The organism is Nocardia sp. NPDC059764, assembly GCF_042732555.1.
In the GTDB taxonomy this organism is placed as follows: Bacteria; Actinomycetota; Actinomycetes; order Mycobacteriales; family Mycobacteriaceae; genus Nocardia.
In genome coordinates this window covers 1-45,125 of sequence record NZ_JBHWHH010000046.1, presented here as the reverse complement: position 1 = coordinate 45,125, position 45,125 = coordinate 1, and the positions used below count along the sequence as shown (strand labels likewise).

41 protein-coding genes and 1 pseudogene are annotated in these 45,125 nt (G+C 70.3%); 19 read left to right on the top strand and 23 right to left on the bottom strand.

Annotated elements, in window-relative coordinates:
* The first annotated feature begins 326 nt into the window (after window positions 1–326).
* The 5 genes and pseudogenes from ACFV4K_RS13305 (at window position 327) to ACFV4K_RS13285 (ending at window position 3,128) form a co-directional block, all read left to right on the top strand.
* The gene (locus tag ACFV4K_RS13305; RefSeq protein WP_357084303.1) at window positions 327–1,193 is read left to right on the top strand and encodes a hypothetical protein; all 867 of its coding nucleotides are present in this window, start codon (window positions 327–329) and stop codon (window positions 1,191–1,193) included.
* A 70-nt stretch (window positions 1,194–1,263) separates the two neighbouring features.
* Complete coding sequence (locus tag ACFV4K_RS13300) at window positions 1,264–1,665, top strand: hypothetical protein (protein ID WP_379274650.1); 402 nt, start codon at window positions 1,264–1,266, stop codon at window positions 1,663–1,665.
* Between the two features lie 302 nt (window positions 1,666–1,967).
* A pseudogene (locus ACFV4K_RS13295) lies at window positions 1,968–2,153 on the top strand (GTP cyclohydrolase); the annotation flags it as partial.
* A 292-nt stretch (window positions 2,154–2,445) separates the two neighbouring features.
* Window positions 2,446–2,718, top strand: a complete 273-nt coding sequence (locus ACFV4K_RS13290) for a hypothetical protein (protein WP_379274657.1) — start codon at window positions 2,446–2,448, stop codon at window positions 2,716–2,718.
* Window positions 2,719–2,903: 185 nt separating this feature from the next.
* Window positions 2,904–3,128: a hypothetical protein gene (locus ACFV4K_RS13285; RefSeq protein WP_379274648.1), complete on the top strand. Its 225-nt coding sequence runs from the start codon at window positions 2,904–2,906 to the stop codon at window positions 3,126–3,128.
* Window positions 3,129–3,260: 132 nt separating this feature from the next.
* Here ACFV4K_RS13285 and ACFV4K_RS13280 read toward each other — a convergent pair whose 3' ends face one another.
* From ACFV4K_RS13280 to ACFV4K_RS13240, 9 genes are all read right to left on the bottom strand, one after another.
* Window positions 3,261–4,259: a phosphatidylinositol-specific phospholipase C gene (locus tag ACFV4K_RS13280; RefSeq protein WP_379274646.1), complete on the bottom strand. Its 999-nt coding sequence runs from the start codon at window positions 4,257–4,259 to the stop codon at window positions 3,261–3,263.
* 62 nt (window positions 4,260–4,321) lie between these two features.
* Entirely contained in the window at window positions 4,322–5,026 is a 705-nt protein-coding gene (locus ACFV4K_RS13275; protein WP_379274644.1) for an FHA domain-containing protein, read from the bottom strand.
* A complete protein-coding gene (locus ACFV4K_RS13270; RefSeq protein WP_379274643.1) occupies window positions 5,026–6,315 on the bottom strand; it encodes a VWA domain-containing protein in 1,290 nt (429 codons plus the stop codon). Before ACFV4K_RS13270 ends, ACFV4K_RS13275 begins: the two co-directional genes overlap by 1 nt.
* A complete protein-coding gene (locus ACFV4K_RS13265) occupies window positions 6,312–7,415 on the bottom strand; it encodes a PP2C family serine/threonine-protein phosphatase (RefSeq protein ID WP_379274641.1) in 1,104 nt (367 codons plus the stop codon). Before ACFV4K_RS13265 ends, ACFV4K_RS13270 begins: the two co-directional genes overlap by 4 nt.
* The gene (locus tag ACFV4K_RS13260; protein ID WP_379274639.1) at window positions 7,412–9,832 is read right to left on the bottom strand and encodes a tetratricopeptide repeat protein; all 2,421 of its coding nucleotides are present in this window, start codon (window positions 9,830–9,832) and stop codon (window positions 7,412–7,414) included. The genes ACFV4K_RS13265 and ACFV4K_RS13260 overlap by 4 nt, the downstream gene beginning before the upstream one ends.
* Window positions 9,829–11,010, bottom strand: a complete 1,182-nt coding sequence (locus tag ACFV4K_RS13255) for a hypothetical protein (RefSeq protein ID WP_379274637.1) — start codon at window positions 11,008–11,010, stop codon at window positions 9,829–9,831. Before ACFV4K_RS13255 ends, ACFV4K_RS13260 begins: the two co-directional genes overlap by 4 nt.
* A gap of 8 nt (window positions 11,011–11,018) precedes the next feature.
* Window positions 11,019–11,978 (bottom strand): glutamate ABC transporter substrate-binding protein, encoded by a 960-nt coding sequence (locus ACFV4K_RS13250; protein ID WP_379274655.1) that lies wholly within the window; start codon window positions 11,976–11,978, stop codon window positions 11,019–11,021.
* A gap of 5 nt (window positions 11,979–11,983) precedes the next feature.
* Complete coding sequence (locus ACFV4K_RS13245) at window positions 11,984–13,246, bottom strand: hypothetical protein (RefSeq protein WP_379274635.1); 1,263 nt, start codon at window positions 13,244–13,246, stop codon at window positions 11,984–11,986.
* 381 nt (window positions 13,247–13,627) lie between these two features.
* Window positions 13,628–13,846 carry a hypothetical protein gene (locus ACFV4K_RS13240; protein ID WP_379274634.1) on the bottom strand — a complete coding sequence of 73 codons (219 nt, stop codon included), beginning with the start codon at window positions 13,844–13,846 and terminating at the stop codon, window positions 13,628–13,630.
* Here ACFV4K_RS13240 and ACFV4K_RS13235 point away from each other — a divergent pair.
* Window positions 13,793–14,254, top strand: a complete 462-nt coding sequence (locus ACFV4K_RS13235; protein WP_379274632.1) for an MMPL family transporter — start codon at window positions 13,793–13,795, stop codon at window positions 14,252–14,254. The two genes, ACFV4K_RS13240 and ACFV4K_RS13235, sit on opposite strands and share 54 nt — an antisense overlap.
* A gap of 12 nt (window positions 14,255–14,266) precedes the next feature.
* Here the strand turns inward: ACFV4K_RS13235 and ACFV4K_RS13230 are convergent, their stop codons facing one another.
* The 4 genes from ACFV4K_RS13230 to ACFV4K_RS13215 form a co-directional block, all read right to left on the bottom strand.
* Window positions 14,267–14,620, bottom strand: a complete 354-nt coding sequence (locus ACFV4K_RS13230) for a VOC family protein (RefSeq protein WP_379274630.1) — start codon at window positions 14,618–14,620, stop codon at window positions 14,267–14,269.
* 228 nt (window positions 14,621–14,848) lie between these two features.
* Complete coding sequence (locus ACFV4K_RS13225) at window positions 14,849–15,190, bottom strand: MarR family transcriptional regulator (RefSeq protein ID WP_379274628.1); 342 nt, start codon at window positions 15,188–15,190, stop codon at window positions 14,849–14,851.
* A 98-nt stretch (window positions 15,191–15,288) separates the two neighbouring features.
* The gene (locus ACFV4K_RS13220) at window positions 15,289–16,233 is read right to left on the bottom strand and encodes an alpha/beta hydrolase (protein ID WP_379274653.1); all 945 of its coding nucleotides are present in this window, start codon (window positions 16,231–16,233) and stop codon (window positions 15,289–15,291) included.
* A complete protein-coding gene (locus ACFV4K_RS13215) occupies window positions 16,188–17,207 on the bottom strand; it encodes a helix-turn-helix domain-containing protein (RefSeq protein ID WP_379274626.1) in 1,020 nt (339 codons plus the stop codon). The genes ACFV4K_RS13220 and ACFV4K_RS13215 overlap by 46 nt, the downstream gene beginning before the upstream one ends.
* A 124-nt stretch (window positions 17,208–17,331) precedes the next feature.
* Between ACFV4K_RS13215 and ACFV4K_RS13210 the strand changes: the two genes are divergently transcribed.
* From ACFV4K_RS13210 to ACFV4K_RS13185, 6 genes are all read left to right on the top strand, one after another.
* Window positions 17,332–17,817, top strand: a complete 486-nt coding sequence (locus ACFV4K_RS13210) for a methylated-DNA--[protein]-cysteine S-methyltransferase (RefSeq protein WP_379274624.1) — start codon at window positions 17,332–17,334, stop codon at window positions 17,815–17,817.
* Window positions 17,817–18,536: a 2OG-Fe(II) oxygenase gene (locus ACFV4K_RS13205; protein ID WP_379274622.1), complete on the top strand. Its 720-nt coding sequence runs from the start codon at window positions 17,817–17,819 to the stop codon at window positions 18,534–18,536. Before ACFV4K_RS13210 ends, ACFV4K_RS13205 begins: the two co-directional genes overlap by 1 nt.
* A 2-nt stretch (window positions 18,537–18,538) precedes the next feature.
* Entirely contained in the window at window positions 18,539–18,805 is a 267-nt protein-coding gene (locus ACFV4K_RS13200; protein WP_379274621.1) for an Ada metal-binding domain-containing protein, read from the top strand.
* Window positions 18,806–18,958: 153 nt separating this feature from the next.
* A complete protein-coding gene (locus ACFV4K_RS13195) occupies window positions 18,959–19,615 on the top strand; it encodes a TetR/AcrR family transcriptional regulator (protein WP_379274619.1) in 657 nt (218 codons plus the stop codon).
* A gap of 147 nt (window positions 19,616–19,762) precedes the next feature.
* Window positions 19,763–20,824, top strand: a complete 1,062-nt coding sequence (locus tag ACFV4K_RS13190; RefSeq protein WP_379274617.1) for an esterase/lipase family protein — start codon at window positions 19,763–19,765, stop codon at window positions 20,822–20,824.
* Window positions 20,825–20,849: 25 nt separating this feature from the next.
* The gene (locus ACFV4K_RS13185; RefSeq protein WP_379274615.1) at window positions 20,850–22,175 is read left to right on the top strand and encodes a lipase family protein; all 1,326 of its coding nucleotides are present in this window, start codon (window positions 20,850–20,852) and stop codon (window positions 22,173–22,175) included.
* Here ACFV4K_RS13185 and ACFV4K_RS13180 read toward each other — a convergent pair.
* Together ACFV4K_RS13180 and ACFV4K_RS13175 are read right to left on the bottom strand one after the other, a co-directional pair.
* A complete protein-coding gene (locus ACFV4K_RS13180) occupies window positions 22,106–23,365 on the bottom strand; it encodes a PucR family transcriptional regulator (protein WP_379274614.1) in 1,260 nt (419 codons plus the stop codon). The two genes, ACFV4K_RS13185 and ACFV4K_RS13180, sit on opposite strands and share 70 nt — an antisense overlap.
* A gap of 185 nt (window positions 23,366–23,550) precedes the next feature.
* Complete coding sequence (locus tag ACFV4K_RS13175; RefSeq protein ID WP_379274612.1) at window positions 23,551–24,720, bottom strand: epoxide hydrolase family protein; 1,170 nt, start codon at window positions 24,718–24,720, stop codon at window positions 23,551–23,553.
* 100 nt (window positions 24,721–24,820) lie between these two features.
* Between ACFV4K_RS13175 and ACFV4K_RS13170 the strand changes: the two genes are divergently transcribed.
* Window positions 24,821–27,883 carry an AAA family ATPase gene (locus tag ACFV4K_RS13170; protein ID WP_379274610.1) on the top strand — a complete coding sequence of 1,021 codons (3,063 nt, stop codon included), beginning with the start codon at window positions 24,821–24,823 and terminating at the stop codon, window positions 27,881–27,883.
* Between the two features lie 3 nt (window positions 27,884–27,886).
* Here the strand turns inward: ACFV4K_RS13170 and ACFV4K_RS13165 are convergent, their stop codons facing one another.
* Window positions 27,887–28,834, bottom strand: coding sequence for a sigma-70 family RNA polymerase sigma factor (locus tag ACFV4K_RS13165; protein ID WP_379274608.1), 948 nt, complete (start codon window positions 28,832–28,834; stop codon window positions 27,887–27,889).
* 144 nt (window positions 28,835–28,978) lie between these two features.
* Between ACFV4K_RS13165 and ACFV4K_RS13160 the strand changes: the two genes are divergently transcribed.
* Window positions 28,979–29,383, top strand: a complete 405-nt coding sequence (locus ACFV4K_RS13160; protein WP_379274606.1) for an SgcJ/EcaC family oxidoreductase — start codon at window positions 28,979–28,981, stop codon at window positions 29,381–29,383.
* Between the two features lie 71 nt (window positions 29,384–29,454).
* Here ACFV4K_RS13160 and ACFV4K_RS13155 read toward each other — a convergent pair whose 3' ends face one another.
* From ACFV4K_RS13155 to ACFV4K_RS13130, 6 genes are all read right to left on the bottom strand, one after another.
* On the bottom strand, window positions 29,455–29,973 hold the full coding sequence (locus tag ACFV4K_RS13155) for a L,D-transpeptidase (RefSeq protein WP_357084405.1): 519 nt from the start codon (window positions 29,971–29,973) through the stop codon (window positions 29,455–29,457).
* A gap of 225 nt (window positions 29,974–30,198) precedes the next feature.
* A complete protein-coding gene (locus ACFV4K_RS13150; protein WP_379274651.1) occupies window positions 30,199–31,362 on the bottom strand; it encodes an MlaD family protein in 1,164 nt (387 codons plus the stop codon).
* 146 nt (window positions 31,363–31,508) lie between these two features.
* Complete coding sequence (locus tag ACFV4K_RS13145) at window positions 31,509–32,759, bottom strand: glycosyltransferase (RefSeq protein ID WP_379274604.1); 1,251 nt, start codon at window positions 32,757–32,759, stop codon at window positions 31,509–31,511.
* On the bottom strand, window positions 32,756–34,027 hold the full coding sequence (locus tag ACFV4K_RS13140) for a condensation domain-containing protein (protein WP_379274602.1): 1,272 nt from the start codon (window positions 34,025–34,027) through the stop codon (window positions 32,756–32,758). Before ACFV4K_RS13140 ends, ACFV4K_RS13145 begins: the two co-directional genes overlap by 4 nt.
* Before the next feature lie 25 nt (window positions 34,028–34,052).
* Entirely contained in the window at window positions 34,053–35,039 is a 987-nt protein-coding gene (locus ACFV4K_RS13135; protein WP_379274601.1) for an LLM class flavin-dependent oxidoreductase, read from the bottom strand.
* Window positions 35,040–35,180: 141 nt separating this feature from the next.
* Window positions 35,181–35,879, bottom strand: coding sequence for a hypothetical protein (locus tag ACFV4K_RS13130; protein WP_379274599.1), 699 nt, complete (start codon window positions 35,877–35,879; stop codon window positions 35,181–35,183).
* A 97-nt stretch (window positions 35,880–35,976) separates the two neighbouring features.
* Between ACFV4K_RS13130 and ACFV4K_RS13125 the strand changes: the two genes are divergently transcribed.
* A complete protein-coding gene (locus tag ACFV4K_RS13125; protein WP_379274598.1) occupies window positions 35,977–37,161 on the top strand; it encodes an acyl-CoA dehydrogenase family protein in 1,185 nt (394 codons plus the stop codon).
* A 21-nt stretch (window positions 37,162–37,182) separates the two neighbouring features.
* Window positions 37,183–38,259, top strand: a complete 1,077-nt coding sequence (locus ACFV4K_RS13120) for an acyl-CoA dehydrogenase family protein (RefSeq protein WP_379274596.1) — start codon at window positions 37,183–37,185, stop codon at window positions 38,257–38,259.
* Between the two features lie 190 nt (window positions 38,260–38,449).
* Here the strand turns inward: ACFV4K_RS13120 and ACFV4K_RS13115 are convergent, their stop codons facing one another.
* A complete protein-coding gene (locus ACFV4K_RS13115) occupies window positions 38,450–41,332 on the bottom strand; it encodes a BTAD domain-containing putative transcriptional regulator (protein ID WP_379274594.1) in 2,883 nt (960 codons plus the stop codon).
* 230 nt (window positions 41,333–41,562) lie between these two features.
* On the opposite strand from ACFV4K_RS13115, the gene ACFV4K_RS13110 reads away from it, so the two are divergent.
* The 3 genes from ACFV4K_RS13110 (at window position 41,563) to tuf (ending at window position 45,003) form a co-directional block, all read left to right on the top strand.
* Window positions 41,563–41,958, top strand: coding sequence for an RsiV family protein (locus tag ACFV4K_RS13110; RefSeq protein ID WP_379274592.1), 396 nt, complete (start codon window positions 41,563–41,565; stop codon window positions 41,956–41,958).
* A gap of 88 nt (window positions 41,959–42,046) precedes the next feature.
* Entirely contained in the window at window positions 42,047–43,591 is a 1,545-nt protein-coding gene (locus ACFV4K_RS13105; RefSeq protein WP_379274591.1) for an MFS transporter, read from the top strand.
* A gap of 236 nt (window positions 43,592–43,827) precedes the next feature.
* Entirely contained in the window at window positions 43,828–45,003 is a 1,176-nt protein-coding gene (gene tuf / locus ACFV4K_RS13100) for an elongation factor Tu (RefSeq protein WP_379274589.1), read from the top strand.
* The last annotated feature ends 122 nt before the right edge of the window (window positions 45,004–45,125 follow it).

Below are 45,125 nucleotides of genomic sequence, written 5' to 3'. Positions count from 1 at the left end.
GGCCGTTCGCGGCCGGACCTCTGACATTCAGTGCCAGCGATTCTGAAGGGCTATCGATCCGGATGCGTTGTTGACAAGATCATGTAATATCTGGCGACATCGAAAGGGGCTGCACAGCAACCCTTTTTGCACTCTTGATCGACTTCAGGGCGGTAGGGGGTATCGGGGGAAATCGACTTCAGGCTTCGAAAAATGTCGAAGCGCAGGGGCAGCTCGTCGACGCGGTGGGGGCGTTGATGGCGAGACGCAGGGGCCGGCTGCGCGCGACGTGGTGACCACACGGATTCCGCAGTATCGACTGCCGCTCGCACCAAAGGAATCTAGCGATGTCCGAAAACTTCCCGGATCATCCCGCGGCCCTTTCCTCCACACCCACCGACCTCTCCCTGCTGCTGCGTCCGGCCCCGCCCGGCGGGCCCACCGACATGGTGCGCATGCATCCGAGCAACGGCTACCTGCTGTGGGCCGACCTGCCGCCCGTGCTCGTGCTGGGCAGCTCCGGCGGCTCCGGCGCGACCACCACCGCGCTCGGCATCGCGGGCGCGGCCGCCTACGACTACGGCGAGCACTCGCCGGTGGTCGTGGACGCCACCACCACCGGCGGTGACCTCGCCGCGCGCGGGTGCGACACCATCGACGCCGCCGGCACGGTCCAGTCCTGGCTGAACATGGCGCACCGCAGCCTGCCGTCAACGGTCATCGACAGCTGCGGCGAAAACAGTTCCGGCGTAGGCGTTCTGCCGCGCGGGCCCGAAGCGCTGCCCCGTCGCGAGACCTACTCCTCGGTCCACCGGGACCTGGTCGAGGCGGGATGCCTGCCCGTGTACGACGGTGGCGCGCCGGTCACCAGCCGCATGGTCGCGCCGTTGCTGAGCGATTCGCGCATCTCGCTGGTGATTACCCTGGCCGCCCGCCCCGATGCGGTGAACCGGCTGAAGCCGGCGCTGATCTGGCTCGACGACAACTACAGCCAGTACCATCTGGCCGACGCGGTCATCGTGGTCACCCGCCAGCATCCCAAGGACGGGCCGCTGGTCACCGAGCACGTGCGCAAGTATCTGGGCGACGTGGTCCGCGCGGTCGCCGAGATTCCCTACGACACGCACCTGGGCTCGGGCGGCCCGGTCACCTGGCGGCGGCTGGCCCCGCCGACCCGCGCCGCCTACCGGCAACTGGTCAATCTACTTCGCTAGTCGCACAACACCATTCGGGTCGATTATCAGGTCGGCGCGGCGGCACCGGGGTTGCTGGCAGGATTGCCCCATGAATGCCTACGACGTGACGGTGGGTGGCTCGCGCATCTCGACCGCCGGGGCCTCCGCGAAGGAAGCGTTCGATCTCTGGGCGTCCATCCTGAGTGAATCGATGATGAAATGCTCGATGGAACCGCTCGCCGGCGAACCGTTCCACGGCGTCCTCGAACCCTGCGTGCGCTCGGAACCGATATCGATTGCCCGAGTGGCGAATTCGGACATCCTGGCGCGCCGCACCCAACGCCACATCGCGGCGTCCGACGAGCCGTACGTGCTGGCCTGCCTGACCACCGCGGGCGTCTGCGACGTCCGTTGTGGCGGAACCTATCTGTGCTCGCCGGTGGGCACCATGTACCTGGTCGACCCGGTGACCGCAACTTCTATCGCGTGTTCCGTGCCGAGACTGGTCTGACTCCTCGCGAATGCTGCGACCACGTGCTGTCCGTGTGCCCGGCGGCGAATCCGCCGGTGGGTGTGCCGCTGGGTAGCTTCTCGGCGTAATGGCCTGCCGCCGATCGCATGTCACTCGTCGGCTTTGGCGTGTCACCCGTTGGCGGTAGGGATGACCGTTAGATTGCTGTGGGACTGCTGAAAGATTGCGGAATGTTAGCGCGACTCCTATTTTGTACGGCATCGGAATGAACGGACACGAGTAGCCGCGGGAGTGCTGATTTGCTGAGGCTCGGCAGGACGACGACGGCCCCGATCGCGACCGTGCGGGCCGGGGCGCCGGTGGCACTGCGCCGCGGAGTCGACTGTGTGGCAGAGGTTGTCACCTTCGACCACCTCGAGGATCCCGGCGAGCACGCGGCCTTCGTCATCGAACCCCCGGCCGGGACGGCGGGAATTCCCTTGGTGCGGGTGCACAGTGAATGCCTGACCGGCGACCTGCTGGGCTGCGACCGCTGCCCGGCCGAGCTGCTGTGGTTCGAACTCGACGGGTCCGATCCGGCGCCGGACACCCGCGAGCTGGCACTCGACAACGGCGTGCTGGTCGCGGCGGCCGCGCCGGTGTCGGCGGATCTGCTGGTCGACTCCTTCTCGGCCGTGCTCGAGCAGTACGTCCGCACCGATCGGGTCGCCGGGGCGCAGCGGCTGATCCCGATCGTCACCCAGCAGAGGCGCTACGTCGAACAACTCGACGACACCGGCGGCTCCGCGCGCACCGGATTACCGTTGCTGCGAGGAGACGTTGCTGAAAGCGCTGCCGCTGTGGCAGATCGAGGATCGCCGCGATCTGGGGCGGGGTCTGGCCCTGCTGGCGGTGGCGCAGGCGCGGACCGGTCAGGCCGATCAGGCGCCGGAGGCGGCCCGGCACGCGCTCGTGATCGCCTCCGAGGCGCACTCCAGCCGGACCATCGGGCAATTGCACCGGCTGCCCGAGGATTTGACCGGTTCCGGGGGCGCCGACCAAGCGCGGGAATTGCGCACTATTCTCCATCGCACGCTGCGTGCGCAGCGCTGATAATGCGAGGTTGATTTGCTGCAAATTAGCAGAATGTCGGACTTGGGTGTCGACCGAGGTCGCACCGGCTGTCGCCAGATGTCGGTTGGGGTGACCTTTGCGTTTCGGTGGCCACTCTGACATGCAGGGACTGTTAGCGTTGATCTTGTTCGAATGCATCTCACGAGACATGGATTCGAGGACAGATGAAGAATGCTGGTAAGTTGCCAACCCTGGGCATCGCCGCCCTGCTGCTGACCTTCATCGGGCTGCTGCTCATCGGGCCCGTCGCCGCCGGATTCCTGATCCAGGCGAGCGCGGGGGGACCCGCCGACCTCACGACGTTCGTCCCGCTGATCGGGATGGCGCTCGTGGTGGCCTTCGCGCTGGGTGCGGGCGCGTGGATGTTCTGGACGCTGCTACGACGCTGAGATCGATTGCGGGATCACGGATCCGCCGCCACCACGGCCACCACAGCGGCCACGTGGCGACCGCCAGGCAACCGTGGAGGACGACCACCCGGATCGGGAGGTCGTCCTCCCGGGTCGCCCGGCGAGATCGCCTCAGGCGAAGTTCTTTTCGATCAACTGGGTGACAACCGAGGGGTAGCGGTCGGGGAAGTCCATGGGCACGATGCCGTAGTGCGCGGCCTGGCCGCGGTGCGCGGTGAGGTAGGCGTCGACCTTCGGCATGATGGCCGCGGCATTGTCCTTGGGCCAGGCGTTGTCGGCGAAACTGGTGAAATTGATGTACTCGACGGTGTTGGCGGGATCGCCCGCGGCTTTGTCGAAACAGTCGCGGACATAATCGAATTTGTCGCCGCCGGAGGAACCGAAGTTCGAGGAGCCCGAATCCAGTCCGGCCAGTCCGCGGTCCTTGTACCGGTCTTGCAAATAGATGCGATCGGTGCTGAACACGCCGTTGTCGCCGCCCGGCCACTGCAGGCAGCCCAGGGAGTTCGCGAACTGCGCGATGAGCACGATCCGGCCGCGCGCCTCGCCGAGCGCGGGGAAGCGGTTCTCCAGCCAGAACAGCGAGCGGTAGCCCTTGGCGTCCAGGTAGCCGTTGAAGATTCGCTCGAAGTTCGAGCCCACGTCGTTATTGGTGCCGTCCTCCTTCTTGACTCGCATGATCAGGACCTCGCCCGGATTGCGGGCCAGGAAGGTCCGGCACTGATCGAGCACGGTGTCGAAGGTGATGCCCTGGTAGAAGCCGCTGTGGTAGACGCCGAAGGAGTCGGCGGTGTGGTCCTGCAGGCCGTTGCAGCGCATGTCGAGGAAGCGGATGCCATGGGAGAACTGGTCGGGCAGCGACCAGTTCTGGGTGTGCGACCATTCGGTGCCGTTGGCCGGATCGGTGGCGCAGGAGTCGTGGGTGCCGGGAATGGTGAGGCGCAGCAGCGGGGTGGTGTCGGCCAGCGCCGCCATCCACGCCTGCGGGGCCACCGCCACGGTGCGGGCGTGCGGAATCGCCTGGGCCGCAGCGCCGGTCAGGCCGGTGGCGACCGTGCCGGCGACGGCGGCCAGGGTGGTGCGGGCGAAGTCTCGGCGCGTCAGGCTCATAGAGCGGGGAGCCTAACCTGGACGACGGTCCAAGATCACCGAATTGCTCGAATCGGTGTGGGTCAGCCTTGTTCCGTGCTCAACGTGATGGTCGTCCAGCCGCCCACGTGGATGCGATCGCCGTCCCGCAGGGGAATAGCGGTCTTGGGCGCGATCGGGGTCGGGCTCTCGTTGATGCAGGTGCCGTTGGTGGACCCGAGATCGGTGACGGTCAGCGTGCTGCCACTGATGTGGAGGATCGCGTGCGACCGCGACACCGCGATATCCGCGGGCGCGACCGACAGATCGATATCCGGGTGCACGCCCTGCGAGACACTGCGCTTCCCGATCAGGATATTGGGCCCCCGCAACCGGATTCGGCGATCGGGGTAGTAGTCGGGGAAGTCGACCCGGTCCAGGTCCGGACCCTTCTGGGCCTGCATGCGCGCGTAGTGTCCCGGATCGGCGGTCACCGTCGCCACCCAGACCGGGCCGCCGTTGGGGTTCTCCCGGGTCTCGCCCTCGGTTTGCGCGGTCGACCCCTCCGGCTCCCCGGCGGTCCCCGCCGACCGCTCGTCCCCGCCCGACGCGGTCGGCGCGGGCGGTGGCGGCGGCAGCGCCGAATCGTGCCCGCAGTTCTCACAGAACCGCCCCTCGGCGGGCACCCCGCAGGAGGGGCACAGCGCCGGAGGCGGTGCGGCGGTGGCCGACCCGTCCCCGACCGGCGCACCACAGGTGTCGCAGTAGTCGCTGGCGGTGGTCTCGTGCCCGTCGGTGCAGAACGCCATCACGGCTCCTTGCGGACGCGGGCCGTCTTCGTGGAGCGCACGTCGAGGGCCATCTCGTCGGCGGGATCGACCTTGTTGCGCAGCCGGATGGTGCCGGTGCGTTCGTCGACCACGTCGACCACACTGAGCAGCAGCTTGGCGGTGTTCTCATTGCCGGACTCGGTGGCCAGGTGGTACGCGCGCTGGAGTTTGGCGGTGGCCGTGGCGAAGTCGCCCTGCTTGCGCGCGGCCAGGCCCTCCTGCACGGTCTGCGCCAGTTCGGCCTGCCCGGTGTAGTGGGCGACGCGGCGGCTGATGATCGCCGACTTGTCGGTGTCGGTGGTCCAGGCCGCCTTGACCAGACCCTGCCCGAGGATCTCGCCGTCGGCCAGCACGCTCACCCGCGCGGTCAGCTTCTCCCGACCGGCCGCGGCGGGCTCGACATCGAGCTGCACGTGGTAGTCGCGATCCTCCGCGCCCCACGAACCCAGCGCGTACTCGCCGATTTGCGGACCCGCCTCGACGCGGCGCGCGGTGAGGTCCTCGATGAACGGCGCGACCTGCTTGATGAACGCGATCCGCGCGCCCACCGGCGTCCACACCCGCAGCGTGAGCTCCGGAATCGCCTTCTCCATGGAGGTTTCCATCATGGCCGCGAAATCCTGGGCCAGCTGGTCCGCGGTCTTCACGATGTCCACGGTGCCGTGCAGGGCGGAGGCGATGGCGCGCAGCTCGTTCACCTCCCAGTCCGCGCCGACGCCGCGGCAGTCGCAGGTGAAGACGCCCGTCGACAACTGGATCTCCTCGGCCAGCCGCTCCGGCGTCTCGTGCTCGTTGCGGCCGTCGGTGAGCAGGATGGCGTGCACCATCGCGTCCGGATGCTGCTTGGCGATCAGCCGCGACAGTCCCAGCCAGGTGCCGATGGCGGTGCCGCCGTGCGGGGACAGCTTGTCCAGGGCGCGACGGGCATTGGCGCGCTCCTGCCGGCTCGCCACCGCGGACGCGCCGCTGTGCGGGTACACCACCTCCGCCTTGTCAGTGCCCTCCACGATCGCGAACCGGGTGCCGTCGGGCATGACGTCAAGGGCGGCCAGGGTGGCCTGGCGCGCGCCCGCGAACTTGCCCGCGCCGCCCATCGAGCCCGAGGTGTCGATGATCAGGATCTCGACCCGGGGCGCGGGCGCCACCGATACCACCAGATCGTCGGTGGCCTCCACGGTCACGATGGCGTCGACCGTGCGCGCGCCCTCGGCGAGGAATTCGTTCTGGTCGACGGCGACCGAAAGGCCTTGGTTCTCAGCGGAAGTCACGGGGTGTCTCCTGACGGTGCGAGGGAGGGGACCGGGACGAGCGCGACGGTGATGTTGTCCTTGCCGCCCGCGCCGAGCGCGTGCTCCACCAGGGCGCGCGCCGCGAGCAGGGCGGGCTGCGAGCTGGTGAAGCGGGACAGGGCCGCCGCCTCGGGGAGGTAGTTCCACAGGCCGTCGCTGCACAGCAGCAGGACGCCGGGTTCGCTGGTGCGCAGGGTGCGCACGCAGCTGGGGGACCACTGGTGCTCGGAATCGGCGCCGAGCCAGCGGGTGAGCACGTGCGCGTGCGGGCCATCCATGGCGGTGGCCGCGTCCAGCAGGCCGTTGTCCACCATGGCCTGGGCCAGGGTGTCGTCGACGGTGAGACGTTCGGAGTCGTCGCCCGGGCGCAGCCAATAGGCCCGGCTGTCACCGACGTTCGCGACCGTGACGGCCGCGCCGCCGTCGGGCTGGAACTGCACGATCGCCGAGACGTAGGTGCAGGACGGGGACTTGCCGTCCGGGGTGCCCACGGCCTTGACCGCGTCGGCGGCGGCGGTGAGCCCGACCAGGGCGCAGTCCTCGGCGGACCGGCCGGCCGCGAGTGCGGCCAGGGTGGCGTCCAGGCCCGCGCGGACCGCCGCGCCCGAGGCCGCCTGCGGATCCTCGGAGGTGGACACCCCGTCGCAGACCGCGATCACCGCGGTGGCGGGACGATCCGGCGACGCGCTGTCGAGCACGGCCGCGGCGACCGCGTCCTCGTTGCGGGCATGCAGCAGACCACGATCGGTGACCAGGCACGCCGTGCCCAGATCCGCCTCGAAGCGATCGCGCTCCGGGCCCAGCTCACCGCAACTGGCGCAGTAGCCGTCCGGATCGAAAGCCGTGCCCCCGCAGCCGTGGCAGTCGGGCGCGGGACCCGCCGCGAATCCGGCGCCGTCGCCGCCCTCGCGGCGCGCATTGCGGGCCGCGTCGGCCACCGGCACCGTGGAGCCGGACCCGGGCCGGAATTCCTTGGGCGGCAGCGCGATCAGCCGGACCCCCAGTTTGCTCCCGCACGCCTCGCAGAAGCGGTCGGTGTCCGCGGCGAAGGTGCCGCAGCGCGGGCAGCGGGCCGTCACAGCAGCGTCCTCGGGCGCACGGCATTGGCCTGTTCCACCAGGGCGATGCGCTCCCACATGTCGTCGGTCTCGTGCGCGAGATCGCGATAGCAGCGTTCCAAACCGGTCCGTACCCCTTGTTGATCGAGCGCCACCCCCAGCAGCGGGGAGTGGTCGGTGGGCACCCTGCCCAGGCGCAGCCAGCGCAGCGCCGCGTCCAAGACTCGCAGCCGGGCCTGGGCGGCACGGCGTTTCGAGTCCAGGGTCAGCTCGCCGATCCGGGTTCCCGCGTCGCGCACCAGTTGTTCGGTGAGCTCGGCGGGATCGTTCACGGCCAGCAAGATCTCGACGGCGGTGACACCCGCCTCGGTGTGCACCGCCGAAGCGGCGTCGACCTGGTCCAGCACCGCGACCGCGCCCGGGCCGTCACCGGCCGCGCGACGCGAGCGGGCGGCGCCGAAGGCTGCGCTGGTGAAGGTGCGGTCGGTACGCCACACCAGGTCGTAATAGGTTTCCGCGCGGGCGGCTTCGGCTTCGGCGCCGCCGGCGGCCAGCAGCTCGGCGGTGACGGCCAGGGCCAGCTTCGGGGCGGCCTCACCCGGCAGCGCGCTGTAGAGGGCGTCGAATTCGGCGGTGGCGGCGGCCCAATCGCGTTGCAGCAGGCGGGCCTGACCCGCGAACCAGGTCAGCCGCCAGTCCCCGGCGAGCGTGGACTCCACCTCGTCGAGGCGGCGCAGGGCGTCGTCGGCGTCACCGAATTCCAGTGCGGCGCGGATCAATCGGAGCGGGATCTCGACCGATTCGGACTGGCCGGTGACCACCGACTGCAGGCCCGCGTTGATCTCGCGCTCGAGGTCCTCGGGGGTGACCGCGCTGGTCGAGGCGAGCAGGGCGGCGCCGCTGTCACCCGGATCGATCAGCGGGACCGGCAGCGCGGCGATGATGTCGCGCGGGTCGTCGGGCAGCCGGTCGCCGACGCCGAACACCCCGCGCGGCGGGCCGAACCGGGTGGACAGGCCCGGTCGGGGCCGTCCGTCCTCGCGGGCGAGCACCTCGCGCAGCACGCCGGTGAGCTGATCGCCCATCTCGGTCATGGAGGTGAACCGCGCGTCGGGGTCGATGTCGGTGGCGCGCAGCAGGAATCGGTAGAGCGACTCGTGGCGGGCCATCAGCGGTTCGGCGTCCGGGCCGGGCAGCGGGCCCAACTCGTTGTTCACCGGCGGGATCCGCATGATCAGCGCCGCCAGGGTGCGGCCCACCGTGTGCACCTCGGAGGCCACGGTCGGCCCGGTCCGGGCGATCTCCTCGGCCTGGTAACCCGGTGTGCCGTAAATGGTTTCGGTCTGATCGTGCAGGCCGATCACCGCGCCCAAGTCGATGAGCTTGAGCTGCTCCTCGGTCTGCATCACGTTGTCGGGCTTGAAATCGCAGTAGGCCAGACCGCGATCGTGCAGGTACTCCAGGGCGGGCAGCATCTCCAGGATGTAGGCGATGGCGCGCGCGGGCCGCAGATACTGCTGATCGGCGGTGCGCTGCTCGCGCAGGATCTGCTTGAGCGACTTGCCGCCCACGTACTCCATGACGATGTAGCCGACCGGCTTGCCGTCGGGACCCGTGTCCTCGGCGAAGTTGTAGATCCGCACGATGTTCGGATGATCCACCTGCGCGAGGAACCGCTTCTCGGCCACCGCCGCCCGCATGGCGTCGGCGTCACCGGTATTGAGCAGGCCCTTGAGCACCACCGGGCGGTTGTCGACCTTGTGGTCCACCGCCAGGTAGATCCAGCCCAGGCCGCCGTGCGCGAGCGGGCCCAGCACCTGGTACTGGCCGCCGACCAGATCGGCGCTCGACAGCTTGGGGGTGAAGGAGAAGCGGGTGCCGCAGTGCGCGCAGAACCCCTCGGCGCGGCCCGGCTCGCCATTGCGGCTGCGGCCGACCGGACGGCCGCACCTGCCGCAGTCACGGTGGTGCTCGGGCACTTCCGGGTCGGCGAGGACCGCTTCGGTGGGATCGCGGCGGGGGACCGAGGGGACCTTCACCATGCCCGCGCCCAGGCGGCCGCGGCTCGCGCCGGAGGAACCGGAGCGGCCGGTGCGGACCGAACGCCCGCTGCGGGAGGCCCGGCTGGTGGCCGTGGATCCGGTGCCCGTGGTCGCACTACCGGCTTGCGCGGTGATGGCTAGCGCCGAGACCGGAGCGGGAGCGCTGCCGCAGACATCGCAGTAGCCGTCGACAATCGTTCCCGTGCAACCGGGTTCGGTGCAGCTGCCGGACGCCGCGCCGCTCGCGTCGGCCGGGATGCCCGTGCTCGTGACCGGGCTGCCGGTCGCCGCACCACCGGTGCTCGGTGTGGCCGCCCCCGGGCTCGGGGCGGTGCCGCAGACGGTGCAGTACCCATCCTCGATGGTCCCGGTGCAGCCGGGCTCGGTGCAGTTCATGATCGCCTCCCCGATTTCTGCGCGATGAGCTGGCGGTAGTCCGTGAGGGCGCGGGTGACCGCGGCCAGGTCGCAGGGCCGGCGCGCCAGCAGTCCGGCGGCGATGCGACTCGAGGCCAGCACATCCTGTTCCTCGCTGACCCCCAGGCGCGCGGCCTTGGCGCGATAGGAGCTGAAGCGTCCCTTCAGTTCCAGTCGCCGGTCGAGCAGCCCCTGGGCCAGCTGCTCGTTGTGGGTCGCGGTGTCGAGGGCGGCGGCGATGCGCTGGCGCAGCTCCCACAGCGCGGCCGGGGTTGGCTGCTCGGCGTCGAGCGCGGTCAATTCCGCGCTGTAGACGGAACTGTCGTCGGCGTGGCGGGGCAGGGGCGCGGCCAGGATGATGCTCTCCACTTCGGCGCGCGCGTGGTCGGCGCGCTCATAGGTCTTGCGCAGCACGTTGATCAGCGTCCGCACGCGTTCGACCGCGGTGTCCCAGTCCGCGGACATGGCCCGCAGATCGGCCAGGACGGCCGCGGCCTCGCGCATGCGGCGCGACAGCTCGGTCAACCGGCGGTCCAGGGCGTCCGGCGCCAGTGCGAGCGGATCGGTGGCGACCTGGACCGACAGTTCGTCGAGATCGACGGCCAGCGAACGCAATTGCGGCATGGCCGAGCCGACCCGATCCAGTTCCGCGCGCAGCGGCGCGACCTCGGCCATCACCCGGTCGTTGACCGCCTCCACGGCCTCGAGCACCCGCACCACGACCGGGAAGGCCGCGTGCATGCGCTCGAGCAGCTCGGCGATCCCGATCAGCTGGACCTGTTCGCGGGGCCCGCCCAGCGCGCGCTGCGACATGGGTATCGCGGTGCGCGCCAGCTCGATCGGCTGCCCGCGCAGCAGCCGGGTCAGCTCCTCGCGGTCGAGGGCGTCCAGCCGCCGCCGGGCCCGCGCGGACCGCGCGCGATCCAGCACCGTGCCCAGGCGGCCGAAGTCCTCCCACAGCAGTTCCAGCGCCGCGCGGGCCGGAACCCAGCGCTGCTCGGTCACGCCGGTGGGCGGGAAACGCCGCAGCAGGACCAGACCGGGATGCTTGTCCAGTTCCACCAGGGTCGCGGCGATGATCTCGATCTCGCGGGCGCGCTCGGCGATGTCGCGATCGATCTCGGCGACGCTGAGAATGTGCCCCGGATTCGGTTGCATGGCCGAGCTCAATCGCTGTACTTGGGCGCCGGGGGACCGTTGGACGGCCCGAGCACGCTCAGCCGCTTGTCGTAGAGCCGCTGCCAGGTGCCGTCATTGCGCACCCGCTCCAGCACGCCGTTGACGAAGCGCACGAAATCGGTGGCCTGCTGCTGGATCCCGATGGCGTAGTTGTCCGAGGCCATGGCGTCGCCGACCACCTCGAGATTCGGGTCCTGAATCTTCAGGCCGTACAGCAGCGGCAGGTCGGTGCTGGCGGCGTCGACCTCGCCCTGTTGCAGCGCGGTCAGGCAGTCCAGCCAGTTGTCGATGCCGATCACGATGGGGCGCTGCGGGAGCGCGAAGACCGCGTCGAGGGTGGTCGAGTTGGGGATACCGCACACCTTCTTGCCGCCCAGGTCGGCGGCCGAGCGGATACCCGAGCCCTTGGTCACCAGAACCCGCTGGTCGGTCTCGAAGTAGACGGTGGAGAACTGGATGTCCTTGCGGCGCGCGCAGGTCGCGGTGAAGCTCTGCACCACCATGTCGACCTGGCCTTTGGTCAGCGCCTGCACCCGGTTCGCGGTCTCGATGGGCTTGAGCTCCACCCGATCCGGATCGCCGAACAGGTCCCGGGCCACCTCATGCGCCAGATCGATATCGAAGCCCTCGATCTCGCCGGTCGCCGGATTGCGGTAGCCGAACAGGAATTCGTTCTGGTTCACCCCGACCCGAACCTTGCCGTTGGCGACGATGGCCGCCATGGTCGATCCGGCCGGCATGGAACCCGGCTGCGGCTGCGCGCCCTGCGGGCGCAGACTCGCGGTCGGGTTGCAGGACTGGTCGATCCGCTGGTTGGGGCCGGCGGTCAGCACCTTCGCCCCGGCGGGCAGCCGGTTGTCGGGAGGCAGTTGGAAGGGCGGGGCCTCCGGCGTCGAACCGCACGCGGCGGCCAGCAGCGCCACCGCCGCCAGCACCATGATCCGCATCCGCTTCACAAGAACTCCTTCAACCGTGGCCACACCCCGACGACGATCGAGCCCGCCGCCGCCAGCAGCAGTGCCAGCGTGCCCAGGGGACTCAGGGTGAGAGCATTTCCGGCCGTGTTCACATCGTCGCGCACTTCCTGGCGGGTGCGCTCGAGTTCGGTCTTCAAGGCGGCATCGAGCGCGGCGAACTGCGCGGCCGATCCGGCGCCGTCGGCTTTCACGGTCTGGTCCACCGCGCCCCGATAGTTATTGCTCGAATAGGCGGCCACTTCCTTCTGATGGCCGTCCTGCCAGCCGGAGAAGGCCTTGGACGCGGGGGAGTCCGCGCTCACCAGATCCCCCAGATCGGCGCGCAGTTTCGCGCTGCCCGCGGCGAAGCGGTCCTCGCTGGCCTTGCTGTCGCTGCGGGTGATCAGTTGCAGGGTCTCCTCGGTGCGGGCCTGCTGGGCCAGAATCCGGGCCTGCGCGATCTTCTCGAAGCGGGCGGTCGCGCCGGTGTTGATCGACGCGGAGGCCGCGATGGTGGTGGTCAGAATCCAGAGCAGGGCGATCACCGTGAGGCCCGCGGCGGCGACCACGCCCGGATTGATCCAGCGGTTGGTGCGGTTCACCAGCAGCCAGGAGCCGTAGCCGCAGGCCGCCAGCAAGAGAACCAGCAGGCCCACGCTCCACAGCGGCAGGCTGGTGATGGCGCGCTGGTCGCGGTGCAGTTGATCGAGGCGGATGCCCTCCAGTTCGGCCGCGTTCGTCAGCAGCGAGCCCTGCATGAGGGCCGAGGCCTGGCGCAGGTAGGCGGAACCGACCGGCAGGCCCTGGCGGTTATTGGCGCGGGCCGCCTCGACATAGCCGGTGTAACTGGGCAATTCGGACGAGATCTTGGCGAGGATGGTGCGCGTCTCGTTGTCCGAGGCGCCGGTGGTGGCCTCGGCCAGCGCGGCCGCCGCGTCGGTGAGCGCGTTCTCGTAGCGCATCCGGACCTCGGGCGACTCGATGCCGCCGGACAGGTACGCGGTGGAGGCCGCGGCGTCGGCGGTCGACAGCGCCACATAGAGGCGTTGCGCGGCATTCGCCAGCGGCTCGGTGTGCGCCAGCACGGTGTCGTGGCGAGAGAGCTTGGCGCTCTGCTGATTCGCCGTCACCAGGCCGCCGATCAAGGCGAGCAGGGCGAGGGCCGCGCCAACCGCGCCGATGACACCCGGTGCGGTGCGCGCCAGGCGTCGCGTCCATTCCGCGGCATTGCGAATGGTCGCCGGTAAGCGACTCCTCAACTCCGATTCCCCCGTTCGACGGGCCGGTTCTCCCCGTATGGCCAGATCGTACGGGAGCGATCGCATGCTGTCGATCGAGTTCCGAACGGTTGGAATTCGATTGTTCGGGAGCCGATTTCGAATGTCCGCGCATTCGTGACCGGACCGTGAAATCCAGATTTCGCCGCTGGTAATCGCCGGGAAATGTTCCGGCGCAACAGGCGATTCACTCGGAGTGACTCAGACACCTTATGTCACAACGTCATCAGTTCCGGACTGATGCCACCGTATCCCAATTCCCGCAATCCGAGACTTCGAATATCGGGAAGCGGATGAGTTTCGAGGTGTGGCTGACTTTCGTGCCGTTGATGCCGACGCCGCTGCCCGGCGCGGCATGCCGGTTCAGGCCGGAAGGGCGATGTGCGGGTCGTTCGAGCGGTAGGGCTCGGCGTCGGGGCCGGTGGCCAGGCCGCGCAGGACGGTGGCGATCGCGTGGTGGATGGCCGCCTCCCGGTCGGCGTCGGTGGCATCGGCCAGGGGGGCGTCGATGAGGAGCGTCGCCAGGCCGTGGACCGCCGCCCAGGCGGTGAACTCGGCGCCGGGGCGTTGGCGGGGATCCATGAAGCCGGGCTGGCCATGGACTACGAGGTGTTCCTCGTCTCCGGGATCCGCGAACAGTGGCTGCGCGAGGGCGACGCGACGGGGTCGATCGTGAAGGGCACCCGGCACAATGCCCGGGTGGTCACCGCGGCGGCCACCATCATGGTCGTCGTCTTCGCCTCGTTCGTGCCTACCGATGACGCCATGATCAAGCCGATCGCCTTCGCGCTGGCCGTGGGCGTGCTGGTGGACGCGTTCGCGGTGCGGTTGACCCTGGTCCCCGCCGTGCTGGCCCTGCTGGGCCGGGCCGCGTGGTGGCTGCCGCGCCGACTCGACCGGATCCTGCCGGAACTGAATATCGAAGGGCCGCAGGAGGATGAGCCGGTGCGGCGTGAGGACGAGCGCCTGCCCGAGCCGGTCTCGGTCTGACCGGGCGGAGGGTCAGGCCGACTGCCACAACTCGATTCGGTGGCCGTCGGGATCGGTGACCCAGCCGAATCGGCCCACACCCTCCATGTCCTCGGTCTCCTCGGCGACGTTCGCGCCCTTGGCCCGCAATTGCGCGAGCATGGCGTCCAGGTCGCGGACCCGGAAGTTGAGCATGGTCTGCTGGTCGCGGGAGCCGAAGTAATCGGTGTCGGCCGGGAAGGTGGAGAAGACGGTCATGCCGGGTTCCTGCCGCCACAGGCCGTGCTCGTCGGCGTCGAGGCCGAGGTTCTCCCGGTACCAGACGCCGAGGGCCTCGGGGTCCTTCGCGCGCAGGAAGTAGCCGCCGATGCCGAGCACTCGTTCCATGAGGCCATCTTGCCGGGCCGGGGGCGGTGGAGGCGACTGCCACTCCGGGCGATTCGGTGAATCAGTGTGCGAGCGGGGAGGCTTCGAAGGCATGGAGGAGGGGCCGGCGAGCAGGCCGACGACGATGGAGCCCGCTGCGGCGAAATAGACCGTGACGCGGGGGATCGGTTGGGATTGGGGGATCGGGTCAGTCCTCGACGAGGCGGGCCAGCAGGGGAATCGCGGCGATCAGCGAATCCTGTTCGGCGGGGGAGAGTTTGGTGGTGACGGCGGTCGCCAGCCAGTCTCCTTGGCGTGGTGGGCCAGACGCAGCAGGCGTTCACCCTCGGCCGACAGGGACAGCAGGATCTGTCGTTGATCGGTGGGGTGCGGGGTGCGGGTGACCAGGCCGCGGTCTTCGAGGGCGGCCAGGGTGGTGCGCGTGACTGCGGGCGCACGCGCTCGGCGCGGGCCAGGTGGGCCCGAGAGGGGGCCTTCGTGGCCGAGGCGGCTCAGGGCCACGGCCTGGGAGGGCGTCATCTCGAAACCGGCTCGCGCCGATCGGAGCCGGCGCAGCAGCGGACTGGCCACTACGCGGAGTTCACTCGCGGCGGCCGTGACGTCGGCCGATGGACCGGCCTCTGCGAGCTCACCCTCCCAGGTGGCATAAGGCAGAAAGACTGGCAAGTTTACCTGTCGAGTTTGCTGCGCGTGATCGAGTCGGACAGGCGGGTGCGGAGGAACGCGGTGATGTCGGTGCGGGCCGCCTTGGCTTGCGGCACCAGGCCGGGCAAGGCGATGAAGGCATGCGGCGCGCCCGGGTATTCGGACAGTTGGACGGGGATGCCGAAGTCGTGGAGGCGTTCGGCGTAGCGGCGGCCCTGGTCGGCCAGCGGGTCGAGGGTCGGGATCACGACCAGGGCGGGCGGCTGGCCGGTGAGGTCGGCGTACAGCGGCGAGAGCGGGTGCGGGTCCTCGCCCGGCGGGACGGCCAAGCGCCGGAACAGTTTCAGTCGCGGCAGATTCAAGGTCGGGGTCTCGGCGTAGCGGGTCATCGTCGGGTAGTCGAACATGGTGTCGGTCAGGTCGAAGGCCGGGTTGATCAGCACCTGCGTCAGCAGGGGCAGGCCGGTCGCGGCGGCGCGGATCGCGGTCAGGGCGCTGATCAAGGCGCCGCCGCTCTCGCCCGCGAGCATGACGCGCGCCGGGTCGATGCCCCATTCGCCGGGGTGATCCAGGATGTGCCGCAACACATCCCAGTCGTCGTCGACGGCGGCGGTCAGCGGGGTGTCCGGCGCGATCAGGCGATGCTCGACGGAGACGACCACGGCGGGCAGCTGAGCGGCGAGATGGCTGTTGCCCCAATCGCATTGGGCCGCGGTCCCCGCGAAGCCGCCGCCGTGGACATGGAGGACGAGCGGCAGGGCGTTCGCGTGCTCTCCGGCCGGGCGGTAGACCCGGATCGGGACCACGCGATCGGGGAACGTCACCTGCTGCCATTCGATGCTGACGCCGCGCGCCGGCAGCCCGGTGACCACGCGCATGAGCTTCGATCCCGCCAGCCGATTCGCCCCCGCCACGTGGGCGGTCAACTCCTCGGGCGTGAGGGTCTCCCAGTCCGGGTCCTTGCGCAATGAGTGCAGGATGCGGATTCCGCGCGGTGGCCGGTCGTATTTGCCGGGCCGGGTTTGGGTTTCACGGTCGTGTCTGGGCATGGATCCCAGCATCGGCGGGCGTCGCCGGGGTGTATTGAAGAAATGTTCCCGGCGCGACTCAGCGCGCGCCCGCCCGCCCACGCGACCGGGTCGACCGCCAGCCACGGAGCGTCCGCGAGCGCCGTCGGCGTCAGCCCCGCGAAGGTCATCGTCTCCCGGCTGAAATGCGATTGATCGGCGTACCCGCTCTCCGCCGACACCCGCGCGGCGCTGCTCCCCGCGGCGAGCCGATGGGTGGCGTCGTCGAATCGGACCAGCTGCGCGGCCCGCTTGGGCGTCAGGCCGATCTGGGCTCGGAATCGCGACCACAATCGCTTCCGGCTCCACCCGATCTCGTCGGCCAGCGCTTCGACGCGAATCTGCCCGCCACTGAGGATGATTCGCCGCCAGGCGTAGCTCACCTCCGGATCGACGGCAGGTCCGCTCCGCTGCCGCGCGGTCAGAGCGTCGTCCAGGATCGCGAATCTCTCGTCCCAGGAACGGCTCTCGTGCATGCGCTCGCGCAGCAGCTCGACCTCACGACCCCACAGCTCCTCGAGCCCGATCACGCCACCGGACACCTCCGGCGAGCCGCCCAGCGTCGCGTACGCCACCACCGGCGACAGCCGCACCTGCAGCAGATCCACGGTCTGCGCCTGCCCGTACACCCCGATCGGGCACAGGCCCACCACACCGCTGCCCGCGACCCGGCTCCCGCCGGCGTCCCCGACCATCGCCATGTCCCCGAGGTCGATGAACATCGTCACCGCCGGGAACGGCACCACCGGCAGATGGTCCGGGCCTGCCGCGCGCCCCTGGAACCCGGCCATGCTGACCCCGGGGCAGCGGCCCGGCAGCGTTGGCACGGTGACATCCACCAAGGTCCCGGCGACAACGACCGAATCGGCAGCCATGGCCCCATGGTACGAGCCGCCCGCGCCGAGGCCGGAAACGCGATGGCCGATTCCCGCCGGTCATCGCCGATCGGCTGCGACAGAGTGGGGAGCGGAAACGAACGGGACGACACAGGAGGAAGCGATGAGCGTGTACACGACAATGGCCAGCCCGGTCGGCGAGCTGCTGCTCGCGGGCGAGCGGCGCGGGACCGGGGTAGAGCTGACCGCGGTGTCGATGGCGGGCACCAAAAGCCTTCTGGTGGAGGGCGACTGGGAGGCCGATCCGGACGCCTTCGCCGACGTGGTCGACCAGCTGACGGCCTACTTCGCCGGGGAGCGGGACAGTTTCGACCTCCGGATGGGCGGCCGCGGCACGGATTTCCAGCGTCGGGTGTGGCAGGCCCTCGACCAGATCCCGTACGGCGTCACGGTCACCTACGGGGAGATCGCGAACCGGATCGGGGCGTCCCGGGCGGCGGTGCGCGCGGTGGGCTCGGCGATCGGGGCGAACCCGCTGCTCATCGTTCGGCCCTGCCACCGCGTGATCGGGGCCGACGGGTCGCTGACCGGCTACGCCGGGGGCATCGAACGCAAGCAGCTGCTGCTGGAGCTCGAGCGGGCCGCGTGATGACCGCCGTCCTCCGCGGTATCGCGGCCGGGGTCGCCGACCAGGACTGGGCGGCCCTGGCCGGTGAGCTCGACGCGTACGGGCACGCGCTCACCGGGCCACTGCTCACCGGAGACGAATGCCGCACGCTCGCGGCGCTGTACGACGTGGACGACCACTTCCGGTCGACGGTCGACATGGCCCGGCACCGGTTCGGCTCCGGCGAGTACCGCTACTTCACCCACGACCTGCCCGAGCCCGTGGCGGAACTGCGGGCCGCCCTCTATCCGATGCTGCTGCCCATCGCCCGGGACTGGGCCGCCCGGCTGGGACGGCCCGGCACCTGGCCGGACCGGCTCGAGGACTGGATCGCCCGGTGCCACCGGGCCGGGCAGACGAAGGGTTCGCAGATCCTGCTGCGCTACGGATCCGGTGACTGGAACGCCCTGCATCGGGACCTGTTCGGGGACATGGTGTTTCCGCTCCAGGTCGTGATCGGGCTGGATGTCCCCGGTGTGGACTACACCGGCGGGGAGTTCCTCATGGTCGAGCAGCGGCCCCGCGCCCAATCCCGCGGCGCGGCAATGGCCTTGCCGCAGGGGCACGGTCTGGTCTTCACCACCCGCGACCGTCCGGTCCGCGGCTCCCGAGGCTGGTCGGCCGCGCCCATGCGCCACGGCGTGAGCCCGGTGCGATCCGGGCAGCGAAGAACCCTCGGCCTCGTCTTCCACGACGCCTGACCATGGGCGACAGGGAGTACGTCCTGCTCGGCGTGGACGGCCGTCCGTACCGCAGTCGCACGCCCGGCGTCCTGGGCGGCCACCGCCGCTTGAAGATCTACGGCCGCCTCGACTGCCCGGCCGCCCTGCGCGCCCTGGCCCGCGGCGGCTACGTCTCGCATCGCGTGTTCTTCGCCGACGAGCCGACCGCGATCGCGGCCGGTTACCGCCCGTGCGCGGTGTGCTCCCGGCCTGCCTACCGGGAGTGGCGCGCCGGCCGGTCCGGGTGACCCGTCCACCTCGACAAACGATCAAGACCGGTCGGTACCTATACGCTGAACCCCATGCTTGCCACCGTCGTCCGACAGGGAATCATGGACGAACCGCTGTGGTATCGGCCGGACCGTTAGTCGCTCGGTGACGTGGAAACCTATTCTGGGGACGTGAGTGTGGAAACCATCGGTGAACCGGGACCCTTGCCGCGTGGCCGGCACGGGCTGACCCGCGAGCAGGTGGAGGCCTCGCAATACCGGCGCTTGTGCACCGCCGTTCTGGAAGCGGTGGGCGAGCTCGGCTTCGCGGCCACCACCGTCGCCGATATCGTGACCCGCGCCCAGGTGGCGCGCCGCACCTTCTACTCCGTCTTCGGCGGCAAGGACGAATGTTTCGCCGCCGCCTACGATCTCGCGGTCGGGGCCGCACTGGAACAGCTGAAGGAAACCGTCACCGGGCTCGAAGGCGTCACCTTCGCGGACCGGGTGCGGATCTCCTTCGAGATCTATCTCGGCTTCCTCGCCGTCCAGCCCGGCGCGGCCCGCGCGCTGTATGTCGAAACCCTCGCGGCCGGACCGGGATTGGTGGCCCACCGGCTGCGCGTGCACGAGCGGTTCGCCGACTACATCATGGCGGTGGCGCAGGTCGGGGTACGCGACGGCGATCTGGTGGCGGAACCGGATCGGGAGATGGTGGACATGCTGCTCGGCGGGATCGACGACCGGGTGCGCGCCTGCCTGCACACCAAGGGCGCGCAGGCGCTGCCGGAACTGGTGCCGCTGTTCACCCGCACCGCGGTCACCATCGCGAGCACCCCCGCGCCCTGACGGCTGTTCCCCGCCACAATCCCCGGGCGGCCCGGACCGTACACGCTGTCACCTGGCACAACACCGGTGACACGGGCGGTGGCCGGCTCATACGGTCGCAAGGGAATTCGACGCGTTCAGTCGGGTTCGAACCGTAGGGGAGAGTTCATGAGACCGACCATCCGTACCCGCGGCAGTGCCGTGTTCGCCACCGTCACCGCGTTCGCCGTGGCCTTCGCCACCGGTGTGGCCAGCTCCGAACCCGAGGCCGCGCCCGATGCGGGCAGCTCCTCGGGCTCGGCGGTGGTCAGCACCGCCACCGACACCGTGGGCGTGGGTCCGGAGATGTCGGCCTATCTGGCCGCTTTCGCGTACGGCCTGACCCACCCCGACGCCGCGCCGCCCGGCGCCAACGACTGGAACTGCAAGCCGAGCGCCGAACATCCGCGGCCGGTGGTGCTGGTGCACGGCACCTGGCTCAATACCTACGACAGCTTCGCGTTCCTGTCGCCGCGGGTCGCGCGGGCCGGATTCTGTGTCTTCGCCTTCAATTTCGGCCGGGAGACGCCCCTCGGGGGCGGCGGCATCGGGCCGATCCTGCCGGGCCGCTTCGGCGTCGGGCCGATGGGGGATTCGGCGAAACAGCTCGCGGGGTTCGTGGATCGCGTCCTGGCCGCCACCGGCGCGCCCGCGGTCGACGTGATCGCGCACTCGCAGGGCGGGCCGGTCACCAGCCAGTACCTGAAATTCGAAGGCGGACAGGGCAAAGTGCGCAAGGTCGTCAGCTTCGGCGCGACCAGCCACGGCACCTCGCTGCTCGGCATCGCCACGCTGGGCCGGGTGATCACCAACCTCGGGGTGAACATTCTCGGCTTCTATCAGCCGTTGATCGGCCAGGCCAATACCGAGCAGGTCGTCGGCTCGCCGTTCTACGCCAGGCTCAATGCCGACGGCGACACCGTGCCCGGGATCGAGTACACCGCCGTCGGCACCCGCCACGACGAGATCTCCAACCCCTACGAGTGGACCTTCCTCACCCCGGGCCCCGATGCGAGCGTGGAAAACATCACGCTGCAACAGGATTGCCCCGAGGACGTCTCCGACCATCTGACCGTCATGTACTCGCCGCGGGCGGCGTCGATCGCCCTGCGCGCCCTCGACCCGGCCGCGCACCCGGCCCTGGTCTGCACCTTCAACCCCTGGATGATCGGCGGCAGTGGCCACATCTAGCCGCTGCGGTACGGAAAGGACGACGATGACGATCGGCGATGCGATCGAAACGAGCAGTGTCACACCAGAACCGGGGGCGGTGGGGGGAAGACCGCTGCTGCCGGGGGAGGATCCGTTCTATCGATCGCCGATCGATCCGGCGTCCGTCGCGCCGGGCACCATCCTGCGGTCGCGGCCGGTGCGGCTGGCCCTGTTCGGACGCATTCCGCAGCGCGTCCGAGCCTGGCAACTGCTCTACCGCAGCACCGATCTCGACGGCGCGCCCGAGGCGACGGTCACCACCGTCCTGCTGCCCTGGGACGCCGACCCGGCCGTGGACCGGCCGCTGGTGTCGTTCCAGTGCGCCATCGACGCGGTCGCCCCGAAATGCTTCCCCTCCTACGCTTTACGGCACCGCGCCCGCGCGCTCGGCGCCATCCCGCAGGTGGAGTTCCCGCTCATCGCTGCGGCCCTGGCCCGCGGGTGGGCGGTGTCGGTGCCCGACCACGAGGGCCTGAACGGCCACTTCGGCGCGGCCCGCGAACCGGGCCACCGCGCCCTCGACGGCCTGCGCGCGGCCCTGCGCTTCGAGCCGCTGGGCCTGGGGCCGCGGACCCGAATCGGGTTGTGGGGCTACTCCGGTGGCGGACTGGCCACCGTGTGGGCCGCGGAGCTGGCGGCGAGCTACGCGCCCGAACTCGACATCGTCGGCGCGGTCGCGGGATCACCGGTGGGCGATCCGGCCGAGGCGTTCGTCCGTCTGAACGGCTCACCCTTCGCGGGGTTCGCCATGGTGTTCACCTCCGGCCTGCGTCGCGCCTACCCGGAACTCGACGGCTGCGTGCGCGGCCTGGTGTCGCGGGAGTACCTGCGTCTGCTCGACGACGCCGAATCCATCGCCACCTTCCCGCTGCTGGCCCGCTACGCCGGGCGAAACGCCAACCGGCACATTCGCGGTGGGCTCGGCGCACTGCTGACCCGCCCCGAGATGCGGGCCGTCCTCGACGACATCCGACCCGGCGCCCAGGCGCCCGCCATGCCGCTGCTGGTCGTGCAGGGCGTCAACGACGAGGTGATCGCGGTCGCCGACGTCGACGCCCACGTGCGGCGCTACCACGAGCGCGGCGCCCACGTGCGCTACCTGCGCGACCGGCTCAGCACCCATCTACCGTTGCAGTTCATCTCCATTCCGGTGATGGTGGACTGGCTGGCCGACCGCCTCGCCGATCGCCCGTTACCGCCGTCCGAGGTGCGCACGGTGTGGTCGGTCGCCGCCTCCCGCCGCGCCGTGCGCGCGCACGGTCATTGGGCGGCGCTGGTCGCGACCATGGTGTCGGGCCGCCCGATCCGCGCCCGATCGGACTTCCGATAACTGCGCGCCACCAGCGCCGACCGCAGATACCACAGCCCCGACGGCTGCGCCGGATCGAATCCGGTCAGCTGCCCGATCCGCTTGAGCCGATTGTCGACGGTATTGGTGTGCACGCCCAGCAAGCGCGCCGTATGCCGTCGACTCAGGTCGTTGCCGATATGGCGGCGCAGGGTTTCCAGCAGTTCCGGATGCGGGTCCAGCGGATCGAGCAGGGTGCCGAGGTATTCGCGGGCCGGGCCGGGACGGGTCAGCTGGTATTCCATCGCCAGGTCGTCGAAGCGGTGCAGGCCGGGCACGCATTCCAGGCGGTGCACCATGTCGAGCAGTTCGTGCGCCTGCTCGGCGGACTCGGGGATGCGCGGCGTCTCGGCGTGGATCACCGTGGCGGTCACCGGAACCTGTGCGGCCGTGGACAATCCGGAGATCAGGTCGGCCAGTTCGTCGCCGGTCGCGGCGGCGGCGGGCAGCAGTACGGTGCCGCCGTCGGCGCTGAGCAGCGACAGCGCCCGGCCGTCGCCGCGGCGGGCCAGCTCGGACTGGATGCGCCGCAGCTTGCGGCGCGCCACCACCTCGCCGTCCACACGGGTGTCGGATTCCCCCGGATGCGGCGGAATGCTCAGGGCCAGCACGTGATACGACTCGTCGATCTCGATGCCGCCCGCGCGCGCCATGGTGGAGGCGGGATGTCCGGCCAGCAGCGCGGAGGCCACGGTGTGCACCGCGGTGTGGTGTTCGGCCACCACCGCGCGGTGCTCGCGCACATAGGCCACCGCGAAGGTCGAGTCCACCATGGCCAGCACCTCGAACAGGCGGCGCGCGGTCACCGCGAGCCGGGCGTAGTCCTCGGGGCCGGTGGCGTCGACGATGAGGTCGAAGCCCAGGGCGAAGCCGTCGTGCACCGCCCGGTGGATGGTGCCGATCGGAATGCCCTCGCGCGCCCAGTCCGCGCCCGCGCGTTGCAGCCGTTCGATCTTGGCGCTCACGTCCTGGCCCTCGAGGACGTCGGCGGCCAGTTCCAGACAGGTGCGGGTGACGGTGGTGACCTCACCGCGCAGCGCGTCCCCGGGCAGGGTGCCGCAGCGGGCCACGTGTTCGGCGAAATGCGCGACGAGGGTGGCCGAGAGACCACGCGCGTCACGCAGGGGTCCGGAAATCGGTGCCGCCGTGAGGGGTTGCGTTGCCTTGATCATGCGCGTTGCCTCCACAGCAGTCTGGGAACGCTGGCGTTCCTACTGGACCGTAACTGTAGCCGGGGTCACGTTTCGCGGCAATATGCGTGACCGGTCCTCACAACGGCGAATACCGCACTGCGCGTTGGGGCGACAGTGCGGTCATCGCGGCGGCGGTGTGGCCGAGGATGTCTCGCGCTGCCGGATCAGCTGGTCAGGCCTGCGAAGAAGGCCCGGATGTCCCCCGCGAGCAGGTCGGGCACCTCGAGTGCGGGGAAGTGGCCGCCGGAGTAGAACTCCGACCAGTGCACGACATGGTGGGCCTGCTCCGCGAAGCGCCGAATCGCGTAGTCGCCGTGGGCGAACACCGCGACACCGGTCGGCACCGTACCCTTCGGCTTGGGTGCGAACATGGTGTGGTCGTGGAAGCGCTCGAAGTAGTAGTCCGCGACGCTGCGCGCGGTGTCGGTGAGCCAGTAGACGGCCACGGTGGTCAGGATCCGGTCGCGGTCGATGGCCTGCTCGGGCAGCTCGTGACGTTCGTCGGTCCACTCCTGGTACTTCTCCACGATCCAGCCCAGCTGTCCCACGGGCGAATCCGCCAGCAGCTGCGCCAGCGTGTGCGGGCGGGAACCGGCCAGGTTCATGTACGCCGAGCCGTCGTCCTGGAACCGCTTCATGCCCGCCAGCCGCTTCCGGTCGGCCTCGCCGAGCGCGGCCATATCCGCCGGATCGCCGGTCGGGAAGGTGACCAGGGCGTTCACGTGCACACCGATCACCTGGTCGGCGTGCTCGCGGGCCAGGCGCGGGGCCACGAACGCGCCGTGATCGCCGCCCTGCACGCCGTATCGGTCGTAGCCGAGGCGCGCCATCAGCTCGGCCAGGGCGGCGGCGACTTTGCCGTCGTGCCAACCGGTTTCGGTGAGCGGGCCGGAGAAGCCGTGACCGGGCAGGGTCGGGACGACCAGGTGGAAGGCCGGGGCGTCGGGGTCGCCGTGGGCGGCCGGATCGGTCAGCGGGCCGATCAGGTCCAGGAAGTCGGCGGGGGTGCCGGGCCAGCCGTGGATCAGCAGCAGCGGGGTCGCGTCCGGGCGGGCCGAGCGGATGTGCAGGAAGTGCAGGCGCTGGCCGTCGATCGTGGTGGTGAATTGCGGGTGCGCGTTGAGGGCGGCCTCCACCGCGCGCCAATCGAACTTCTCGGCCCAGTAGGCGGCGAGCTCGCGCAGGTAGGCGGTGGGCACGCCGCGCTCCCAGCCGGTGCCGGGGATCTCGTCGATCCAGCGGGTGCGGGTCAGGCGGTCGCGCAGGTCGTCGAGATCGGCCTGCGGGATGTCGATGCGGAAGGGGTGGATGGCGCGGTTCTCGGTGTCGCTCATGCCATCGAGTTTTCCGATAAAGACCGGGTGGCCACATCACGACAATTCGTTATTCTGTGTCCCGGCTGGGCGAAATGCGAAGGTGCGGCATGATCGTGGCGTGGTGAGTTTCCCCGGCAGCAGTGTCCTGGTCGGTCGCGCCGCGGAGGTGTCCGCGGTGGTCGAGGCGGTCGGTGATGCCGGCACGCAGACCGTGCTCATCGCGGGGGAGGCCGGGATCGGGAAATCCCGGCTGGTCGCGGAGTTCACCGAGCGACTCGGCGGCGACGCGCTGGTATTGCTCGGCCGATGTCCCGAGCTCGGCGCCGCGGGCGTCGCCTACGCGCCGTTCCTGACGGTGCTGCGCGGACTCGTCAAACGACTCGGCGGCGAGGCCGTGGCGACGCTGCTGCCGCCGCATCCGGCGCTCGCCAACTGGCTGCCGCAGCTGGCCGTCCACACCGGCGGCGCGGCGCCCGAGGCCGATCGGATCCGGCTGTTCGGCGAAATCCTCACGCTGCTGGAGCAATTGGCGATGGCGCGGCCGGTGGTGCTGGTGCTCGAGGACCTGCACTGGGCCGACGACGCCAGCCGGGAACTGCTCACCTTCCTGGCCGCCAATCTCGCCGACGCCAATGCCCTGCTGGTGGGCACCTACCGGCCGGGCGAGGCGGGGCCGCTGCGCGGACTGGTCGCCGAACTGCGCCGCAACCCGGGCGTGCGGGTGCTGGAACTGCACCCGCTGACCCGGCACGAGGTCGGCCGCCAGCTCGCCGCCCTGCTCGGGCGCGAACCCGGAAGCGAGCTCATCACCAAGGTTTTCGACCGCAGCGGCGGCAACCCGCTGTTCGTCGAGGCGCTGGGCCAGTCCCCCGACGAACTCCCCGCCGACCTCGCCCACCTGCTGCTGGGATTCCAGACCGGGCTGTCCGCGCAGGCGCTCGCCGTGGTCGCCCCGGCCGCCGTCCTCGGCTCGCCGATCCACCACGACCTCCTCGCCGCGACGGTCGACCTACCCCCGGACGAGCTACCCGGAGCCCTGCGCGAACTCGTCGACCGGCACCTGCTGCTCACCACCGACACCGGCTACGAATTCCGCCACGGCCTCATCCGCCAGGCCATCTACGACCACCTGCTCCCCATCGAGCGCACCCGCCTGCACACTCGCGCCGCCGCGGCCCTGCACGCCCGCGGCGACGCCCTCGACTCCGAATCCCACGCCGACCTCGCCCGCCACGCCCGCGCCGCCGGAGACCTCGACCTCGCTCTGCGCGCCTACTGGTCCGCCATCGCCGGAGTCCCCGCCACCCACCCCGAACGCCTCCGCCTCCTCGAACAAATCCTCGCCCTCTGGGACCGAGTCCCCGCCCCCACCGAAATCCTCCCCACCACCAAACTGTCCGTCCTGGAACAGATCGTCGACGTCGCCGTCGCCTGCGGCGCCACCGAACGCGGCATCGCCGCCGCCGACGCGGCCCTCGCCCTCCTGGCCCCCGCGGCCGCCGCCGCACCCGCCACGCTGCCGATGTGGAGCCACGACGACCCGGTCGGCGAGCTCTCGGCAACCCTGGACCGTGTGACCGTCTCCGGCGCCAAAGGCGAAATCGACTATGCCGGTGCCGATCCCGAACGGTCGGCCCGGATGTACCGGCGACGGGCCTACCTGCGTGCGTCGACCGGGGCCGGGCCGGGCGCAGACCTCGAGCGGGCGCTGGCGCTCATGTCGGACGCGCCGGACAGCGTGGAACGAGCTGAGGCGCTGGTGCAGTCGGCGGCCGCGCGAGTCTTCCAGGGAGACGCGGCCGGGTCCGCGGCCCACGCGCGAGAGGCCTTGGCCATCGCGCGGCGAATCGGCGCGGACGCGCTGGTCGCGCGAGCACACGCACATCTGGGACTGGCGGGCGCTGCCGCCGCCGGTGGCTCGCTGGAAGCGGAATCGACCGAGGATTGGGCGGATTTCGGGGCCGGAGAGCACTCGCGGAGTGGTGGCGCGGCCAGCGAAACCGACTGGGCGCTGGAGCATTTCGCGCAGGCGCATCGGGCGGCGGCGCAGGCGGGGGATGCGCGGATCGTGGTGGATGTGGCCACGTGGGAGTCGGCGGTGCTGGTCGGGGCCGGGCGGTACGAGGCTGCGATCGCGGCGGTGCGGCAGGGGTTGCGGGCGGCGCACGAGTCGTTCCGGTTCGCGGAGTCGGCGCCGATTCTGTTCGTGAAGTGGGGGCAGGCGCTGGCGGCGTTGGGTCGGTGGGACGAGGCGCGGGCGGTGGTCGACGAGACGCAGCTCGAGCAGCTGCCGCCGTTGAGCCGGGCGGCGTTGCTGGTGTGCTTCGGACGGATCTCCTTGGCCACCGGAGATTTCGGGGCGGCTCGGGAAGGGGCCGTCACGGCCGCGCGGCTGCTGGGAGACAGTCGATGGGCGGCGCAGTATCGACTCGAACTGGCGGCTTTGAACTCCACACTGGCGTTGGCGGGAGACGACGGGGGCGCGGCGGCGACGGAGCTGATCCGCGTACTCGAAGGCGGCGACGGGGTCGGCACGCTGTTCACGCATCCGCACGAGGCATGGCCGCTGGTGGTGCTCGGCGCTCGAATCGCCGGAGCGCCACCGGAACTGCTCGCACTGGGGGACACGCTGCCCACGGCGTCACCGGTGGATGCCGCCCAGCGTGCCGCGTTCACGGCACACCTGGCGGGCACCGCGGCCCGCTGGTCGGAGGCCGTCACGGCCTGGCGCGGCGTCGGACGGCCCTACGACGTGGCCATCGCGCTGCTGGGTCTCGCGGAAGCGGCTGCGGCCGAATGCAATCGGGTCAAGGCGGCGTCGGCGCTGCGGGAGTCGCTCGATATCGCCGCCGCGCTGGGCGCGGTCCCGCTGTCCGCGGCCGCCACGGCGGTGGCCGAGCGAGCCCGCCTCCCGCTCGACGGATCCACCCAGCGGGCGGCGAAAGCCAAGAGCGGCACCATGTCCGGCCGCTACGGCCTGACCGCGCGCGAGCTGGACGTCCTGCACCTGGTCGCCAAGGGTCTGAGCAATCGCGCGCTGGCGGCGGAATTGTTCATCAGCGCCAATACCGCCGGCGTGCACGTCTCACGAATCCTCACCAAACTGGGCGTCGCCAGCCGGACCGAGGCCGCCGCCTTCGCCCACGAGCACGGTCTGCTGACCGCCGGTGAGAACGACTGAGGGTCAGGGCAGCCGGGGCGGCATGCCGAACAGGTCGAAGATCTCGTCGAGCTGGTAGACGATCAGATTGGTGATGAGACCGTCGCGCACGGTGAAGACCTGCAACGTGTGCCGCTCGTACCCGTCGCCGTCGCGGGAATAGGCCGTCAACCCGGGCTGGCCGTTGGCCCACACCGGCTCCAACCGCCAATCGGAGCCCTTCCATTCGAACACCCGCGCCATGAACCCGACATACGCCGCGCGGCCCAGGTACCAATTGAGCATGGGCGGCATCTCCATGATCACGTCATGGGACAGCAGCTTCTCCAGGGCGCTCAGGTCGGCGTTGCGGAAGGCGGTGACGTAGTTGTCCACCACGGCCCGCTGCTCGGCCCGCTCGGTCACCTCGTCCTCGCGAATACCGTTCTGGCCGAGCGTCTTCCGCGCCCGCTGCAAGGCGCTGTTGACGGCTGCCGGAGTCATGTCGAGAGCCTGTGCCACGTCCGCGGCGGGCCAGTCCAGCACCTCGCGCAGCACCAGCACCGCCCGCTGCCGCGCGGGCAACTGCTGCATGGCGGCGACCAGGGCGAGTCGCAGACTGCCCTGCGCCACCGCGGCGTCGGAGGGATCGCCGAGCAGCACATCCGGAATCGGTTGCAGCCACGGGATTTCCCCGCCGTGCACGAGTTCCTCGCGCGGATCGTCGCCGGGAGCGTGCCCGAGCCCCGACGGCATGGGCCGCCGCCCGCGCTGTTCGAGCGCGGTCAGACAGGCATTGGTGGCGATCCGGTACAACCAGGTCCGCATCCCGGCCCGGGTCTCGTCGTAGCCGTCGCGGGAGCGCCAGGCCCGCAGATAGGTTTCCTGCACCAGATCCTCGGCGTCCTGCACCGACCCGAGCATGCGATAGCAATGGGCCAGCAATTCGCGCCGATATCGGTCGGTGCGCGCCGCGAAGTCGGTGTCCGCCATGCTCTCACTCCTCGAAACCCGGCCCCCACCGGTCGAAACAGGGCCCTGCGGAACTTTCTACACCGCGAGCGATGAATCGGGCACACCTCGCCGGTAGGTACTCGTGAGCCGCCATACCGGGCGGCCGTCGACCGAGGAGTAACCATGAACCACACCGCCGTCCGCGAGACCACCGACCGCGACGCCGTCCTGACCGTCCTGAAGGACCTCTACGTCGCCTGGGCCGCCAATGACGCCGACGCCTTCGTCGCCGACTACGACCCCGACGCCACCTCGATCCTGCCCGGCGTGTTCCGCAGCGGCCGCGCGGCGGTGCGGGACGGCATGGCCGCCGGATTCGCGGGCCCGCTGCGCGGCTCCAGCGTCCTGGACGAACCCCAGCAGGTGCGGTTCCCGGCCCCGGACACCGCCGTGGTGGTCAGCCGCGCCGCCATTCTCATGGCCGGTGAGTCCGAGGCCCCGGCCGACCGCTGGGTGCTCGCGACCTGGACCCTGGTCCGGCGGGAGGGCCGCTGGCTGATCACGGCGTACCACAACTGCGCCGCCTGATCCGGCGCCGAAAAGACCGGTGGCACACCGGCACGGGAGGTCCCGCGCCGAGGTGCCACCGGAAGGTGTTGCTACGGAACCACTTCCACGATGTCGCCGGGGTTCAGGTAATTGAAGAACTCCCGCGCGCCGTCTGGGGTCATCCGGATACAGCCGTGCGACTTCTTGTCGACCGGTCCGATGTGGAAGGCGATGTCGCCGTTGAAGAAGACCGCGTACTCCATCGGGGCGTTGTGCATGGTGCTCCAGTGGAACGGCTTCTTGAAGGCGACGTGGAAGACGCCCGGCGGGGTCTCGTAGCCGGGCATGCCGTGGGAGATGGGGGTGGGGCCGAAGATGACCTTGCCGTTGTCCATCAGCCACGCCTCGTTGGTGCTGAGCTTGAGGCAGGCGCGCGCGCCTGCCGTCGCACACGGCGCGTTGACATCGCCGGGGGCGATGCCGGGGATGATCGCCGGAATACCGGGCACGTCCGGTCCGCCGGGCCACAATGGTTCGGCCTGCGCGGGCGCCGCCGCGAGTCCTGCGGCCGCCACGCCGGCGAAGACCGCCGAGCGCGCCGCCAAACCGAGGGAACTTCTGCTGCTCATCGCGTTCGACCCTCTCCTAGCCTTGCCCACCGCCCTGTTCGAACTCGCCTGCCAGGGCGAAGGGACTCTTCCGTTGACACAAGCACGGGACCAAGGGGTACCGGTAGATCATTCTGACTGGTGCCGTGGGCGATTCGCGGGATAAAACGCGTCAGGCACGCCGACACGCCCGTTCGAAATGCACGGCACGCCGAATCCGCCCCGCTCCCGGGCGTGGCGGAGGGTTCATTTGACCGGCGGCAGGGTGCGTTCCTGCGGGTCGACGCCGGTCGGCCGGTGCGCGCCATTATTGGGAATGTTCGGGCGCGGCGCATTGGCGGATCCGCGAATCTGCTGGTCGTCGGGCGGATTGTCGCAGTAGTTCCAGCGTCCGAAGGTGCGGTCGGTGGCGAGGAATGCCGCCAACGCCGGGACCGGATACTGGCACCACGGCCGGGTCCAGATGTCGACGATGGTGTAGAACTCGCCGTCGTGCGCGGGCACGCCCATGGCGGAGGTGCCGATGACCAGGGCCGGGAACAGCGCCCGCACCGCGGGCAGCCGCAGCAGCGCGGCCTGCACGATGGCCTGCATGGTGGTGGCCAGGCTCTGGATCGGATCCATGTTCCGGTCCAGGGTGCCGTCCAGGACGGCGATCTGCTCGGGCGCGCGATCGAGCAGCCCGCGCAGTTCCCTGTCGGCGGCGCGGGCCTGTTCGACCAGGATCGACGAATTGCGGGTCACCGTGCCCAGATCCGGCTGCGCGAGCGAGGTGGTTCCGGCGATGATCTGCAGGTTCTGCAACAGGCTGACGGTCTGCGGGAGCCGGTTGTCCAATCCGGTGGTGGCCACGCTCAAGCCCTCGATGAGCCCGCGCAGCTGATCGGGCCCGCCGCCGAGCGCGATGTCCAGCTGATCGAGGATCACGCCCACTTTGTCCGGATCGATCGAGGCGATGAGTTCATTGGTGTCGGTCAGCGTCTGCCACACCGGTGTCGGGGTGCTGATCTTGCTCGGATCGAACCGCACCACCTGCCCGTCGTGCAGGAACGGCGGCGCGTCGGTGTGCGGGCGGAAATCGATGTACTGCTCGCCCGCGGCGGACAATGCCGCCACCGCGATCTCGGTGTCGGCCGGGATCTTGTACTTCTTCTCGATGTCCGCCGTCGCCGCGATCCCGGCCCCGCCGTCGATGATGTCGACCGATCGGACCGAACCGACCCGGAACCCGCGCCAGGTCACATCGTTACCGGCCTGCAGACCGCCGGAGCGATCCAGTTGCACGGTGACCGCGTAGGTGTTGCCCGGTCTCTGCACCCGCGCCACCGAGACCAATAGATATCCGGCTCCGACCGCGAGCAGCACGATCAGAGCCAGATTCGAGTAGAGCAGTTTATGTCCGCGCAGCACGCTCAAGAGGCCCGCCTCCACCGCTGAATAGCAGCCAATAGGGTTCGATGCACAGCAACTACCAGGCGAAACTGCGCGCTATCTAACCACAGTCGGGCCGCTGGACCCGGCGGGGGCGGGTGGTCCGGGCGGGGCGAGTTACACCCTCACCCCTTTCGCAGCGCGCCCAGGTGCGCCTCGATGGCCTTCACGGCCTGGCCGACCCCGTCCTCGGCGGCGATCCGGGCGGCCACCCGAGTCGCGTTGTCGCGCAGCGCGGTATCGGTGGTGGCGCGCCGGAGGGCGTCGGTGAGCCGGTCCTCGGACATCTTCGAGTACGGGATGGTCGCCGGGCTCACGCCCAGATCGATGAGGCGCTGCGCCCAGAACGGCTGATCGGCGTAGACGGGCGCGCCGATGGCCGGGACGCCGGCGCGCAGCCCCGCTGCGGTGGTGCCCGCGCCGCAGTGGTGGACCACCGCCGCCATGCGCGGGAACAGCCAATCGTGCGGGGCCTCACCGATGGTCAGCACGTCGTCGCCGCTGACGTCGAGGTTGAGCCAGCCGCTCTGCACGACGCCGCGCACGCCCGCCCGGCGCAGGGCCCCGGCGATGATCCGGCCGGTGCGGGCGGTGCCTTCCTTGCTGTCGGCCATGCTACCGAAGCCGATGAACACCGGCGGCGGACCGGCGGCCAGGAAATCGGTCAGTTCGGCGGGCGGTTCCCAGCCGTCGGGGCGCGGCGGCCACCAGTAGCCGGTGACCTCCAGCCCGGCCCGCCAATCGGCCGGGCGCGGTACGACACTGGGGGAGTAGCCGTTGAGCATCGGCCAGCCCGCCGCGGTCCGGGCCCGGCGCAGGTCGTACACCGAGATCGGCGGCAGCCCGAGTTCGCGCCGGAAGAAGGCGACGGTGCCCGCGTAGAAGCGGTCGTTGAACCAGGCCCCGAAATCGGCGGCCAGCCGGTTGCCGCGCGCGCCGAAATCGTAAGCGCCGTAGCCGGACGGCGCGTGCTCGGCGGTGGCGGACAACGGCTGGAACCGCAGCCCGATCGAGGGGATGCCCTTGGCTTCCGCGAGTGCCAGGCCCGCGTATTCCGTCGGCGGCGGCAGCAGCAGGACATCGGCGGGCTCATCGAGCAGCGCCCGGATCATGCCCAGTCCGAGACTGCGAACTCCCTTGGGGGAGGAGAACTTCCAGCCCGCGGAGAGTCGATTGACATCCGGATCGGTCATGTCGATGTCGATATCGTGGGTCATCTCCCGGAATTCGAGCCCGCATCCGGTGATCTGCTCCGCGAACAGGGTGTGCGCGGCCACCACCACCTCGTGTCCCGCGTCGCGCAGCCCCACACCCAGCCCGGTCAGCGGCGCGATATCGCCGCGACTGCCGATGCCGACCAGAACGATCCTGCTCATCGGACCTCCACACTCTCGATAATGGTCAGCCAGCGGGTGACGATGGCCCGCATCCGATCCGCGCCGATGCCGCCGTCGGGGGAGTGCACCGAATAGTGCACCTGTTCCACGCCTTCGGGCTTGCTGGTGCCCAGGAACAGGCTCATGTCGAACATCCTCAGCCGGGCCTGCTCCCGCGAATGCGCGTCCGGAATCCACACGCCCACGTCGCCGAGGAAGTTGAAGTAGAACTTCGGCGAGTTGAAGGTCAGGAAATGCGACCAGCTTTCGGGGTGATGCCAGCGCAGCAGCGTGAAATCCTCGGGGTGCGCGGGATATCCGTCGAGGGCGTCGTGCAGCCGGTCGCCCAGGGTGCCGGTGGCGGGGCGCAACAGCCACGGGTAGTCGTCGGAGATCCAGGCCACCGTGCGTGACAGGTCGGTGCCGGGCCGCAGCCGACTGTAGCGGCCGTGCTTCTGCACGGTGATGGGCCGGGCCACGCCGGTCGCGTCCTCGATGGCCAAACCCAGTGTGACGAGCAGGATCCGGGTGTAGCTGGCCCCCAGTGCGGCGGGCAGTTCGACCAGCAGGCGCTGTGCCAGCGCGCCGTCGATGACGCCGTCGAAATGCGCCGATTTCGGGGTGGCGGGCCGGTCCAGGGTGGTCGGTTCGATGTCCGAGGCGGCCAGCCAATAGTCGCGTTCGCCGACCCGGGTCTTCGCGTACTGGTCGAGGAATTCCGCCCACTCCGATCCGGTGATCGGCTCCGGCGGCAGCGCGATCTCCTCGCCCGCTTCCCATTGCCGGGCGTAGGTGGCGATGTCCTCCCACAGCACCCACATGGAGATGCCGTCGATGGCGATGTGGTGGGCGGTGAACAGCAGGATGTTCACGTCGAAAGAGCGGGTGAGCAGCGCCGCGGTGACGATCTTCCCGGCGGTCGGGTCCAGCCGCAGATTGGCCGCGGCGGACTGCTCCTGGATGAGGATGGTGAGCGCCTCGGCGTCGAGGTCCTCGATGTCGATGGCCCGCACGTCGACGCGGGCCGGATCGATGACGCCGCCGGATTCGGGCTCGATCTCGCAGGACGCGTTCTCGCCGTAGCTGTATCGGCTGCGCAGCGATTCGTGGGTGTCGATCAGGGTGTTGATCAGCTTGCGCGCGTCCTCGAGGCCCATGCCGACCGGAACCGGGCAGGGGATGGTGACACCGAAGACGGCGGGATTCTCGTCCCAGGTCAGGAATTTCTTGGCGGCGGCCGTCAGCCGCCCGGGGCGCAGATCTGTCATGAACTTCCTCTTGCCGGTGGTCGGGTCATCGAACGGTGGTGAGGGACAGCACGTCCTCGCCCAGCAGGCGCAGGCTGTCCCAGCCCGCCTCGATCGGCAGGCCGCCGATCAGCGGGTTCATCAGGATCTCGGTGCGCCCGGCCGCGATCTGGTCGCGCAGCTGCGCCGGGGTGAGGATCTCCAGATAGCCGTGGGCGCGCAGGGACTCGACCGAATCCGGCACGGCGTCGTGCGGGCGGTGAATGCCCTCCCGGCCCCACGACGCGTACTCGCGGATCTCGGTGAGAATGTGCGGGGCGAAGTCGTGCCAGGCCCGATCCGGGTCCTCGTGCAGCAGGGTGTGGCGGCTGTCGGGCTCGGGCTTGTGGATGTAACCGCTTGTGCCGCAGCGGGTCAGCTCGCGCTCGTAGAGCTCTTCGACCTCCGGTGCGGGCAAGGGCAGCGCCAGCCCGAGCCCGAAGCGCGCGGCCCGCCGGGCGGTCGCCGGGCTCATTCCGGCGATGAGCAGATGCGGATGCGGCTTGCTGAACGGCTTGGGCGTGACGTCGAAGGACTGCCCGCCGCGTCGCACGGGCTCGTCGCGCCAGGCCGCGAGCATGATCTCCAGCGCCTCGTCCATGAGCTTGCCGCGGCGCGTGAAATCCTTTCCGAGCGCGGCGTATTCGGCTGGTCGGTACCCGATCGCGGCGAGAATGGTCAGTCGCCCGCCCGCCAGATTGTCGAGCACCGCCAGATCCTCGGCCAGCCGCACCGGGTCGTACAGCGGCACGATCAACGCCCCGATGCTGATCCGGATCCGCTCGGTGCGAGCCGCCACCGCCGCCGCCATGAGCAGCGGCGCGGGCAGCCACCCGGTGCCCGACCCGTGATGCTCCTCGACATTCACCACCGCGAACCCGACCCGCTCGGCGTACTCGGCCATCTCGAGCGCGGCCCGATACCGCTCGTGATTCCCGGCTCGGGGGTCGTCGACATTGGTCATATTGAGCTCGAGCGCCGCCACCACGTTCATGCCAAGCAATATCGAATGACCCAGTGCCCCAGGACAACCTGCGGAGAAGCCCCAGTCTAGTGCCGTGCTCGAGGGTGCCACCACCGGCAGAGGTGCGCGGTGTCGCGCTGCCACCGGTGGGGGTACTCACCGGTGTGGCGACTACTCCCGGGGTTCGTCCAGCAAGCCGAGTTGGGCTGCGCGCACCCCGATCTGGAAGCGGCTGCGCACGCCGAGGCGGGTCATGAGGTCGGCGATGTGGCGGCGGTAGGTGCGCAGGGACATCTCGAGGCGGCGGGCGGCGGTCTCGTCGATGAGGCCCAGATTGAGGGTGTTGAGGACCGTGCGGGCGGTGGGGCTCAGGTCGATGGGGTCGGTGTGGACGCGGCCGGCGAGACCGTGGCCGGATTGCCAGCTGAGCAGGGCGAATTGGTGCAGGGCGCGGAGCACGGCCGGTTCGCGGACCAGGTAGGCGTAGGGGTGATCGGCTCCGGCGCCGCTCCACAGCACCGCGACGGTGCGGTCGAGGATCAGGACGTTGTGGAAGTCGTTGTCGGTGACGCGGATCTGCGCGCCGAGCGAGGATTGCCGCAGCAGCGGTTGGTGGTCGCGGATCTCCAGATAGTCGGGGGAGTAGAGGAGCCGGACCTCCTTGCCCGCGGCCAGCAGGTCGTCGACGACCACCTGGCCCAGGCGGAGATGATCGGTGGAGTGGGTGGGGTTCGAGACCGCCACCACCGCCTCGCGCCGGGCGTAGCGGAGCAGGTGGTGGACATCCTGGTCCCAGTGCCCGTCCTGGCTGAACCGGACGATCCCGGTGGCCGGCTGCCCGGTCACGACGGTCGGCTGTCGCTGCATCACTTCCCCGATCCTGGCAGGTGACCGGGGGTTTCCCTGGAATCTGGCAGCTTCCTGCCAGCGGGGCGGATCCGGCCCGGCCGATTCCTACCTTCCATTTATGCACATCAGTTTGAGCGAAGAACAGCACCGCCTGCGCAAGCGGCTGCGCGAGTATTTCGCCGACCTCGCCACCCCCGACGTGCGGGCGGCGCTGCGGTCGGGGCCGGGCGGGGAGCACGGCGACGGAACCGTCTACAAGGAGGTGGTGCGCCGGCTGGGCGCGGACGGCTGGCTGGTACTGGGGTGGCCGGAAGAGCACGGCGGACAAGGACGTTCGATGCTCGACCAGCTCATCTTCCTGGACGAGGCCGCGGCCGCCGGCGTGCCGCTGCCGTACCTGACCGTGAACACCGTCGGGCCGACCATCATGCGCTACGGCACCGAGGAACAGAAGGCCTACTTCCTGCCGCGGATCGCGCGGGGCGACCTGCATTTCTCCATCGGCTATTCGGAGCCGAACGCGGGCACCGACCTGGCCTCGTTGCGCACCCGCGCGGTGCGCGACGGCGACGAATGGGTGGTCAACGGCGAGAAGATGTGGACCAGCCTCATCGAATACGCCGACTACATCTGGCTGGCCGCGCGCACCGACCCGGCGGCGGGCAAGCACGCCGGGCTGTCGATCTTCATCGTTCCGACCACCGCGCCAGGGTTCTCGTGGACGAAGGTGCACACCATGGCCGGTGTCGGCACCAGCGCCACCTACTACTCCGACGTGCGGGTGCCCGCGGCGAACCTGGTGCACGGGAAGAACCGGGGCTGGGCGCTGATCACCAATCAGCTCAATCACGAACGGGTGGCGCTGGCCTCGGCCGCACCGCTCGAGGAGTCGCTGCGGCAGGTCGTCGCGTGGGCGCGCGCCACCACCCTGCCGGACGGGACCCGGGTCATGGACGCCGAATGGGTGCGCCTGCACCTGGCCCGCGTGCACGCCCATACCGAGTACCTGAAGCTGCGCAACTGGCGGACCGCGTGGGCCGCCGATCGCGGCGAGCTCGGCCCCGCGGACGCCTCGGCCACCAAGGTGTTCGGCACCGAATTCGCCATCGAGGGCTACCGCCTGCTCATGGAGGTGCTCGGGGCCGCGGCCGTGCTGCGCGCCGATTCCCCGGGCACACTGCTGCTCGGACGACTCGAACGGTTCCATCGCACCGCGCTCATCCTGACCTTCGGCGGCGGGATCAACGAGGTGCAGCGCGACATCATCGCCAAGAACGCCCTCGGGCTGCCCGTCACCCGCTGAGCCGAACACAGGAGCAGGACAATGGATTTCGAATACACCGAGGCGCAGCGGGACCTGTCGGGACTGGCCCGCGCACTGCTCACCGACTGGGCCGGACGGCATCCCCGCCCGGAGGACACCGGGTTCGACGCGGAGCTGTGGGGCGCGATGGCCGGCGCGGGACTGCTGGACGCGGCGCTGCCCGAGCAGGCGGGCGGCGGCGGGTACGGGCTGCTCGAACAATGCAGCGTGCTGATCGAGATCGGCCGGACCGTCGCGCCCGCACCGTATGCCACGAGCATCGCCGTGGTCGCGGCGGCACTGGCCGAATTCGGCGACCACTCGCAGGTGCGGCGCCGGCTGCGGCCGATGTTGCGGGGTGAGAGCACGCTCGCGCCCGCACTCGCCCGCGACGTCGCGTCCTTCGAGGCCGAACGCGGCGAGCAGGGCTGGCGGGTCCGGGGTTCCCACTCGGTGGTCGCGGCGGGAGCCTTCGCCGACGGCTACCTGATCGAGGCTCGAAGCGGGGCGGACTCGGTTCTGCTCCTGGTGGATCGGGAGGTCGAGGGCGTCACGGTCACCCGGCAGCACGCGGTGAACGGCACCGACGCGGCCCTGCTGGAACTGGATACCGTCCTGATCCCGTGGGCCGACGCGATCTCAGCGCCCGAAGCGCCCGCGTGGGCCCGTCGCCGCGCGGCCTTGGCCGTCTGCGCCCACCAGTTGGGCGTCCTGGAACGGTCGCTGGAGATGACGGCCGAATACGCCCGCACCAGACAGCAATTCGACAAGCCGATCGGCGCGTTCCAGGCGGTGCGTCAGCGTCTGGCCGACGCCTACATCGATGTCGAGGCCGTCCGCCTGACCCTGTGGCAGGCCGCCTGGCGGGAATCGCACGGCCTGGCAGCGGAATCCGAGATCGACGTGGCGAAGTTCTGGGCGTCCGAGGCCGGTCACCGCGTCGCGCACACGGCCGTCCACGTGCACGCCAGCACCGGCATCTACCTCGACTATCCGATGCAGCGCTACTTCACGGCCGCCAAACGAGCCGAGTTCGAATCGGGGACGGCCACCGCGCACCTGCGTGGCCTCGGTCTGGCCCTGGACGTCCCGGTGTGATCGCGGGTGATGCGGTGGAGCCGTCGCCGCGGTGGGCGACGGCCGTCCGACCCGCATGAACCGAATGCGCACCCCTCGTGACGCATGCGGACATGACCTCATCGCGCGCGGGAACCCCGGAGGTTGCAGCCCCGAGGCGCCCGCGTGGATGCAGGTTCCCACGGGCCGATAAAAAGCGAATAAACGTTCTCTATGAGTGGTCGGGCCCTGGTGAGAACAGGGTCGCGGGGGTCGGGGCGGGCAGTCCGGCGCGGCGGAAGATCTCGGCGGCGTCGGCGTGCTCCCGGGCGGCGGCCTCGGCGTCGCCGGTGCGGGCGGTGGCGCGCAGGAACAGGGCGCGGGCCCGGTCGAGGGGGTCGGCCGCCTTGCTCAGCAGTCGCAGGGCCTGGGTCGCCTCGGATTCCGCGGCGGCGTCGTGCCCGGCGCGCAGGTGGATCTGGGCCAGCCGGGTGCGGGCCCAGCCCTCCCACAGGCGCACGCCGTTGCGGTGGGTCATGCGCACCGCGTCGGCCGCCAGCTCGAGCGCGAGCTCGTGGTCGTCGAGCATGGACCGGGTGGCCGCCAATTCGTGGGTGGCCCAGCCCAGCGCGACCGCGTTGGATGACTCCTGGGCCAGCGCGATGGCCCGCTCGGCCACCGCCACCGCCTCGGCGTACTGCCCGGATTCGCACAGGGTGCGGGTGGCGAGCGCCAGGATCCAGGCTTCCAGCGAGCGGTCGTCGAGCGCCCGGGTCCAGGCGATGGCATTGGCGTAGTGCCGGTGCGAGTCCTTGGTATTGCCGATGCGCCGATCCGCCACCCCGAGCAGGATCTCGCCCAGCACCTGCAACCGCCGCTCGGCGTCGTCGGCGGGCTGCGAGATGGGTTGCAGGAATTCGAGACTGGCCTCGACTTCGCCGAGCCCGATCTGCATCATGGCGCCCAGCGCCACCCGCAGCCGCCGGGAGCTGGCGTGGTCGTCGTCCCGGACCGCGGTGTCCAGCAGAGCTTTCAGGCCGTCGGCGAGTTCGCGGGCGCGGCTGCCGGTGTCCATCAGCTCCGCCATCACCCAGGCCAGATCCGCGGCCAGCGCCACCGCCCGGCCGCCCAGCCGGGCCGCCTGCCGGTACAGGGCGATGATCACCGGGCGCTCGATATCGTTCCAGGACTGGCCTTCCGCACCGCCGGCGAAGCTGTGGCCCGGGACGGTGGTGGGCACCAGCAGCAGGGTTGTGTTGCTGTAATCCAGTGCGCCGAGCAGGTTCTTGGTGCTGGCCAGGTAGTAGTCCAGCAGGCGGGCCACGATCTCGGCCTCGCCCTCACCGGCGTCGTGGCCGCCCGCGAGGTGTGCGGCGAACAGCCGCAGCAGGTCGTGGAAGCGGTAGCGGCCGGGCGCGGGTGTCTCCAGCAGGCTCAGATCGACCAGGGATTCGCACACCAGCTCGGCCTGGGGCACCGGGACGCCCAGCAGCGCGGCGGCCCCGTCGACCGGGAAGTCGGGCACATCAGCGCGGGCAAGGGTACGGAAAGCTCTGGCCTGCTCGGTGTTCAGCTGGCCGTACCCGAGCCGGAAGGCGGCCTCCAAGGTGAGGTCGCCGGTCTGCAGGACCTCCAGCCGCTGGTTCTCGTCGGCCAGCCGCGCGACCAGGGAGGCGATGGTCCACTGCGGCCGCACCGCCAGCCGCGCGCCGACGATCCGCACCGCTAGCGGCAGGCACGCGCACTGCTCGATCACCGCGAACGCCGCGTCCTGTTCGGCGGCAACGCGCTCGGCGCCGAGGATGCGGGTCAGCAGGGTCATGGCCTCCACGGGTTCGAGGACGTCGAGGCGGGTGCGGCGGACCGCGGGCAGCTCGGTGAGCGCGGAGCGGCTGGTGATCAGGACCGCGGTGCCGGGCGTGCCGGGCAGCAGCGGCGACACCTGGGCGGCGTCGCGGGCATTGTCGAGGACCATGAGAATCCGCTTGTCGCTCAACAGGGTTCGCAGATGCGCGGCCCGATCGTCGACGGCGGGCGGGATATCGCCCTCGGCGACCCCGAGGCCGCGCAGGAATCCGCCCAGGGCGTCGCCGGTGGGCAGCGGGTCGGGGTCCACGCCGCGCAGGTTCACATACAGCTGGCCGTCCGGGAATCGGTCGCGCACCTGGTGGGCGACATGCAGGGCCAGGGTGGTCTTGCCGACCCCGCCCATGCCGCCGACCGCGGAGATGGCCACCGCCGGCCCGCCGCCGGTGAGCTGGGCCGCGATCTGCTCGGCCACCCGGGAGCGACCGGTGAAATCGGCGATGTCGGGCGGCAATTGGGCCGGGGCGAGCCGGGCGGGGGCCGGGCGCGCCACGCTCGGCAGGTCGGCGCGCAGGATGCGGGCGTGCACCTCGCTCAGTTCCGGGCCGGGTTCCACGCCGACGCCGTCGACCAGGGCGCGGCGGGCGCGGCCGTATTCGTCGAGCGCTTCGGCCTGGCGGCCGCAGTGGTAAAGGGCGGTCATGAGCAGCGCGCGGAAGCGTTCCCGCAGCGGATGTTCCTCGATGAGCGGGCCCAGTTCGGCGACCGCCTCGGCGCTGCGGCCGGTTTCGATGTCGAGGGCGAGCCGGTCCTCGAGGATGGACAGCCGCCACTGCTCGAGCCGGGCGCGCTGGCGTTCGGCGTACGGGCCGGGCAGACCGCCGAGAGCCGCGCCCTGCCAGCGGGACAGCGCCGAATCGAGGGTGCCGCGGGCGCTGTCGGGGTCCTCGTGCCGCAGTCGTTCGGCGGCCGCGACCTGGCCCGCGACGTCGTGAATGTCGGTGTGGCCGGGCGGTAGTCGCAGCACGTACCCGTCGCCGACGGAGACCAGCAGGCTGGAGGGTCCGCGATTGGCGCGGTCGGGTTCGAGTTCGCGGCGGAGTTTGGCGACGTGGGTGCGCAGCGCGGGGACGGCGCGCAGCACCGGGTCCTCGCCCCAGATGCCCTCGACGAGTTCGGCGGCCGTGACCGCCTTGCCCTCGCGCAGCAACAGTGCGGCGAGCACCGCCCGCCGTTGCGGCGGGCCCAGATCCAGGGGCGTGTCCCCGCGCCATGCGCGGACCTCGCCCAGTACCGAGAACCTCAGCAAACCGACCTCCCCGTTCGGCAGTCTAGAGGGGCCGAGCCGCCGCTGATCAGCCGCCTGTCCTGCACCGATCCTCACCTTTCGTCGCTCCGGAACCGGGCCCGCCGCCGCAGACCGCCTATATCCTGCGCGCCACCGGGCCGATTGGTGGGCCATTGGCCGGTTCCAAGCCGCCGGACCGACTCTGATCGTGGGCGACGAACCGGACGCCCCCGAATCCCTGGAGGCATCCCATGCGGTTGAAGTCCGCCGCCGTCATCGCCGTATGCGCTCTGTCGCTGGGCATGGCCGCCTGCGAGGCAGGGCATACGCCCAGCGGTCCCGGCGGTGTCGGCACGCCCGCGGTGACCAGTGACCCGATCGTCGACCAGCAGCGCGGCCGCCAGCATTTCGTGTCCTCCTCCGCGCGGATGACCAACGGCCCCAAGGCCGACGTGCGCATCGACGTGAGCCTGCCGCAGGTCAAGGTCGAGGGCACGGGCTGGACCGCCACCCCGGCGGGCGTGCACCTGTACTTCCCGCAGGGCCAGATCACCCCCGATGCGGCGGGCACCGTCGACGTCACCGTCCCGTGGTCGGAGCTGAAGGGCGTGCCGAAGCTGGGCGCGCTGGCGACGCTGTCGAGCTGATCGACTGTCGCCGAACCGATATCGCGCGGTCGTCCGCCACGCCGATCGAAACCGGACGGCCGCTATCGGTGCCCCGTAATCTGGGGAGGTGGCAATCGGTGGCACGTCGCGCGGTGCGGCGCGGCCCGGAATCGCGTTGGCCACGGTCACCGCGGTCCTGTTCGTGACCTTCCTCGACACGACCGTCGTCAGCGTCGCGCTGGCCGACATCCGCTCGGATCTGAGCACCGATGTCCAGCTGCTGCAATGGGTCGTCAACGCCTACACGCTGGTGTTCGCGAGCCTGATGCTCGCCGCCGGATCGCTGGGCGACCGGTGGGGTCGCAAACGGGTGATGGTGATCGGCCTGGTGATCTTCGGTGCGGGATCGGTGATTTCGGCGCTCGCCACGAGCGTGCCGGTGCTGATTCTCGGGCGCGCGGTCATGGGCGTGGGGGCGGCCGCGTCCGAGCCGGGCACGTTGTCGGTGCTGCGGCAGGTGTTCCCCGACGCCAGAACCCGCGCGAAGGCGCTGGGAGCGTGGGCGGCGGTGTCCGGGCTGGCGCTGGCCGTGGGGCCGGTGCTGGGCGGGGCGCTCGTCGGGGCGTGGGGGTGGCGGTCGATCTTCTGGTTCAACCTGATCATCGGGGTCGTGGTGCTGGTGGCGGCGTTGCGGTACGTGCCCGAGAGCGCGGATCCGCGACCGGGGCAGATGGATTGGCTCGGATCGCTGCTCGGTGCGATCTTCCTGGGCGCGGTGATCTTCGCGGCGATCACGGGGGAGAGCCGGGGGTATGACGCGCCGTCGGTGATCGTGTTGTTCGTGGTGGGGGCGGTCGCGTTCGTGGCGTTCCTGATCGTCGAGACGCGAGTCCGCAACCCGGTCTTCGATTTCCGGTATCTGCGGCTGCCGCCGGTGCGCAGTGCGCTGGTGGTCGCGTTCGCGGTGTACTTCGGGGTCTTCTCGATCTTCTTCTTCACCGCGCTGTATCTGCAGGTGATGATCCACTATTCGGCCGGGCGCACGGCGGCGGTGTTCGCGCCGATGGCGGTCGCCATCGTGGCGGGGTCGCTGGCGGCGGGGTTCTGGGTGGCGCGCAGTGGGGCGCGGATGCCGATGATCGTGGGGTGCGTGCTGGGGGCGGGCGGGATTCTGCTGACCCGGCATTCGCTGGACGGCACGGTCGAATTCACGCCGCTCGCGATCACGCTGGCGGTGGCCGGGCTCGGGTTCGGGATCGCGGTGGTGCCGTTGACCTCCGCTGTGCTGACCGGAGTGCCCGCTGAGCATTCGGGAATGGCTGCCGCGGCTACCAACACCATGCGGCAAGTGGGGGCGGCGGTTGGAGTCGCGGTGCTCGGGTCGCTGGTCAACGGGTTCCTCACCGCCGACCTGCGCGCTCGTATGACCGAGTTGGGGCTGCCGGACAACCTGCAGCCGATCGCCATCGACGCGGTGGAACGTGGGCGTATCCCCGCGGGCGTCGACCTGGCGACTGCGCTGAAATACGCCCCGCACGTGAACGAGGTTCTGCAGACGGCGACGGTCGCCTTCCATCACGGACTCGATGTGGCACTGCTGGTTTCGGCCGTCATGATCCTGGCCGCAGCGGTCTTCGTAGCCGTCAGCGGCTTCGGCCCGGCACGAAAATGACTGGCGCGAGCCAGCTTCCGCCGGGCAGCATGTCTCACATGTTCCCGCAGTCCATCGCCGCATACCCCGCAGTCGCGGGCGCGATGGCTGCGCTCCACCTCCCTGCGCTTGCCCTGGCGGCATCCGCATTCGACGGCGCACGACGCTGACCTTCTCCGGGACGTCCCGGGACCTCAGACGGGGAAGGTCGGCTCGCTGCTGAGGTCCCCTCGAACATCCCGGATGGAGAATTCATCATGGCCAAGCAGGCCTATGTCCGCACCAAGCCGCACCTGAACATCGGCACCATGGGTCACGTCGACCACGGCAAGACCACGCTGACCGCCGCCATCACCAAGGTGCTGGCGGAACGCGGCGGCACCGCTTTTGTCCCGTTCAATCGGATCGACCGGGCGCCGGAGGAGATCGAGCGCGGCATCACCATCAATATCGCCCACGTCGAATACGAGACGGCGACACGGCATTACGCGCATGTGGACATGCCGGGGCACGCCGACTTCGTGAAGAACATGATCACCGGCGCGGCCCAGCTCGACGGGGCCATCCTGGTGGTGTCGGCGGACGACGGCGTGATGCCGCAGACCGCCGAGCACGTGCTGCTGGCGCGGCAGGTGGGCGTCGAGCACATCGTGGTCGCGCTCAACAAGTCCGACGTCGCCGACGGCGAGCTGCTGGAGCTGATCGAGCTGGAGGTACGAGAGCTGTTGTCCGCCAACGGCTACGACGGCGACGGCGTACCCGTGGTGCCGGTTTCCGGGCTGCGGGCGCTGGAGGGCGACCAGCACTGGTCCGACCAGCTGGTGCGGCTGCTCGACGCCGTCGACGAGTACGTGCCCATGCCGGAGCGCTACCTCGACGCGCCGTTCCTCATGCCCGTGGAGAACGTGCTCACCATCACCGGCCGCGGCACCGTGGTGACGGGGGCGGTGGAGCGCGGCGTGGTCCGGATGGGCGACAAGGTCGCGGTGCTGGGCTACGGCGGCGCGATCGAGGCCGTGGTCACCGGCGTCGAAACCTTCGGCCGCACCATGGAATCGGCCGAGGCCGGCGACAATGTGGCGCTGCTGCTGCGCGGTGTGCAGCGTGGTCAGGTGGCGCGCGGCCAGGTGGTCGCGGCGGTGGGCAGCATCGCCGTGCACACCGGGTTCACCGCGCGCGTCCGGCTGCTGACCGCCGCGCAGGGCGGCCGGCGCACGCCCATCGCCAGCGGCTACCGCCCGCAGTTCTTCGTCCGTACGGGCGACGTCTCCGGGCAGGTGACGCTGCCGGAGGGGCGCGCCATGCCGGGCGACACCATCGAACTGGCGGTGGCCCTCGACCGCGCCGTCCCGCTGGAACCGGGGCTGGGATTCGCTGTGCGCGAAGGCAACCTGACGGTCGCCGCGGGCACGGTGCTCACGGTCGACGGGTAGGCGGCGCGTGAGAGTGGTCGAGGGCGGATCGAATCCGTCCTCGACCCCACACAACCCCGGTTGGTTTTGGGCGCGTGCCCCAGGGGGGCAAACGCGGTGTGGTTACACCCGGCAAAACCCAC

Bases quoted from the DNA above. Each gene is read 5' to 3' on its own strand.
- ACFV4K_RS13305 (WP_357084303.1), top strand. From the start codon at position 327: ATGTCCGAAAACTTCCCGGATCATCCCGCGGCCCTTTCCTCCACACCC.
- ACFV4K_RS13300 (WP_379274650.1), top strand. From the start codon at position 1,264: ATGAATGCCTACGACGTGACGGTGGGTGGCTCGCGCATCTCGACCGCC.
- ACFV4K_RS13285 (WP_379274648.1), top strand. From the start codon at position 2,904: ATGAAGAATGCTGGTAAGTTGCCAACCCTGGGCATCGCCGCCCTGCTG.
- ACFV4K_RS13280 (WP_379274646.1), bottom strand. From the start codon at position 4,259: ATGAGCCTGACGCGCCGAGACTTCGCCCGCACCACCCTGGCCGCCGTC.
- ACFV4K_RS13275 (WP_379274644.1), bottom strand. From the start codon at position 5,026: ATGGCGTTCTGCACCGACGGGCACGAGACCACCGCCAGCGACTACTGC.
- ACFV4K_RS13260 (WP_379274639.1), bottom strand. From the start codon at position 9,832: ATGAACTGCACCGAGCCCGGCTGCACCGGGACCATCGAGGATGGGTAC.
- ACFV4K_RS13255 (WP_379274637.1), bottom strand. From the start codon at position 11,010: ATGCAACCGAATCCGGGGCACATTCTCAGCGTCGCCGAGATCGATCGC.
- ACFV4K_RS13250 (WP_379274655.1), bottom strand. From the start codon at position 11,978: ATGCGGATCATGGTGCTGGCGGCGGTGGCGCTGCTGGCCGCCGCGTGC.
- ACFV4K_RS13240 (WP_379274634.1), bottom strand. From the start codon at position 13,846: ATGGATCCCCGCCAACGCCCCGGCGCCGAGTTCACCGCCTGGGCGGCG.
- ACFV4K_RS13230 (WP_379274630.1), bottom strand. From the start codon at position 14,620: ATGGAACGAGTGCTCGGCATCGGCGGCTACTTCCTGCGCGCGAAGGAC.
- ACFV4K_RS13215 (WP_379274626.1), bottom strand. From the start codon at position 17,207: ATGGCTGCCGATTCGGTCGTTGTCGCCGGGACCTTGGTGGATGTCACC.
- ACFV4K_RS13210 (WP_379274624.1), top strand. From the start codon at position 17,332: ATGAGCGTGTACACGACAATGGCCAGCCCGGTCGGCGAGCTGCTGCTC.
- ACFV4K_RS13205 (WP_379274622.1), top strand. From the start codon at position 17,817: ATGACCGCCGTCCTCCGCGGTATCGCGGCCGGGGTCGCCGACCAGGAC.
- ACFV4K_RS13200 (WP_379274621.1), top strand. From the start codon at position 18,539: ATGGGCGACAGGGAGTACGTCCTGCTCGGCGTGGACGGCCGTCCGTAC.
- ACFV4K_RS13190 (WP_379274617.1), top strand. From the start codon at position 19,763: ATGAGACCGACCATCCGTACCCGCGGCAGTGCCGTGTTCGCCACCGTC.
- ACFV4K_RS13185 (WP_379274615.1), top strand. From the start codon at position 20,850: ATGACGATCGGCGATGCGATCGAAACGAGCAGTGTCACACCAGAACCG.
- ACFV4K_RS13180 (WP_379274614.1), bottom strand. From the start codon at position 23,365: ATGATCAAGGCAACGCAACCCCTCACGGCGGCACCGATTTCCGGACCC.
- ACFV4K_RS13175 (WP_379274612.1), bottom strand. From the start codon at position 24,720: ATGAGCGACACCGAGAACCGCGCCATCCACCCCTTCCGCATCGACATC.
- ACFV4K_RS13165 (WP_379274608.1), bottom strand. From the start codon at position 28,834: ATGGCGGACACCGACTTCGCGGCGCGCACCGACCGATATCGGCGCGAA.
- ACFV4K_RS13160 (WP_379274606.1), top strand. From the start codon at position 28,979: ATGAACCACACCGCCGTCCGCGAGACCACCGACCGCGACGCCGTCCTG.
- ACFV4K_RS13155 (WP_357084405.1), bottom strand. From the start codon at position 29,973: ATGAGCAGCAGAAGTTCCCTCGGTTTGGCGGCGCGCTCGGCGGTCTTC.
- ACFV4K_RS13145 (WP_379274604.1), bottom strand. From the start codon at position 32,759: ATGAGCAGGATCGTTCTGGTCGGCATCGGCAGTCGCGGCGATATCGCG.
- ACFV4K_RS13140 (WP_379274602.1), bottom strand. From the start codon at position 34,027: ATGACAGATCTGCGCCCCGGGCGGCTGACGGCCGCCGCCAAGAAATTC.
- ACFV4K_RS13135 (WP_379274601.1), bottom strand. From the start codon at position 35,039: ATGAACGTGGTGGCGGCGCTCGAGCTCAATATGACCAATGTCGACGAC.
- ACFV4K_RS13125 (WP_379274598.1), top strand. From the start codon at position 35,977: ATGCACATCAGTTTGAGCGAAGAACAGCACCGCCTGCGCAAGCGGCTG.
- ACFV4K_RS13120 (WP_379274596.1), top strand. From the start codon at position 37,183: ATGGATTTCGAATACACCGAGGCGCAGCGGGACCTGTCGGGACTGGCC.
- ACFV4K_RS13110 (WP_379274592.1), top strand. From the start codon at position 41,563: ATGCGGTTGAAGTCCGCCGCCGTCATCGCCGTATGCGCTCTGTCGCTG.
- tuf (WP_379274589.1), top strand. From the start codon at position 43,828: ATGGCCAAGCAGGCCTATGTCCGCACCAAGCCGCACCTGAACATCGGC.